The organism is Rhodobacter sp. Har01, assembly GCF_020564565.1.
GTDB lineage: Bacteria > Pseudomonadota > Alphaproteobacteria > Rhodobacterales > Rhodobacteraceae > Pseudogemmobacter.
Map to the genome: position 1 here is coordinate 54,817 of NZ_JAJCTD010000007.1, position 55,997 is coordinate 110,813.

General features: G+C 68.6%; 51 protein-coding genes and 1 tRNA gene (1 of these 52 running past the window's edge). 30 read left to right on the top strand and 22 right to left on the bottom strand.

Going from position 1 to position 55,997, the window contains the following annotated elements; translation table 11 throughout:
* The 3 genes in view from LHP98_RS16395 to LHP98_RS16405 are tightly spaced (at most 49 nt apart) and all read right to left on the bottom strand, a layout consistent with a single transcriptional unit that may run on beyond the window.
* Positions 1-64: the start of a helix-turn-helix domain-containing protein gene (locus LHP98_RS16395; protein WP_227253635.1), read on the bottom strand. The gene continues 1,334 nt to the left of window position 1, outside the view; only the first 64 of its 1,398 coding nucleotides appear in the window; it begins with the start codon at positions 62-64; its stop codon lies off the left edge, out of view.
* Between the two features lie 49 nt (positions 65-113).
* Positions 114-1,331 carry a Bcr/CflA family efflux MFS transporter gene (locus tag LHP98_RS16400; RefSeq protein WP_227253636.1) on the bottom strand — a complete coding sequence of 406 codons (1,218 nt, stop codon included), beginning with the start codon at positions 1,329-1,331 and terminating at the stop codon, positions 114-116.
* 41 nt (positions 1,332-1,372) lie between these two features.
* Positions 1,373-1,726: a DMT family protein gene (locus tag LHP98_RS16405; protein ID WP_227253637.1), complete on the bottom strand. Its 354-nt coding sequence runs from the start codon at positions 1,724-1,726 to the stop codon at positions 1,373-1,375.
* A 177-nt stretch (positions 1,727-1,903) separates the two neighbouring features.
* Between LHP98_RS16405 and LHP98_RS16410 the strand changes: the two genes are divergently transcribed.
* The 8 genes from LHP98_RS16410 (at position 1,904) to LHP98_RS16440 (ending at position 8,078) form a co-directional block, all read left to right on the top strand.
* Positions 1,904-3,436 (top strand): acyl-CoA carboxylase subunit beta, encoded by a 1,533-nt coding sequence (locus tag LHP98_RS16410; protein WP_227253638.1) that lies wholly within the window; start codon positions 1,904-1,906, stop codon positions 3,434-3,436.
* 7 nt (positions 3,437-3,443) lie between these two features.
* Complete coding sequence (locus LHP98_RS16415) at positions 3,444-3,854, top strand: DUF6497 family protein (RefSeq protein WP_227253639.1); 411 nt, start codon at positions 3,444-3,446, stop codon at positions 3,852-3,854.
* Between the two features lie 211 nt (positions 3,855-4,065).
* Entirely contained in the window at positions 4,066-4,206 is a 141-nt protein-coding gene (locus tag LHP98_RS16420) for a hypothetical protein (protein WP_227253640.1), read from the top strand.
* A gap of 159 nt (positions 4,207-4,365) precedes the next feature.
* Positions 4,366-4,491 carry a hypothetical protein gene (locus LHP98_RS19525; RefSeq protein WP_264473828.1) on the top strand — a complete coding sequence of 42 codons (126 nt, stop codon included), beginning with the start codon at positions 4,366-4,368 and terminating at the stop codon, positions 4,489-4,491.
* A 159-nt stretch (positions 4,492-4,650) separates the two neighbouring features.
* On the top strand, positions 4,651-4,962 hold the full coding sequence (locus LHP98_RS16425) for a hypothetical protein (protein ID WP_227253641.1): 312 nt from the start codon (positions 4,651-4,653) through the stop codon (positions 4,960-4,962).
* 42 nt (positions 4,963-5,004) lie between these two features.
* Positions 5,005-5,400: a hypothetical protein gene (locus tag LHP98_RS16430; RefSeq protein ID WP_227253642.1), complete on the top strand. Its 396-nt coding sequence runs from the start codon at positions 5,005-5,007 to the stop codon at positions 5,398-5,400.
* Between the two features lie 325 nt (positions 5,401-5,725).
* Positions 5,726-5,944 (top strand): hypothetical protein, encoded by a 219-nt coding sequence (locus tag LHP98_RS16435; RefSeq protein WP_227253643.1) that lies wholly within the window; start codon positions 5,726-5,728, stop codon positions 5,942-5,944.
* Between the two features lie 130 nt (positions 5,945-6,074).
* On the top strand, positions 6,075-8,078 hold the full coding sequence (locus LHP98_RS16440) for an acetyl/propionyl/methylcrotonyl-CoA carboxylase subunit alpha (protein ID WP_227253644.1): 2,004 nt from the start codon (positions 6,075-6,077) through the stop codon (positions 8,076-8,078).
* A 52-nt stretch (positions 8,079-8,130) separates the two neighbouring features.
* Here LHP98_RS16440 and LHP98_RS16445 read toward each other — a convergent pair whose 3' ends face one another.
* On the bottom strand, positions 8,131-8,592 hold the full coding sequence (locus LHP98_RS16445; RefSeq protein WP_227253645.1) for a DUF4174 domain-containing protein: 462 nt from the start codon (positions 8,590-8,592) through the stop codon (positions 8,131-8,133).
* Positions 8,593-8,672: 80 nt separating this feature from the next.
* Between LHP98_RS16445 and scpA the strand changes: the two genes are divergently transcribed.
* On the top strand, positions 8,673-10,799 hold the full coding sequence (gene scpA / locus LHP98_RS16450) for a methylmalonyl-CoA mutase (RefSeq protein ID WP_227253646.1): 2,127 nt from the start codon (positions 8,673-8,675) through the stop codon (positions 10,797-10,799).
* A gap of 281 nt (positions 10,800-11,080) precedes the next feature.
* Entirely contained in the window at positions 11,081-11,986 is a 906-nt protein-coding gene (gene kdgD, locus LHP98_RS16455) for a 5-dehydro-4-deoxyglucarate dehydratase (protein ID WP_227253647.1), read from the top strand.
* 289 nt (positions 11,987-12,275) lie between these two features.
* Here kdgD and LHP98_RS16460 read toward each other — a convergent pair whose 3' ends face one another.
* The 3 genes from LHP98_RS16460 to LHP98_RS16470 form a co-directional block, all read right to left on the bottom strand.
* Positions 12,276-13,235, bottom strand: a complete 960-nt coding sequence (locus LHP98_RS16460) for an NAD(P)-dependent oxidoreductase (protein WP_227253648.1) — start codon at positions 13,233-13,235, stop codon at positions 12,276-12,278.
* A complete protein-coding gene (locus tag LHP98_RS16465; RefSeq protein WP_227253649.1) occupies positions 13,232-14,125 on the bottom strand; it encodes a dihydrodipicolinate synthase family protein in 894 nt (297 codons plus the stop codon). Before LHP98_RS16465 ends, LHP98_RS16460 begins: the two co-directional genes overlap by 4 nt.
* A gap of 128 nt (positions 14,126-14,253) precedes the next feature.
* Positions 14,254-14,694 (bottom strand): LysR family transcriptional regulator, encoded by a 441-nt coding sequence (locus LHP98_RS16470; RefSeq protein WP_227253650.1) that lies wholly within the window; start codon positions 14,692-14,694, stop codon positions 14,254-14,256.
* Positions 14,695-14,777: 83 nt separating this feature from the next.
* Between LHP98_RS16470 and LHP98_RS16475 the strand changes: the two genes are divergently transcribed.
* Both LHP98_RS16475 and LHP98_RS16480 read left to right on the top strand, forming a co-directional pair.
* A complete protein-coding gene (locus tag LHP98_RS16475; RefSeq protein WP_227253651.1) occupies positions 14,778-15,803 on the top strand; it encodes a four-carbon acid sugar kinase family protein in 1,026 nt (341 codons plus the stop codon).
* Positions 15,800-16,495, top strand: a complete 696-nt coding sequence (locus LHP98_RS16480) for a FadR/GntR family transcriptional regulator (RefSeq protein WP_227253652.1) — start codon at positions 15,800-15,802, stop codon at positions 16,493-16,495. Before LHP98_RS16475 ends, LHP98_RS16480 begins: the two co-directional genes overlap by 4 nt.
* Positions 16,496-16,501: 6 nt before the next feature.
* Here LHP98_RS16480 and LHP98_RS16485 read toward each other — a convergent pair whose 3' ends face one another.
* The 4 genes from LHP98_RS16485 to LHP98_RS16500 are packed head-to-tail and all read right to left on the bottom strand — an operon-like array spanning position 16,502 to position 20,643.
* Positions 16,502-17,629 (bottom strand): iron-containing alcohol dehydrogenase, encoded by a 1,128-nt coding sequence (locus LHP98_RS16485; RefSeq protein WP_227253653.1) that lies wholly within the window; start codon positions 17,627-17,629, stop codon positions 16,502-16,504.
* A 10-nt stretch (positions 17,630-17,639) separates the two neighbouring features.
* Positions 17,640-18,545 (bottom strand): dihydrodipicolinate synthase family protein, encoded by a 906-nt coding sequence (locus LHP98_RS16490; protein WP_227253654.1) that lies wholly within the window; start codon positions 18,543-18,545, stop codon positions 17,640-17,642.
* On the bottom strand, positions 18,542-19,486 hold the full coding sequence (pdxA, locus tag LHP98_RS16495; RefSeq protein WP_227253655.1) for a 4-hydroxythreonine-4-phosphate dehydrogenase PdxA: 945 nt from the start codon (positions 19,484-19,486) through the stop codon (positions 18,542-18,544). The genes LHP98_RS16490 and pdxA overlap by 4 nt, the downstream gene beginning before the upstream one ends.
* A complete protein-coding gene (locus LHP98_RS16500; RefSeq protein ID WP_227253656.1) occupies positions 19,483-20,643 on the bottom strand; it encodes a sialidase family protein in 1,161 nt (386 codons plus the stop codon). Before LHP98_RS16500 ends, pdxA begins: the two co-directional genes overlap by 4 nt.
* Positions 20,644-20,886: 243 nt before the next feature.
* Here LHP98_RS16500 and LHP98_RS16505 point away from each other — a divergent pair, with 243 nt between their 5' ends.
* The 6 genes from LHP98_RS16505 to LHP98_RS16530 all read left to right on the top strand — a co-directional run bounded on the left by LHP98_RS16505 (position 20,887) and on the right by LHP98_RS16530 (position 27,969).
* Positions 20,887-21,804, top strand: coding sequence for a DMT family transporter (locus LHP98_RS16505; RefSeq protein WP_227253657.1), 918 nt, complete (start codon positions 20,887-20,889; stop codon positions 21,802-21,804).
* Positions 21,805-21,996: 192 nt separating this feature from the next.
* On the top strand, positions 21,997-23,496 hold the full coding sequence (locus tag LHP98_RS16510) for an ABC transporter substrate-binding protein (RefSeq protein WP_227253658.1): 1,500 nt from the start codon (positions 21,997-21,999) through the stop codon (positions 23,494-23,496).
* Between the two features lie 74 nt (positions 23,497-23,570).
* Entirely contained in the window at positions 23,571-24,485 is a 915-nt protein-coding gene (locus LHP98_RS16515) for an ABC transporter permease (RefSeq protein WP_227253659.1), read from the top strand.
* Between the two features lie 4 nt (positions 24,486-24,489).
* On the top strand, positions 24,490-25,407 hold the full coding sequence (locus LHP98_RS16520; RefSeq protein WP_227253660.1) for an ABC transporter permease: 918 nt from the start codon (positions 24,490-24,492) through the stop codon (positions 25,405-25,407).
* A complete protein-coding gene (locus tag LHP98_RS16525; protein ID WP_227253661.1) occupies positions 25,400-27,025 on the top strand; it encodes an ABC transporter ATP-binding protein in 1,626 nt (541 codons plus the stop codon). Before LHP98_RS16520 ends, LHP98_RS16525 begins: the two co-directional genes overlap by 8 nt.
* The gene (locus LHP98_RS16530) at positions 27,022-27,969 is read left to right on the top strand and encodes a 2-hydroxyacid dehydrogenase (RefSeq protein WP_227253662.1); all 948 of its coding nucleotides are present in this window, start codon (positions 27,022-27,024) and stop codon (positions 27,967-27,969) included. Before LHP98_RS16525 ends, LHP98_RS16530 begins: the two co-directional genes overlap by 4 nt.
* A gap of 122 nt (positions 27,970-28,091) precedes the next feature.
* On the opposite strand, the gene LHP98_RS16535 is transcribed toward LHP98_RS16530, so the two are convergent.
* Positions 28,092-28,820 carry a GntR family transcriptional regulator gene (locus tag LHP98_RS16535; RefSeq protein ID WP_227253663.1) on the bottom strand — a complete coding sequence of 243 codons (729 nt, stop codon included), beginning with the start codon at positions 28,818-28,820 and terminating at the stop codon, positions 28,092-28,094.
* A 132-nt stretch (positions 28,821-28,952) separates the two neighbouring features.
* Between LHP98_RS16535 and araD the strand changes: the two genes are divergently transcribed.
* Positions 28,953-30,680, top strand: coding sequence for an L-arabinonate dehydratase (gene araD, locus LHP98_RS16540; protein ID WP_227253664.1), 1,728 nt, complete (start codon positions 28,953-28,955; stop codon positions 30,678-30,680).
* A 215-nt stretch (positions 30,681-30,895) separates the two neighbouring features.
* Positions 30,896-31,069, top strand: a complete 174-nt coding sequence (locus LHP98_RS16545) for a hypothetical protein (RefSeq protein ID WP_227253665.1) — start codon at positions 30,896-30,898, stop codon at positions 31,067-31,069.
* Positions 31,070-31,150: 81 nt separating this feature from the next.
* Here the strand turns inward: LHP98_RS16545 and LHP98_RS16550 are convergent, their stop codons facing one another.
* Positions 31,151-31,876 (bottom strand): ribonuclease activity regulator RraA, encoded by a 726-nt coding sequence (locus tag LHP98_RS16550; RefSeq protein ID WP_227253666.1) that lies wholly within the window; start codon positions 31,874-31,876, stop codon positions 31,151-31,153.
* Between the two features lie 101 nt (positions 31,877-31,977).
* Between LHP98_RS16550 and LHP98_RS16555 the strand changes: the two genes are divergently transcribed.
* Entirely contained in the window at positions 31,978-33,543 is a 1,566-nt protein-coding gene (locus tag LHP98_RS16555; RefSeq protein WP_227253667.1) for an acetolactate synthase large subunit, read from the top strand.
* 45 nt (positions 33,544-33,588) lie between these two features.
* Here the strand turns inward: LHP98_RS16555 and LHP98_RS16560 are convergent, their stop codons facing one another.
* The 9 genes from LHP98_RS16560 to LHP98_RS16600 form a co-directional block, all read right to left on the bottom strand.
* Entirely contained in the window at positions 33,589-34,128 is a 540-nt protein-coding gene (locus LHP98_RS16560) for an adenine phosphoribosyltransferase (protein WP_227253668.1), read from the bottom strand.
* A 15-nt stretch (positions 34,129-34,143) separates the two neighbouring features.
* Positions 34,144-35,010, bottom strand: a complete 867-nt coding sequence (locus LHP98_RS16565) for an S-methyl-5'-thioadenosine phosphorylase (RefSeq protein WP_227253669.1) — start codon at positions 35,008-35,010, stop codon at positions 34,144-34,146.
* A gap of 518 nt (positions 35,011-35,528) precedes the next feature.
* On the bottom strand, positions 35,529-35,915 hold the full coding sequence (locus LHP98_RS16570; RefSeq protein ID WP_227253670.1) for a VOC family protein: 387 nt from the start codon (positions 35,913-35,915) through the stop codon (positions 35,529-35,531).
* A 543-nt stretch (positions 35,916-36,458) separates the two neighbouring features.
* Positions 36,459-38,174, bottom strand: a complete 1,716-nt coding sequence (locus LHP98_RS16575) for a hypothetical protein (RefSeq protein WP_227253671.1) — start codon at positions 38,172-38,174, stop codon at positions 36,459-36,461.
* 310 nt (positions 38,175-38,484) lie between these two features.
* Positions 38,485-39,384: a TIGR01459 family HAD-type hydrolase gene (locus LHP98_RS16580; protein ID WP_227253672.1), complete on the bottom strand. Its 900-nt coding sequence runs from the start codon at positions 39,382-39,384 to the stop codon at positions 38,485-38,487.
* On the bottom strand, positions 39,377-40,144 hold the full coding sequence (locus tag LHP98_RS16585; protein ID WP_227253673.1) for an SDR family NAD(P)-dependent oxidoreductase: 768 nt from the start codon (positions 40,142-40,144) through the stop codon (positions 39,377-39,379). Before LHP98_RS16585 ends, LHP98_RS16580 begins: the two co-directional genes overlap by 8 nt.
* A gap of 3 nt (positions 40,145-40,147) precedes the next feature.
* Positions 40,148-40,711 (bottom strand): 6-phospho-3-hexuloisomerase, encoded by a 564-nt coding sequence (locus LHP98_RS16590; RefSeq protein ID WP_227253674.1) that lies wholly within the window; start codon positions 40,709-40,711, stop codon positions 40,148-40,150.
* Positions 40,708-42,039: a sn-glycerol-1-phosphate dehydrogenase gene (locus tag LHP98_RS16595; RefSeq protein ID WP_227253675.1), complete on the bottom strand. Its 1,332-nt coding sequence runs from the start codon at positions 42,037-42,039 to the stop codon at positions 40,708-40,710. Before LHP98_RS16595 ends, LHP98_RS16590 begins: the two co-directional genes overlap by 4 nt.
* Complete coding sequence (locus LHP98_RS16600; protein ID WP_227253676.1) at positions 42,036-43,097, bottom strand: ABC transporter ATP-binding protein; 1,062 nt, start codon at positions 43,095-43,097, stop codon at positions 42,036-42,038. Before LHP98_RS16600 ends, LHP98_RS16595 begins: the two co-directional genes overlap by 4 nt.
* Positions 43,098-43,233: 136 nt before the next feature.
* On the opposite strand from LHP98_RS16600, the gene LHP98_RS16605 reads away from it, so the two are divergent.
* The 9 genes from LHP98_RS16605 (at position 43,234) to LHP98_RS16645 (ending at position 55,656) form a co-directional block, all read left to right on the top strand.
* On the top strand, positions 43,234-44,574 hold the full coding sequence (locus LHP98_RS16605; protein WP_227253677.1) for an ABC transporter substrate-binding protein: 1,341 nt from the start codon (positions 43,234-43,236) through the stop codon (positions 44,572-44,574).
* 69 nt (positions 44,575-44,643) lie between these two features.
* Positions 44,644-45,522 (top strand): carbohydrate ABC transporter permease, encoded by an 879-nt coding sequence (locus tag LHP98_RS16610; protein WP_227253678.1) that lies wholly within the window; start codon positions 44,644-44,646, stop codon positions 45,520-45,522.
* Between the two features lies 1 nt (position 45,523).
* A complete protein-coding gene (locus LHP98_RS16615; RefSeq protein ID WP_227253679.1) occupies positions 45,524-46,351 on the top strand; it encodes a carbohydrate ABC transporter permease in 828 nt (275 codons plus the stop codon).
* A gap of 9 nt (positions 46,352-46,360) precedes the next feature.
* The gene (locus LHP98_RS16620; protein WP_227253680.1) at positions 46,361-47,332 is read left to right on the top strand and encodes a sugar-binding transcriptional regulator; all 972 of its coding nucleotides are present in this window, start codon (positions 46,361-46,363) and stop codon (positions 47,330-47,332) included.
* Position 47,333: 1 nt separating this feature from the next.
* The gene (xylB, locus tag LHP98_RS16625) at positions 47,334-48,791 is read left to right on the top strand and encodes a xylulokinase (RefSeq protein WP_227253681.1); all 1,458 of its coding nucleotides are present in this window, start codon (positions 47,334-47,336) and stop codon (positions 48,789-48,791) included.
* A gap of 130 nt (positions 48,792-48,921) precedes the next feature.
* Positions 48,922-50,562 carry an NAD(P)-binding protein gene (locus tag LHP98_RS16630; RefSeq protein WP_227253682.1) on the top strand — a complete coding sequence of 547 codons (1,641 nt, stop codon included), beginning with the start codon at positions 48,922-48,924 and terminating at the stop codon, positions 50,560-50,562.
* Positions 50,555-54,172, top strand: coding sequence for a pyruvate:ferredoxin (flavodoxin) oxidoreductase (nifJ, locus tag LHP98_RS16635; protein ID WP_227253683.1), 3,618 nt, complete (start codon positions 50,555-50,557; stop codon positions 54,170-54,172). Before LHP98_RS16630 ends, nifJ begins: the two co-directional genes overlap by 8 nt.
* 13 nt (positions 54,173-54,185) lie before the next feature.
* A complete protein-coding gene (locus LHP98_RS16640; RefSeq protein WP_227253684.1) occupies positions 54,186-55,181 on the top strand; it encodes a dihydroorotate dehydrogenase-like protein in 996 nt (331 codons plus the stop codon).
* 385 nt (positions 55,182-55,566) lie between these two features.
* Positions 55,567-55,656, top strand: a tRNA-Ser gene (locus LHP98_RS16645).
* Positions 55,657-55,997 lie beyond the last annotated feature (341 nt).

Consider the following 55,997-nt stretch of genomic DNA (forward strand, 5'->3'; position numbering starts at 1 on the left):
TCAGGCCAAGGCGACCGCGGATCTCGCGCAGCTTGACGCCGGCGTAAAGCTTCTGGCTGGGCATGGGACACCTTCCTTTGCAAAGCCACGCATGGCTTTGCAAAGCGGATCGGTCAAGCGGAAAGGCCCAGGGCCCGCGCGCGGCGCATCACCGCAAGGATGGCGAAGACGCTGCCGATCGAAGACGCCAGCATCAGCAGGATCAGTGGCATCTCGGTTGCGCCGGGCGGCAGCAGCACGCCCGCCAGCGCGGCAAGGCCGGCGCCGCCGCCGATCATGATCGCGCCGCCCAGACCCGAGGCGGTGCCCGCAACCTCGGGCCGGACGGACAGGATGCCGGCGTTGGCGTTGGGCAGGCTGACGCCGTTGCCCACGCCCATCGCCATCATCAGGGTGAAGAAAACCCCGGGGCCGGACAGGCCGGCGAGGGTAAGGACCAGCAGCACCACAAGGCCGGCGGTGGTGATCAGCGCGCCCGCCAGCACCATGCGGTTCATTCCCACCCGCACCGACCAGCGCCCGGCAATGTAGTTGCCGGCCATATAGCCCACCGCCGTCAGCGCAAACAGCGCCCCGATCGCCGAGGAGGACAGGCCGTAAACCTCGGTTCCGACATAGGGCGCGCCGCCGAGGTAGGCGAAGAAGCATCCCGAGGCGAGGCCCGCCGACAGGCAATATCCCCAGAACCGGCGCGAGGTCAGCAGGACGGGATAGTGCCGCAACTGATCGCGCACCGAGACCGGGCGGAGGCTGGCGGTCTCGCCCAGGTCGGTGATGATCAGCCACAGCACGGCGGCGCCCAGCACCAGCAGCAGCGCGAAGTTGGCCTGCCAGCCAAAGGCCTCATCCAGCACGCCGCCGATCACCGGGCCGATCATCGGCACCACCGACATGCCCATGGTGACATAGCCGATCATGCTGGCGGCCTGGGCGTCGCTGACCATGTCCCGCACGATGGCGCGCGACAGGACCATGCCGGACGCGACCACGGCCTGTGCCATGCGGCAGGCCAGGAAGACGGTGGCGTTGGGGGCAAGAAGGGTGCCGAGAGTGGCCAACAGGAACAGCATGAAGGACCAGATCAGCACCCGGCGGCGGCCATAGCGGTCACTGAGCGGACCGATGACGATCTGCAGCGCAGCGGAAAGGGCCAGGTACAGTGCGACGGATTGCTGCATCACGCCATAGGGCACGCCGAAAAACGCGGCCATGCCGGGCAGCGAGGGCAGGAAGATGTTCATCGTCAGCGCCGACAGGCCGGCGATCAGGACCAGCGTCACCAGATGCGGCGGCGTCGTGCGGTCAAGGAAACGGGCGGGTGACGGGGACATTCGACAGGGCTACGGGCGCTCAGTCGGCTTGTCCATGGCTCTCACGTCCATTTGTGGAAGATGAAGAAAGCGCCAAGCGCGATCAGGCCATAGCCGACAAGCTGGTTCCAGGTCAGTGGTTCCTTCAGGTAGAAATAGGAAAACACGGCAAAGACCGACAAGGTTATGACCTCCTGGATGGTCTTCAGTTCAGCTGCGTTGAAGACCGCGTGACCGTAGCGGTTGGCCGGCACCATCAGGCAATACTCGAAGAAGGCGATGCCCCAGGAGACCAGAACGACCGTCGGCAGCGAGGTGGTCTTGAACTTGAGGTGGCCATACCAGGCGAAGGTCATGAAAACGTTCGATGCGATCAACAGGCCGATGGTCAGGGCGGCGATGGGAATCTGGGGCATGGCTGTCTCCGGTCCGTTGCGGCCAGATAGCGCGGCGGCGGGCGGCGGGCGAGTGCTTTGCGGATTTGCAATTCGCCAGGCCGCCTTGGTCGATGTTATGCAAATTTACGATCTTCCGCTTGTGGCGCTCCGTGCACCCGCTATGGTCGCGCAAATTTTCCGGGGGGAGAGCGACCCATGAAAGATATCCTGGCCGAACTCGAGGCGCGGCGTGACCGGGCCCGGGCGGGCGGCGGCGAGCGGCGCGTCGAGGCGCAGCACAGCAAGGGCAAGCTGACCGCGCGCGAGCGGATCGAGCTCTTGCTGGACGAGGGGTCGTTCGAGGAATTCGACATGTTCGTCGCCCACCGCTGCGTGGACTTCGGCATGCAGGAAGACCGCCCCGCCGGCGACGGCGTGGTGACCGGCTGGGGCACCATCAACGGCCGCATGGTCTATGTCTTCAGCCAGGATTTCACCGTGTTCGGCGGGTCGCTGTCGGAAACCCACGCGCAGAAGATCTGCAAGATCATGGACATGGCGATGCAGAACGGCGCGCCGGTGATCGGGTTGAACGATTCGGGCGGGGCGCGCATCCAGGAAGGCGTGGCGTCGCTGGCCGGCTATGCCGAGGTGTTCCAGCGCAACATCATGGCGTCCGGCGTGGTGCCGCAGATCAGCGTGATCATGGGGCCTTGTGCGGGCGGGGCAGTCTATTCGCCCGCCATGACCGACTTCATCTTCATGGTGAAGGATTCCAGCTATATGTTCGTGACTGGCCCGGATGTGGTGAAGACGGTGACGAACGAGCATGTCACCGCCGAGGAACTGGGCGGGGCTTCGACGCATACGCGGAAGTCTTCGGTGGCCGATGGCGCGTTTGAAAACGACGTCGAGGCGCTGGCCGAGATCCGCCGGCTGTTCGACTTCCTGCCCTTGAACAACCGCGAAAAGGCGCCCGTCCGGCCGTTCTTCGATGATCCGCAGCGGGTGGAGCCCAGTCTGGACACGCTGATCCCGGACAACCCGAACCAGCCCTACGACATGAAGGAGCTGATCGCGAAGATCGCCGACGAGGGCGATTTCTTCGAGATCCAGCGCGATTTCGCCGGCAACATCGTCACCGGCTTCATCCGCATCGAGGGCCAGACCACCGGCGTGGTGGCGAACCAGCCGATGGTGCTGGCGGGCTGCCTGGACATCGATTCCAGCCGCAAGGCGGCGCGGTTCGTGCGGTTCTGCGATGCCTTCGAGATCCCGATCCTGACGCTGGTGGACGTGCCGGGCTTCCTGCCCGGGACGAGCCAGGAATACGGCGGCGTCATCAAGCACGGCGCGAAGCTGCTGTTCGCCTATGGCGAGGCGACGGTGCCGAAGGTGACGGTGATCACCCGCAAGGCCTATGGCGGGGCCTATGACGTGATGGCGTCCAAGCACCTGCGCGGCGATTTCAACTATGCCTGGCCCACGGCGGAAATCGCGGTGATGGGGGCAAAGGGCGCGGTCGAGATCCTATATCGCAGCGAATTGGGCGACCGCGACAAGATCGCCGCGCGCACCAAGGACTATGAGGACCGCTTCGCCAACCCCTTCGTGGCGGCCGAAAAGGGCTTCATCGACGAGGTGATCCGGCCGCATTCGACCCGCCGCCGGGTGGCGCGGGCGTTCGCCAGCTTGCGCGGCAAACGGGTTGAGAACCCTTGGAAAAAGCACGACAACATTCCGCTCTGAGGCCCCGATGCCCGCTCTTCGCCGCCTGACTGCTGCCCTTGCCGCCGGCCTGCTGCTGGCGGCCGGCGCTTGCGACCAGGGCGCACCCGCGGCGGGCGAGACGGTCAAGGTGCCCTCGGGGCGCGTAGTGCAGGTGCTGGACGTGATCACCGACACCCGCGGCACCAACGGCGCGGCGGCCCGGTTCCGCTTTGTCGTGCCCGACCTGAAGGCCAGTGAGGACTGGTCGGCCGACATGCAGGCATTGTGCGACAGCTATGCACTGCCGCTGACCAAGGGCATGGTGCCCGCCCCGCAGCAGATCGTCATTGCCCTTGCCGACCGCGCAGTGCCCTTCGGCGAGGCGGCGCCCGAAGCGGTGCAGTTCTTCGAATCCTATGCCATCCAGAGCGGGTCCTGCATTTGGGAGATGTTCTGAAGATGGCACTACATCTTGTTGAATCGGTGGGGATTTGTGGCCTTCCTGATGTAAGCGAGTCACAGCTTGGCACATTGGCCGGGCCAGAATGTCCTTTGGACCCGGATTGGGCTAAGGTTGCCGCAGGCCGTGCCCAAGCGGCCGTTACCTCGCAGCGGGGTTGTGCGGGTATGTCGCCCGCCCTGACCCCCAAGAAAGAAGGAAGTAGAGCATGTCGAGCATCACCCGTATCGTTCTTGCCCTGGCCCTGGCCGGCTTCGCAGCCGCTTGCGCCCCGAAGGCCGAAGAGGAAGTCGTCTACGTCGACGAACCCGTCACGGTCGAACCGACCTACACCGGCAAGTACAAGTAAGCTTCGGGGGCGGGCCAATTGGGCCGCAACGGCCCGGCCCGCCCTTCTTCTGTGCGGCACGCCGCGAAAAGCCGCCGCCCTCTCCGCATACCTGTTTGCGTCCGGTGCCTTGCCCCCCTATGGTGGCCGCGCATCCGATGATTCAGACTGGAGGTTGACATGCGGACCACTGCCCTTATCGCCATGCTGGCGCTTGCCACTGTTGCGGCCTGCTCGAAGCCCGCTCCGGCCCCCGAGCCTGAGCCGATCAGCGTCGAGCCGACCTACACCGGCAAATACAAGTAACCAGCGTCAGCGGTCCGGCCGGTCCCCGGCCGGACCCGCACGCGGCGGTTGTGTCACGCTCTGGCGACAGTCCGCGTCCCTTCGTGCTCTAGAGGTTGAGTTGTGCCTCGGACGCGCCTACAACCATCTTGCAGAGACCGGTCTCGCAAGGAGGAACCAATGCGTATCTCGGCTTACCTGGCCCTCGGGGTCGTCACCGCTGCGGTTCTTGCAGCTTGTGCGCCCAAGGCACCGCCGCCCATCATGCCCGAACCCGTCTACGACAAGTATGGCAATGCCATTGTCACGGGCCAGTGCCGTGATGGTCGGCAGACCTATGCCAGGGACAGTGCCTACAACAACCTGCCGATCTGCGAAGACAGCTGCGAGCCGGGCTACACCACCACGGCGGCCTACGATCAGTGCGTCCCGATCGAACGTGGCGACGATCAGCCCCGCAATCCGCAATCGCCGATCGCCGGTCAGGGCTGACCCGAGCCTTAGCCGGGCCGCCGCCGCTGCGGGGGCCCGGCCATGCTGAAGCATCGCGGCTTTCCCGGCCGGTTGCCGGGCACGGATTTCCAGTTCACCATCCGGCGGGCCAACCAGAAGGAAGGCCCGACACGGATAATTCGGCGTGAGCGGTTCAAGGACCGCAAGCATGCCGACCGCTTGGCCGACCAGGCCTTCATGTCCGCCCTGTGGTCACATTTCGGCGATGAACCGTTCGAACGCGGCAACCTGGACGCCGGTCGCCTGTCCTGGCTGATCGGGCGCGAGGTGGTGCCGGCCGAAGACCCCTTCGATCCCTGTTCCTACGAGGCGCTCCTGCGCATCGACCTGGCGCGTGCACAGGCGTCCTTCCCCGAGGTCTTCGCGCCGGACGCACCCGTCCCGGATTGGGCCGACGACGAGGACGACCCGGCATGATTCCGCGCAAGCATTTGACATTCCGGCATGTTCTTGCGCAACCAAGGGGTGAGCCCCACTTCGCGTTTGCGTCGACTCGGCGGTCTCGACACTCTGGTCCTGCGGGTTCAGGCCGGCCCTGGCCTACCCCGTTCAGTCAAGCTTGTTGCCTTTCCCCTTCCCTTCGGTCCGGCCCTCCCCAGGCCGGACCGAGCTTTGTTTGCCGCAGCCGTGCGCCGGGGCAGACCGGGGCCGCCCACCGGCCGGGGCGCGAAAACCGCTTCCTTTCCGGTTGGTTTGCGCTAGAATCCAACGCAATAACAACCAACAAACGAGGCAGTCTTCCATGCGCAAGTCGCTTATCCTTTTCGTCCTTTTCACCGCTCCGCTTGCCGGCTGCATGCAGGACCCGGCGTCCCGCGGCCTTGCTGGCGCAACGGCCGGCGTGGTCTTGGCCGACGCGACCGACAGCAACGTGCTTACCGGCGCGATCATCGGCGGTCTGGCCGGTGCGGCCTCCTGCGGCATCGAACTGGGCCTGCCGCCCTGCCAGCCGCGCTACTGATCTAGGCCCCGCCTTCGGGCGGGAGACATCTGAAATCCACGGGGTCGCCCGGGCCAACCGCCCGGCCGGCCCCGTCTTGCATTTTCGCCCGCCGCATGACTTGCGGCCCCGGGCCGACTGAGGGGGAACCATGTTCAAGAAGATCCTGATCGCCAACCGGGGCGAGATCGCCTGCCGCGTCATCAAGACGGCGCGCAAGATGGGCATCAAGACGGTGGCGGTCTATTCCGACGCTGACCGCAACGCCTTGCACGTCAAGATGGCGGACGAGGCGGTGCATATCGGGCCGCCCCCCGCAGCACAAAGCTACATCGTGATCGACAGGATCATGGAGGCGGTCAAGGCGACGGGCGCCGAGGCGGTGCATCCCGGCTATGGTTTCCTGAGCGAGAACCGCGCCTTCGCAGCGGCGCTTGAGGCGGCGGGCGTGGTCTTCATCGGGCCGCCCAGCCCGGCGATCGAAGCCATGGGCGACAAGATCACCTCGAAGAAGCTAGCGATGGAGGCGGGGGTTTCCACGGTTCCCGGTTACATGGGCCTGATCGCCGATGCCGATGAGGCGGTGAAGATCTCGGGCCAGATCGGCTATCCGGTGATGATCAAGGCCTCGGCCGGCGGCGGCGGCAAGGGGATGCGGATCGCCTGGACCGAGGGCGAGGTGAAGGAGGGCTTCGAGTCGTCGAAGAACGAGGCGGCGGCCAGCTTCGGCGACGATCGCATCTTCATCGAGAAGTTCGTCACCCAGCCGCGCCACATCGAGATTCAGGTGCTGGCCGACAAGCACGGCAATTGCGTCTACCTGCAAGAACGCGAATGCAGCATCCAGCGCCGCAACCAGAAGGTGATCGAAGAGGCCCCCTCGCCGTTCCTGGACGAAGCCACCCGCAAGGCGATGGGCGAGCAGGCCTGCGCCTTGGCCAAGGCGGTGGGTTACACATCGGCCGGCACAGTGGAATTCATCGTCGACGGGCAGCGGAATTTCTACTTCCTCGAGATGAACACCCGGTTGCAGGTGGAACACCCCGTGACCGAGCTGATCACCGGCATCGATCTGGTGGAACAGATGATCCGTGTCGCCGCCGGGGAACCCCTGCCGTTCAAGCAGTCGGACCTCAAGATCAACGGCTGGGCGATGGAAAGCCGGCTGTACGCCGAGGACCCGTACCGGAACTTCCTGCCCTCGATCGGCCGGCTGACCCGCTACCGGCCCCCGGTGGAAGGCCCGACCGACGGCGGCGGCATCGTGCGCAACGACACCGGCGTGTTCGAAGGCGGCGAAATCAGCATGTTCTACGACCCGATGATCGCCAAGCTGTGCACATGGGGCAAGGATCGCGCCCACGCCATTCAGGAGATGCGGCTGGCGCTGGACACATTCGAGGTGGAAGGCATCGGCCACAACCTGCCCTTCGTGGGCGCGGTAATGGACCATCCGCGGTTCGTGTCGGGCAACATCACCACCGCCTTCATCGCCGAGGAATACCCCGACGGGTTCCAGGGTGCCACGCTGGACGGCGACACCCTGCGCAAGGTCGCGGCGTCGGCGGCGGCGATGAACCGCGTCGCCGAGATCCGGCGCACGCGAATCTCGGGCACCATGGACAACCACACCCGCCGGGTGGGCGACGAGTGGATGGTCAGCCTGGGCGGCACGGTGATCCCGGTCACCATCCGGGCCGACCATGAAGGATCGACCGTGCATTTCGAGGACGGATCGTCCCTGCGGGTGGAAAGCGAGTGGACCCCGGGCCAGCCTTTGGCGCGGCTGACGGTCGGGCCGACCGAGATGGCGATCAAGGTGGGCAAGATTCCGATGGGCTTCCGGATGCGGCTGCGCGGCGCCGACCTGAAGGTGCACGTCCGCACCCCGCGCCAGCACGCGCTGGCCGGGCTGATGCTGGAAAAGCTGCCGCCGGATACGTCGAAATACCTGCTGTGCCCGATGCCAGGTCTGGTGGTGAAGATCGCCGTGGCCGAAGGCGACGAGGTGCAGGAAGGCCAGGCGCTGGCCACCGTCGAGGCGATGAAGATGGAAAACATCCTCAAGGCCGAGCGCAAGGGCGTGGTCAAGGCGATCCGCGCCAGCGCCGGCGCCAGCCTGCGGGTGGACGATGTGATCATGGAGTTCGAATGACCGCCACTGCTGCGACGGGCCGCTGCCGGACCAGGGGGCAGAACGGGGGGCGCTACCGCCCCGCCGGATACTTCTCCAGCGCCTCCGAGCGGGCGATGGGCATCTTGTCGATCGAGTTGATGACCTCTCGCCCGTCCCAAGGTAGGGGCTTGCGGAGGGCGGATTTCCAGTCCTTGTCCATCAGCACCAGGGAAAACCCGCGCGGCCGCAGCTTGCGGCGCAACTCGGACGGGGCGGCGGGATCGGTGTCGGTGATCAGGATCACGTCACGGGCCTGAAGCTGGGGGTAGTAGCGGGCCAGAAGCTCCATCTGGCGGATGAAGGCAGGGTCGTTCGGGCTGTCGGCAAAGACGATGACCGGGCGGCGCAGATAGACGAGTTCGGCCTCCACCACCTCGGACGAGGGGACGGGGGCGAACGGGTTCGCCTCGCCCGGGGCGGCGGTCTGGGCGTGAACGGCAAGCGGCGCGAGGGCCGCGAGGAACAGGACGGAACGGCGGTCAAGGCGGATCATGCCCATGGATATAGGGCAGGCTGCGGAAAACCCCAAGCGGCGCGGACGCGGTTCGCGGCGGCACAGGAACGGAGAGACGAATGGCGGACGTGAAGGCATGGGAGGCATTGGCCTCGAAGGAACTGAAGGGCGCAAGCCCGTCAACCCTGGACTGGCAGACGCTGGAAGGCATCACCGTCAAGCCGCTGTACACGGCGGAGGATGTGGCGGGCCTGCCGCAGATGGGCGAATTGCCGGGCGTGGCGCCGTTCACCCGCGGGGTGCGGGCCACGATGTATGCCGGGCGGCCCTGGACCATTCGCCAGTACGCGGGGTTTTCCACCGCCGAGGAATCGAATTCCTTCTATCGCAAGGCGCTGCTGGCCGGGCAGCAGGGCGTGTCGGTCGCCTTCGACCTGGCCACCCACCGCGGCTATGACAGCGACCACCCGCGTGTGGTGGGCGATGTCGGCAAGGCCGGCGTGGCGATCGACAGCGTCGAAGACATGAAGGTGCTGTTCGACGGCATCCCCTTGGAAAAGATCAGCGTTTCCATGACGATGAACGGCGCGGTGATCCCGATCCTGGCGAATTTCATCGTGACGGGCGAGGAACAGGGTGTGCCGCGGGCCGACCTGTCGGGGACCATCCAGAACGACATCCTCAAGGAGTTCATGGTCCGCAACACCTACATCTACCCGCCCGAGCCTTCGATGCGGATCATCGCGGACATCATCGAATACACCTCGGCCGAAATGCCCAAGTTCAACTCGATCTCGATTTCCGGCTACCACATGCAGGAAGCCGGCGCGAACCTGGTGCAGGAGCTGGCCTATACGCTGGCGGACGGGCGGGAATACGTCCGCGCCGCCATCGCCCGCGGCATGAACGTCGATGATTTCGCCGGGCGGCTGTCGTTCTTCTTCGCCATCGGCATGAATTTCTTCATGGAGGCGGCCAAGCTGCGGGCGGCGCGGATGCTGTGGCACCGCATCATGACCGACTTCGGCGCCAAGAAATCCGGCAGCCTGATGCTGCGCACCCATTGCCAGACCAGCGGCGTCAGCCTGCAGGAGGCTGACCCCTACAACAACGTCATCCGCACCGCCTATGAGGCGATGGCGGCGGCGCTGGGCGGCACGCAGTCCCTGCACACCAACGCCTTGGATGAAGCGATCGCGCTGCCGACCGAATTCAGCGCCCGGATCGCCCGCAACACCCAGCTGATCCTGCAAGAGGAAACCGGCATCACCCATGTCGTCGATCCTCTGGCCGGCAGCTACTACGTGGAAAGCCTGACCAGCGAACTGGCCGAGAAGGCCTGGGCGCTGATCGAGGAGGTCGAGGCGATGGGCGGCATGACCAAGGCGGTGGCCTCGGGCATGCCCAAGCTGCGCATCGAGGAAACCGCCGCGCGGCGGCAGGCGATGATCGACCGCGGCGAAGAGGTGATCGTCGGCGTCAACAAGTACCGCAAGGCCAGCGAGGATGCGATCGACATCCTGGACATCGACAACGTCGCGGTGCGCGAGGCCCAGGTGGCGCGGCTGAAGCTGACGCGGGCAGCGCGCAACGATGCGGCTTGCGCGGCGGCGCTGGCCGAACTGACCCGGCGCGCCGCGGAGGGTGGCAATCTTCTGGAGGCGGCGGTCGATGCCGCGCGGGCACGGGCAACGGTGGGGGAGATCAGCGACGCGATGGAAAAGGTGTTCGGCCGCCATCGGGCGGAAGTGAAGACCCTCGCCGGTGTCTATGGTGCGGCCTATGAGGGCGACCAGGGCTTTGCCCAGATCCAGCAGGACGTGGAAAGCTTCGCCGAGGCCGAAGGGCGGCGGCCGCGGATGCTGGTGGTGAAGATGGGGCAGGACGGGCATGACCGCGGCGCCAAGGTCATCGCCACCGCCTTTGCCGACATCGGCTTTGACGTCGATGTGGGGCCCTTGTTCCAGACCCCGGAAGAGGCCGCGCAGGACGCGGTGGACAATGACGTGCACGTCGTCGGCATCTCCAGCCAGGCGGCGGGGCACAAGACGCTGGCGCCCAAGCTGATTCAGGCGCTGCGCGACAAGGGCGCCGGCGACATTCTGGTGATCTGCGGCGGCGTCATTCCGCAGCAGGACTATGAGTTCCTGAAAGGGGCCGGTGTGAAGGCGATCTTCGGGCCGGGAACCAACATCCCCGCGGCCGCAAAGGAAATCCTTGATCTGATCCGCGCCGCAAGGGGCTGAGGATCGGGCTGGTCGCGCCGGCGCAATCGCCAGGGCGACCAACCCGGACTCATCCTTGCCGGACCCGCATACCGTTCCTTCCGCGGTCCAGAGACCGCGCCGCCCCGAGACGTCGGCGACGGTGTTTCGGCTTGACCGATCCTGCCTGGCCCCCGTCGCAGTGGTCTGGCCAAGGGAATACGCGTTTGCCGATGGGATCAAACGGCAGGGCGGGGGCAAGCAGTTTGACTTCGGTCCATGCTATATACTAATATATCAACAGATCTGTCAGGAGGCGGCAAATGCAACCCCAGCACCTTCAAGGCCTGCTTGGCTCTGGTCTGTTGTCCTTTCCGGTGACTCATTTCGACACCGAGGGCCGGTTTGCCCCCGACAGTTACCAGCGCCATGTCGGCTGGCTGGAGGGTTTTGCCGCGCCGGTGCTGTTCGTGGCAGGCGGAACCGGCGAGTTCTTCTCGCTGGCGCCTGGCGAGGTGCCGGTTGTGGTGCGGGCGGCAAAGGAGGCGGCGGGCAAGACGGCCATCGTTTCGGGTTGCGGCTATGGCACGGAACTGGCGGTCGAGATCGCGCGTGCGGCAGAGGCCGCGGGGGCGGACGGGCTGCTGCTCTTGCCGCCATACCTGATCGACGCGCCACAAGAGGGGCTTTACACCCATGTCCGGCGCGTTTGCCAGTCGGTCGGAATCGGGGTCATGGTCTACAACCGCGACAACGCGGTGGTGCAGCCCGACACGCTGGCACGGCTTTGCGAGGACTGCCCGAACCTGATCGGGTTCAAGGACGGCACCGGCGACATCGGCCAGGTGCGCCAGGTCACGGCCAGGATGGGTGACCGGCTGATGTATCTGGGCGGAATGCCGACGGCGGAACTGATCGCCGAAGCCTACTTGGGCGCCGGCGTCACCACCTATTCCAGCGCGGTGTTCAACTTCGTTCCGGCCTTGGCGAACGCGTTCTACGGCGCGCTGCTTGGCGGTGACCGGGCAAGTTGCGCGCGGCTGCTGAACGACTTCTTCTATCCCTTCATGGCGATCCGCAACCGCCGCAAGGGCTATGCCGTCGCCGCCATCAAGGCAGGCGTCCGGTTGCAGGGCTTTGCCGCTGGCAAGGTGCGACCGCCATTGGTGGACTTGACGGCAGAGGAAGAGGCAATGCTGGAAGCGCTGATCGCGCCATGGAAGCGATAGGCCAGGGGCAACGGCAGCGACAGCGGCAGGGGCATGCCCGGACGTTCGGCCGGTTCGGACCAGAACGGCTTGATCACGAACAAGGCTCGACGCCCTCGGCCAGCCCCGGCTCAGCCCCTTGACCTTCAGCGCCATGCCCGATCCCTCTTGCCCGTGGTGCAGTTCGCCGCTCGGCAACGGCGCGCCGCCACGGGCCGGGGCGGCGAGGGCGTGGCTGGAGGCGCCATGGGCGGTCGTCAGCCAGCCCGCCGGACAAAGCCGCGCAGGACGGGGACGGCGTGGCGCGGGGTCATCGACGGGCCTCGAAGGCGGCGGGGTTGACGGTGCGGACGGGGCGGCCACCCGCCAACAGAGTGGCGATGTCGTCCAGGATCATGTGGCCCATGCGCTTCAGCGCCCCGGAGGTATCGCCCCCGGCATGCGGCGAGAAGATCACCTTCGGACTGGCAAAGATCGGATGGCTGCGGTCGGGCGGTTCCACCGTGTAGGCGTCGATGGCAGCGCCGGACAGGTGGCCGGCGGTCAGCGCGGCGTGCAGGGCGTCCAGATCCAGCACCTCGCCCCGAGCCAGGTTCAGGATCGTGGCGCCCGGCTTCATCCGCGCCAGTTCGGCAGTGCCGATCAGGCCGGCGGTCGAGGGGCCTCCGAAGACATGCAGGCTGACGTGGTCCGACTGCGCCAGCAGGTCGGGCATCGGCAAGAGGGGCACGCCCATCGCGGCGGCCTGAGCGGGGTCGGCGAAAGGGTCGCAGGCGAGAACGCGCAGCCCCAGTGCGGCGGCTTTTGCGGCCAGGGTGCTGCCGATGACGCCGAAGCCGATGATGCCCAGGGTGGCGCCTTCGACCTCGCGGCCGATGCGGCGGTCCCAGCCGCCCTGGGTGATCGTACTGTGCCCCGCGATCAGGTTGCGTGACAGCGCGAAGATCTGTGCCAGCGCCAGTTCGGCCACGGCGACCGCATTGGCGCCGGGGGTGTTGGTGACCGGCACATTGCGCGCAGTGCAGGCGTCAAGGTCGATGGTATCGAGGCCGACGCCGTGTTTCAGTACGCCGCGCAAGCGGGGGGCAGCCGCCAGGGTCGCAGTGGTAACTGCGGGCAGCCCGGCCACCAGGAATTCGGTTTTCATCAGGTGGGCGGAAAGGTCGTCTGCGGTGCAGCGGATCAGCGTCCAACCCAGCCCGGCCAGCCTGTCGGGCAGATCGCCGGCGCGGCCAAAGGCGGGCGAGGTGGTAACCAGCGTGACGCTCATCCTGCGGCTTTCAGGACGGCGGCGATGCGGGCGGTCTGGCTGTCGCTCAGCGGCCAGGCGGCGGGCGGCCGGGCGGGGCCGCAGTCGATTCCCTGCAACCGCAGCGCGGTCTTGACGCCACTGACGTTGGCGCCGCCCATCTCCTCGGCGCGGACGTCCTCGAAGGCGCGCATTCCGGCGATCAGGCGGCGCGCCTCGGCGTAGTCTTGCGCCTCCAGCGCGGCATGGATGGCGACCGACCGCGCCGGCCAGACGTTGATCAGCCCCGAGGTGAAGCCGCGCGCGCCCACGGCGCACAGCGCGGGCGCCCAGACTTCGGCCAGCCCGCCGACCCAGATCAGGCGCGGGTCGCTGGCCGCCACGGCCTCGGCCAGCTTCAGCGGGTTCGGCGTGGCCCATTTCACGCCGACGACCTGGGGGATTTCGGACAGCGCGGCAAAGGCGGCGGGGCCGACGGCATCGTTGCGAATATACAGCACCAGCGGCAGGCCCTCTGCGGCCTCGGCCACCCGGCGGGCATAGTCGACGGTGCCGCGGGGCGAGACGAAGGGATCTGGCGGCTGATGCATCATCACCGCGGCACAGCCGGCACGGGCCGAGGCGCGGGCCAGACGGCAGGCCTCTGCCACCGACCGCCCGGCGCCGCCGACCAGCGGCACGCGGCCGGCGACCAGATCGGCAGTGGCGGCGACCATGTGCAGCGCCTCTTCCAGGGCCAGGCTGTAGAACTCGCCGGTGTTTCCGTTCGAGACCAGGATGTGCACGCCCGCCGCGACGGCGCGGTCGATCACCGGGGCCAGCCGGCCCGGGGCGATGCAGTCGCCGTCGTCGAACGGGGTGACAAGGATGCCCGAGATGCCGGTCAGGGCGGCGGTGAAGCTTGCGGTCATGGCGGTCTCCCTTTCAATCATGGCTCGCCGGGCGGAGCGGTCGCGTTCAATACCAAGGTTGGAGGGCATGATAGCCGCAGTGTATCAATCCCCCGTCAGCACCTCGGCCACCAACTGGGCAAAGCGGATCAGCAGCAGCGAGGGGTCTTTCGGTCGAATGGCCAGCACGAAGGGCTCGGACCAGACCCGGCGCAAACAGCAGGCTGGGGCTGCAGCCGGGCAGGCGGGGTGATGCCCAGTTCCAGACTGCCGGCCATCAGCCCCTTGGCCTGGTCGTGGGTCTTCATCTCGCACAGGGTCAGCGCCAGGTCGGGCATCCGCTCGCGTGCGGCCAGCACGATGCGGCGGATCACCTCAAGCATGGCCGGGGGGGCAAAGCCCAGCACCAGCGCACCGCTTTCGCCACGTTCGGTCTGGCCGGCGAACAGGGCGTGCTCCAGCAGGCTGATGTGGCGCGACAAGGGCAGCTGCGAGATGTTCAGTCGTCGCGCGGCCCGGCGAAAGCCCAGGTCTTCCGTCACCGCCACGAAATGGCGCAGCTGGTTCAGCTCGAACGGAGTGGCGGTCATCCGGCTGCCTCCTGTCGCTTGTCATTCCGAGGCGGGAATGTAAACCTGTGCGCGGCGATAGTCGCCTGCAAAAGAACGGAAGAATGGGGCAGGGCGAACAAATCGGGTTGTCAGATGGCGGGCTGCGGCTGGCGATCATTGCCGACGATCTGACCGGCGCGTTGGACGCGGCGGCGCCGTTTTCCGACCGGGGGCTGCGGGTGCGGGTGGCGACCTGCGCCGCAGCGTTGGCCGAGGCCCTGCGTCAGGCCGAGGTCGTGGCGGTTTCCACCCGGTCGCGCGAGATCGCGCCTCAGGCCGCAAGGGCGGCGGTCGCCGCAGTGCTGGCCGGTTTGCCGCCGGGGGTGCGGCTGTTCAAGAAGGTGGATTCGCGGCTGAAGGGAAACATCGCAGCCGAGTTGGCGGCGTTCCCCGAAGGCCCCGTGCTGGCGGTTCCCGCGCTGCCCGAGTTCGGTCGCGTGGTGACCGGTGGCGCTGTCCGGGGCTGGGGGATCGCGCCGCCCATCGCGGTCGCGGCGGCCTTGGGCCGGCCGGCGTTGGTGCCCGATGTGGCGACGGCGACCGAGATGGAAGCGGCGCTTGCCTCGGCGCCAGGGCATCTGGTCGTGGGCGCGCGCGGTGCGGCGGTGGCGCTGGCGGCCGGGATCGGGTGGGCAGAGGCGGTGCCGCCCGCTCTGGCCCTGCCCATGGTGATCGCGGTTGGCTCGACCGATCCCATCACACTGGCGCAGGTAGCGGCGCTGCGGGGGTTTCCAGGGCTGCGGTATGTTCCGGCGCCGGATGGGCGGGTGGAGGTTGGCCCGGCGCCGGGAGTGACACTGGTGCAAGCGGTGCCGGGGGATGGGGCGTCCTCGGGGCCGCAGATCGCGGCGGCGCTGGCGGCGACGGTGGTTCGGGCCGCAAGGGGCGCGGCGACCCTGGTGCTGACGGGCGGGGCCACGGCCGAGGCGGTGCTGGACGCGTTGGGGGTGCAGGTGCTGGACCTGCACGGCGATATGCAGCCGGGCTTGCCGCTGTCCAGCGGCGGCGGCTGGCGGATCGTGACGAAATCGGGCGGCTTCGGCGATGCGGGCGCCTTGTTGCGGCTGGCAGAAGGAGCAGGCGGATGATGGATCAGCCAGGGCGGCGGAAATCCCTGGGCGAGGCGGTGTTTGACCGGATGTTCAAGGCGATCAAGTCCGGCGCTTACGCGCCCGACGAACGCCTGCCCACCGAACATGACCTTGCAGCCGAGTTCCAGGTCTCGCGCCCCGTGGTGCGCGAGGCGCTGAAAAAGCTTCGCGATCAGGGCTTGGTCTATTCGCGGCAGGGCGCGGGCAGTTTCGTGCGGCAGCTGGGTATCCGCCAGCCGCTGGGCTTTGGCGCGGTGGAAAACGTCACCGGCTTGCTGCGCTGCTACGAATTCCGGCTGATGCTGGAACCGGCGGCGGCCGAGCAGGCGGCGACGCGTCACCGGCCCGAGACGCTGGAGCCGGTGACCGAGGCACTGGAGCGGCTGCGCGACGCGACGGCACGGCAGAAACACCGCGAGGACGCCGATTTCGCCTTTCACCTTGGCATCGCCCGGGCCAGCGAGAACCGGTATGTCGCCATCGCGATGGAAGCGCTGGAATCCCACATCGCCGTGGGCATGCAGTTCCACGGCCAAAGCCTGAAGCTTTCGCCGGGTGCGCTGGAACGGGTGTATCAGGAACACAGGGCCATTCACGACGCCATCCGCGAGCGCGACGGGAAGACCGCGCGGGCGCTGATGCAGGCTCACCTCGAGCATTCGCGCGACCGGCTGTTTCCGCAGGCCTGAGCGCGCCTAGAAGGCGGCGCGGTAGATCGCCTCGACCTCGGCCACCGACATGTCGCGCGGGTTGTTGTCCATCAGCCGGCGGATGGCGTGGGCCTCGGCCGCCCAGGCGGGCAGGTCGTCGCCGTTGGTGCCTTGGGCGGACAGGCGCATCTCAAGGCCAAGTGCGCGGCAGAAGCCGGCGGCGTGGTGCAGCACGGTGGCGGGCACGTCGCTGGCGGGAAGGCCGAGGGAGCGGAGGATTTCGGTCGTCTTCTGCGGCCTTGCCGGCGCGTTGAAGGCCAGCACATGCGGAAAGATGATCGCGTTGGCCAGCCCGTGCGGCAGGCCCATCCGGGTGCCCAGTGGATAGGCCAGCGCATGGCCGGCGGCGGTGTTCACCGGACCCAGGCACACCCCGCCGTAGTAGCTGGCCAGCATCATGCCCGCCCGCGCCTCGGCATCGGTGCCGTCCTTCACGCAGCGGCCCAGGTAGCGGCCGACCAGCGCGATGCCCTGGCGGGCGTAGCCATCGATCAAGTCATGCGCCTTGCGATTGGTGAAGGCCTCGACGCAATGCGCCATGGCGTCGACGCCGGTGGCGGCGGTGATGGCGGGGGGGACCGAGAAGGTTAGCTCCGGGTCCAGCACCGCGATGTCGGCAATCATCTGCGGGCTTTCCACCGCCATCTTGGCTTTGGTCGCCGAATTGGTGACCAGCGCTCGGATGCCGGCCTCGGACCCGGTTCCCGCCGTCGTCGCCACCTGTGCCAGCGCCGACAGCCGGCGCGCCACCTTGTTCGGCCCCACCACATCGGGCAGCACCTGAGCGCCGTCCCACAGGCAGGCGGCCAGCTTGGCCAGGTCCATCACCGACCCGCCGCCGAGGCCGACGACGAGGTCGGGTTCTACCCGCGCGGCGATTTCCAGCACGGCGGACAGCGCCCGGTCATCGGGTTCCGGCGGCACGTCCGGGAACAGCGTGACCTGCCCGGTCAGCCCCAGCTTGCCCAGCATCGGTGCGGTCCGCGGCGAGGCCAGCACCAGCACGCGGGAGAAATCCGCCGCCCATTCGCCCAGACGCGCCGCGGCGCCCATGCCGAACTCCAGCCGCTTCGGCTGATGCAGCGTGATGGCGCGGTCCATTCCGGTAGTCATCCGTGCCCCCTCATTCGCCCAGCCGTGCCATCTCGGCCCAGAGCTTTTCGCAGTCCGCCTTGCCCAGCGGCACCAGCGGCGGGCGCAGGTTCAGCCAGCCCAGATCGCCGCGCGACCGCGCCAGCATCGCCTTGACCGTCGGCAACTGCACATGGGCGTTGCTCAGGGTCCGCCAGGCAATGATGCGGTCCTGCGCGGCGGCGATCTCGTCAGCGCGGGCCGGGTCATTCCAGCCATCGAAGACCACACGCAGCGCATCGGACCGCAGGTTCGAGGTAGCGGTGATGCAGCCTGCCCCGCCCATCCGCAACAGCGGCAGCAGCAGCGGATCGGCCCCGGCCAGCACGCAGAATCCGGGGAAGCGGGTGACCATGGCCTGCATGTTCGCCAGATCGCCCGCGCTGTCCTTGATGCCGACGACGATGCCGGGGAAAGCCTCCAGCAGCCGGTCGATCAACTCGTGGCTGATCGGGACCTGTGTCATCTGCGGGATGTGATACAGGATCACCCGCAACCGGCTGTCGGCGACGCCTTCGATCACCTCGGCATAGAAGCGGAACAGCCCCTCGTCCGAGGCGCCCTTGTAGTAGAAGGGCGGCAGCAGGACACAGCCACGGGCGCCCGCCTGCACCGCATGGCGGGTCAGGGACACCGTCTCCGCCACGTTGCAGGCCGAGGTGCCGGGCAGAAGCTGATCGCCCCGAATGCCCGCGGCAACCGCGGCCTCGACCAGCGCCATCCGGTCGGCCGCGCCAAAGCTGTTCGCCTCGCCCGTGGTGCCCAGCAGCGCCAGGCCATGGGCGCCTTCGGACAGCAGCGCGCGGGCATGGGCGGTGAAGAGCCGCAGATCCGGTTTGCCGTCCGCCGAGACCGGGGTTGCGACGGCACAGTTCACGCCACCGAAAAAGGTTTTCATGCGTGCCTCCCGGCCGCCAGCCGCCGCGCATAGGCGATGGCCGCGTTCATGTTGATGTGCTTGGCGATGCCTTGGCCCGCGATGTCGAAGGCGGTGCCATGGTCCACCGAGGTGCGGTCGATCGGCAGCCCGACCGAGACGTTCACCCCGGTGTCGAAGGCCACCAGCTTGACCGGGATATGCCCCTGGTCGTGATACTGCGCGACGATCAGGTCGAACTCGCCGTTCCAGGCCCGGTGGAACAGCGTATCGGCCGAAATCGGGCCGCGGGCGTCGATGCCCTCGGCCCGGGCGGCGGCCACGGCGGGGGCGATCTGGGTCATGTCCTCGGTGCCGAACAGCCCGCCTTCGCCGCAATGCGGGTTCAGCCCGGCCACGGCGATGCGCGGCGCGGCATGGCCGAGGCGCTTCAGATGCGCGTCGCCCTGGCGGATGGTCTCCAGCACCCGCTCGGGCGTGATGCGGGCAATGGCGTCCTTCAGGCTGACATGGGTGGTGACGTGGATCACCTTCAGCCGGTCGGACGCCAGCAGCATCCAAGCCTTGCCCCCGGTCAGCGCGGCCAACATCCCGGTGTGGCCGTCATAGTGGTGGCCGGCCAGGTTCAGCGATTCCTTGTTGATCGGCGCGGTGACGATGCAGGCGATCTCGCCCTTTTCGGCGGCCCGCACGGCGGCCTCGATGAAGCGGAAGCTGGCATCGCCGCCGCGCGGGTCCAGCTTGCCCATCGGCAGGGGCGCACCCTTGATGGGAAGGTCGGTGACGCCGACATCGGAGCCCGGGTCGATGGGGATGGACAGCATCGTCGCGACATGCCGCAGGGTGGCGAGGTTGCCGAAGATGCGGGTCTGCGCCCGGTCTTCGACCGACATCTCGGCCACCGCCTTGAGGGTGATTTCCGGGCCAACCCCGGCAGGGTCTCCCATGGTGATTCCGATCATGGCGCGTCCTTTGGCAGGGCGGAAAGGGGCAGCCGCACATGCCTGATGGCGCGGCGATAGAGCGTATAGGCCAGGTCCAGGCTGCCGTCGGGAGCCTGCGACAGCGAGGGATAGGACAGTTCCAGGTTCCGCCCGTCGAGGCTGTCGTTCGTGAGGCAGGTGCCGGGGCTGTCTTCGACCAGAAGGCGGGTGGGGAAGGACCGCCCCCCGTCCGACGACAGGCACAGCGACAAAGGCCCGCGCGGCACGCCCCAGATCGGCGTGCAGCCGCCGGCGGCCTGCGGGCGGGCATCCTGGCCCAACTCGTCATACAGCGAGGCGCGGCGGTCCGGGCTCATGCTGGCGTTCACGGGGTTGCAGGCCAGGGCGAGGCGCCCGTCCGCCAGGCGGATCGCCGCAATGGACGAGTTGTTGTTGGGCACATCGGTCGGCTCCGGCACAGACCAGCTTTCGCCACCGTCGCGGCTTTCCGTTCGATGGACGAAATCTGCCTGCCGGCGGCGGAAGAAGGCGGCCAGGTGCTGCCTGTCCGGCGCACCCAGATCGACGATGCTCATGTGGACGCAGCCGGTCGAGGCAGGCACCTCGACCCGCCGCCAGGTGGCCCCGGCATCGGCGCTGATCGCGACCGAGGCGACGTCATGCCGACCGGTCCATTGCGCGCCGGGGGTCTGGACGCAGTGAAACAGCGGCAAGAGCCAGGCACCGTCCGGGCGGACATGCACCGGCGCGCGGACAAAGCTGCCGGGCGGCAAGGGCAAGTCTTGCGGCGGGCTGCCCTCGGTCCGCATCCGCACCGAGCATTCGTCCTGCCGCCCGCCCTTCGGCTGCGCGGTGTGCAGGATCAGCACCCGGCCATCGGGTGCCAGGACCTGCACCGGGTTCTGCTCCGACCGCTCGGCGTCGTCGCTGATCTGCTGCGCGGCCGACCAGCGGTCGGCGCCGGGGAACAGGGTGGATCGCCAGATGCAGATGTCGGCCTTGCCCTCAAGACTGCCGCCGAACCACAGGCAATCCAGCCGCCCGTCGGGGTGGCGGGACAGGAAGGCCGCGTGGTTCTGCACCATGGGCGAGGGCAGGATCGCCTCGGCCCGGCCGCCGGCATGCTCCAACGCGCCGGTCATGCGATTGGCGATCTCGGTCGGGGACAGCGGCACGGAAGATTCCCTCGCGGTTCTCTGGATGTGACCGGAAAACTGCGGGAAATTTGCATAGTTGTCAAGTTGATGAAGCAGTGATGTCCTCAATGCACTCTCCTATGAACAAGTCAAAACATTGAAATAGAACAGCTAAAAATTCCATTCTCGTCGGCGACAGGAGAAAAGGCAAACATTTGTTGACAAACTCACGGTCGCCGGCGATGGTTTTGGGTATTGCCCTTTTTCCCTGCCGGACCATGGATGCCCCCGCCCTCTCCCCCGACCCAGGACTCCGGCCCGCGCGACCGCGCGGCGCTGGTGGGCGTGGTGTTGATGATGCTGGTGGGCGTGATCAACGCGGTGGATGCGGTGATCGTGCGGCTGCTGGCGAAAGAGGTACATCCCTTCATCATCGGCCTGACGCGCACCTCCTTCGGCCTGCTCGCCATGCTGCCCTGGATCCTGTCGCGGCCGCAGATGCTGCGCACCAGCTACCGGCTGATGCATGTGCTGCGGGCGGCGCTGAAGCTGGCCTCGCTGATCGCCGTGTTCTTCGCCCTGGCCGAGGCGAAGCTGGCCGATGTCACCTCGATCGGCTTTGCCGCGCCGCTGTTCGTGACGGTGGGGGCGTGGCTTCTGTTCGGGGAAAGGCCGCAGGCGGTGCGGATCCTTGCGGTCATGCTGGGCTTTGTCGGGGTGCTGGTCGTGCTCAACCCCGACTGGACGGCCGGGCAAAGGGTTTCGCCCGCGCTGATGCTGGCGCTGCTGGGCGCGCTTCTGACCGCGGTGATCCAGTTGATGCTGAAGGCCATGGCGGGGAACGACCGGACCGATACGCTGGTGGCCTGGAACCTGATCGTCTCGGTGCCGCTGGCGGTAATCCCGGCCTGGCTGGTCTGGCAGACGCCCTCGGCCTTCCACTGGGGCCTTCTGGCGGTGCAGGGCGCGCTGGGCGCGCTGAACCAGACCATGGTCACCCGCGCCTTCCAGCTGGCCGATGCCTCGCTCGTGGCCCCGATCGACTTTCTGCGCCTGCCTTTCGTGGCGATCCTGGCCTTCGTGCTGTTCCAGGAGGTGGCGGGCCTTTCCACCTGGGTGGGCGCGGCGCTGATCTTCGTTGCCACCATGATCATGGCCGCCACCCGGCGCAGCCGGCCGCCGGCCGCGCCGGAGGCATGATCGTGGGACCCCTCTGGATTGATCCGGTCTTGTTTCATCGTGCATCAGCGGACGCTAGGATGAGCGGATTTGATGCACTAATATATCAGAAAATGCGCCGCACCCCGGAGGAGAATCGGGCGGCGCGGCGGGCCGCGTGTCGCAGCGCGGGCGGCTTGCGCGAACAAACGCTGTGGCGACATGGAGGAGAACGTGCGTAAGAAATCGGCCCTGATGGGTGGCATCGCCGCCCTTGCCCTTGCCGCCCCGGCTTTCGCCGAAGGCGAGATCACCATCGCCCTGAACGAGGAACTGGAAGTCGTCGAGCCCTGCATGGCCTCGCAGTCGAACATCGGCCGCGTGATCCTGCAGAACATCAGCGAGACGCTGACCGAGCTGGACCCGACCAACGGCCAGCTGAAACCGCGCCTGGCGGAAAGCTGGAGCGAGGTCGACGCCGACACCTGGAGCTTCAAGCTGCGCCCGGGCGTGACCTTCTCCGACGGCACCACGCTGGACGGCGCGGACATCAAGCACTCGATGGAACGCGCGGTGTCGGAAGCCCTCACCTGCGAGATCGGCGCCAAGTTCTTCGGCGGCATGAAGATCACCGTGGACGTCAAGGACGACACCACGGTGGAGATCACCTCGGACCCGGCGCAGCCGATCCTGCCCTTGCTGATGTCGACCCTGACCATCGTGCCGGCGGAAACCCCGATGGAGTTCGTAAGGTCTCCGGTCGGCACCGGGCCCTATGTCCTGGCCGAATGGAACGCCGGCCAGAACATCATCCTGACCGCGCGTGACGGCTACTGGGGCGATGCCCCGCAGGTCACCAAGGCGACCTACGTCTTCCGCAGCGACGATGCGGTGCGCGCGGCCATGGTCGGCGCGGGCGAGGCGGACATCGTGCCGCTGATCAACCAGAACGACGCCACCGACGCGGCGACCGACTTCAGCTATCCGAACTCGGAAACCACCTACCTGCGCGTCGACAACACCATTGCGCCCCTGAACGACATCCGCATCCGCAAGGCGATGAACCTCGCGATCGATCGTGATGCCTTCCTGGGCACGCTGATCCCGGCCGATGCGATCAAGGCTGTGGCGATGGTGGTGCCCTCCACGCTGGGCTCGAACCCCGACCTGACGCCCTGGCCCTTCGATCCCGACCAGGCCAGGGCGCTGGTGGCCGAGGCCAAGGCCGACGGCGTGCCTGTGGACACCGAGGTCGAGATGGTCTGCCGGATCGGCAACTTTCCGAACGTGGTCGAGGTCTGCGAGGCGCTGCAGCAGATGTTCGCCGACGTCGGGCTGAACGTGAAGCTGAACATGATGGAAGTCGCGGAATGGATACAGGTCTATTCCAAGCCCTTCGCCGAGGACCGCGGCCCGCGCATGGTCATGGCCATGCATGACAACAACCGCGGCGACCCCGTCTTCTCGATGTTCTTCAAGTATGCCTGCGAAGGCCTGCAGTCCGGCCTCTGCGACGCCGACCTCGACAAGATGATCGCCGAGGCCACCGCCGCCACCGGTGACGCCCGCGCCGAGGCATGGAAGCCGGTGTTTAAGCGGGCGCACGAGGACCTGGTGGCCGACGTCTTCCTGTTCCACATGGTCGGCTTCAGCCGCGTGTCGGAAAAGCTGGACTTCGTGCCCACCATCGCCACCAACAGCGAACTGCAACTGTCGCAGATCAAGTTCAAGTAGGCTGACGTGATCCTGGCGGCGGCGGGGCACCCCCTGCCGCCGCCTTCACTTCCGGCACCGGCAAAGGGGGGCGGATGCGGAAATTCCTGACCAGACGCGCCGTGGCCAGTGCCGTCTCGCTCCTGGTGCTGATCGTGATGGTGTTCTTCCTGTCGCGGCTGACCGGCGACCCGACACAGCTTTACCTGCCGGTCGATGCCAGCCTTGAGGCACGCGAGAACTTCCGCAACCTGCACGGGTTGAACGACCCGCTGATTGTCCAGTTTGGCCGCTACGTCGGCGACCTGCTGACGCTGGATTTCGGCGACAGCATCCGCAAGTCCCGCCCCGCGCTGGATGTGGTGATCGAGGCGTTCAAGTGGACCCTGACGCTGGCGCTGATCACCATGGTCCTGGTGTCGTTTGCGGCGATCGTCTTCGGCGCGCTGGCGGCCTTCAACGTGGGCGGAGTGTTCGACCGGATCGCCACCTTCTTCTCGCTGATCGGCGCCTCGGCCCCCGATTTCTGGATCGCCATCGTCGCCATCGTGCTGTTCTCGGTCAACCTGGGCTGGCTGCCCACCTCGGGCACCGGCACGCTGTGGCACTGGATCCTGCCCATCGCGGTGCTGTTCATCCGGCCCTTCGGCCTGATCCTGCAGGTGGTGCGCGGCAGCATGATCACCGCGCTGTCCTCTCCGTACGTCAAGACCGCCCGGGCCAAGGGCGTGCGGCCCCGCCCGGTGATCTTCGTCCACGCCCTGCGCAACGGCATGCTGCCGGTGATCACCGTGATCGGCGATCAGGCGGCGGGGATGCTGAACGGCGCGGTGGTGGTGGAAAGCATCTTCGGCTTTCCCGGCGTGGGCAAGCTGATGATCGACAGCATCCTGCAGCGCGATTTCGCGGTGGTGCTGGCCGCGATCATGGTCACCGCCTTCGCGATCTTCCTGATGAACATCCTGATCGACATCGCCTATGCGGTGCTCGATCCGCGCATCCGGTATTAGCGCGATGGCCGACATCGCCCCCGTCACCCCCGCCGAAAAGGGCCGCCTGCGCAGCGTGCTGGCCATGCTCTGGGCCGACAAGCCGGCGTTCGTGGCGGCGATCTTCCTGTGCGTCGTGCTGGTCTGCGCCCTGATCGGCCCTGCGCTGCTGGACGCGGTGGCGACCAAGCAGAACCTGCGCGGCCGAAACGCGCCCCCCTTCGACCTGTCGAAGGGCTGGCTCTTGATCCTGGGCGGCGATGCCCTTGGCCGGCCGCTTCTGGCGCGCATCATCGTCGCCGCGCAGAACACCATCGCCATTGCCGCCGGGGCGGTGGTGGCCTCGATGATCGTCGGCTCGGCCCTTGGTCTGGTGGCAGGCTATTCCCGCGGCCGCTGGGCGCAGATCATCCCGCGGCTGGCGGATGTGATCATGTCCTTCCCCTCGCTCTTGCTGGCGGTGATCGTGCTCTATATGCTCGAACCCTCGGCGGCCAACATCATCCTCGTCCTCGCGATCACCCGCATCCCGGTCTACCTGCGCACCACCCGGGCCGAGGTGCTTGAGGTCCGCGAACGCATGTTCGTGCAGGCCGCCCGCGTGATGGGCGCCTCTGACGCCCGCATCGTGTTCCGCCACATCCTGCCGGTGGTGCTGCCCACCCTTCTGACCATCGCCACGCTGGATTTCGCCTTCGTCATGCTGGCGGAATCCTCGCTGTCCTTCCTCGGCATCGGCATCCAGGCGCCTGAAGTGACCTGGGGCCTGATGGTGGCCCAGGGCCGCCCCTACCTGACCAGCGCCTGGTGGCTGTCGTTCTGGCCGGGCCTGGCCATCATCCTGACCACGCTTTCGCTGAACCTTCTGTCCAACTGGCTGCGCGTGGCGCTTGACCCGCAGCAGCGCTGGCGGCTGGAAATGGGGGGGCGCAAGAATGGCTGACCACCTGCTTGAGGTCCGCAACCTTTCGGTCACCTTCCACACCGTCCGCGGCCCGGTCCACGCCGTCCGCAACGTCAGCTGGCACCTCGACCGAGGCGAGGTGCTGGCGATCCTCGGCGAAAGCGGTTCCGGCAAGTCGGTCTCCGCCAGCGCGATCATGGACCTGATCGACTGCCCGCCGGGCCAGATCACCAGCGGCGAACTGCTGTTCGAGGGGCGCGACCTTCTGAAGATGGGCCGCGAGGAACGCCGCGACATCAACGGCAAGCGCATCGCGATGATCTTCCAGGACCCGCTGTCGCATCTGAACCCGGTCTACACCGTGGGCTGGCAGATCGAGGAAACCATGGTCATCCACGGCACGCCCCGCGCCAGGGCGCGGGCGGAAACGCTGGCGCTCTTGGCCAAGGTGGGCATCCCCAACCCGGGCCAGTCGGCGCACAAGTATCCGCACCAGTTCTCGGGCGGGCAGCGGCAGCGGCTGATGATCGCCATGGCGCTGGCCCTGCGCCCCGACATCCTGATCGCCGACGAACCGACCACCGCGCTGGACGTCACCGTGCAGGCGCAGATCCTGGACCTGCTGGAAAAGCTGCAGGCGGAAACCGGCATGGGCCTTCTGCTGATCACCCATGACCTTGGCGTGGTGGCCGAGGTGGCCGACCGCGTGGTGGTGATGAACGGCGGCGAGATCGTCGAGCAGGGCAGCGCGGCGCAGGTCTACGCCAACCCCCAGCACCCCTATACCGCCCGGCTGATCGCCGCCGCGCCCGGCAAGGGCGAGATGCCGCCCGACCGCGCGCCCGCGCCGCCGCTGCTGGCCGTCTCGGGCCTGTGCAAGCGCTACGGCGAGTTCACCGCGCTGGAGGGCGCCGATTTCGCCCTGGCCGAAGGCGAGACGCTGGCCATCGTCGGCGAAAGCGGCAGCGGCAAGTCGACGCTGGCCAAGTGCCTGCTGCGGCTGGACGAACCCACCGGCGGGCAAGCGCTCTACAAGGGCGCCGACCTGTTCCGCCTGTCGCCGAAAGACCTGTTCCGCATGCGGCGCGACATCCAGATGGTGTTCCAGGACCCGACGCAAAGCCTGAACCCCCGCATGTCGGTCTATGACCTGATCTCAGAGGCCTGGGTGATTCACCCCGAAATCCTGCCGCGCGCGCAGTGGAAGGCCCGCGCGGCCGGGCTTCTGGCCCAGGTCGGCCTCTTGCCCGAACACATGCACCGCTACGCGCACCAGTTTTCCGGCGGCCAGCGCCAGCGCATCGCCATCGCCCGGGCGCTGGCATTGGAACCCCGCGTCATCATCTGCGACGAAGCCGTCAGCGCGCTGGACGTGTCGATCCAGGCCCAGGTGATCGAGCTTCTGGCCGACCTGCGCCGCCGCTTCGGCCTGTCCTACATCTTCATCGCCCACGACCTGCCCGTGGTGCGCGATTTCGCCGACCGGGTGATCGTGATGCAGGGCGGGCGGATCGTCGAACAAGGGTCGGTGCGGCAGATCTTCGACGCCCCGCGCGAGACCTATACGAAGAACCTGCTGGCCGCCTCGCTGGACCCCGACCCCGCCGTGCAGGCCGCCCGCCGCGAAGCCCGCCATGCCGCGAAGGTGCCCGCATGAAGTCCGACGTTCTGGTCCTTTACCCCACGCTTGCCCCGCAACTCGCCGTGCTGGACGCGACTTACACCCTGCACCGCTACGACCTGGCCGATGCCGCCGCGCGCGAGGCCATGCTGGACGGCCCCGGCGGCCGGTGTCAGGCCATCGTGACCAACGGCCATGCCGTGCTGACCCGCGAGATGATCGAAAGACTGCCGGCGCTGAAACTGGTGGCCTGTTCCAGCGCGGGGTATGAGACGATCGACCACGACGCCCTGACCGAACGCGGCATCCGGCTGACCAACACCTCGGAGGCGCTGTCGGACGATGTGGCGGACATGGCGATGCTTCTCCTGATGGCCAGCCGCCGCAGCCTGATCGCGGCGCACGCCTATGTCGTCTCGGGCGACTGGGGCCGCAAGGGCATGTTCCCGCTGCAATCGGCGCTGAAGGGCAAGCGACTGGGCATCGTCGGCATGGGCAGGATCGGCCAGGCCATCCTGCCCCGCGCGCAGGCGATGGGGCTGGACATCGCCTATTTCAGCCGCCGCGAACGGCCCGGCCTGGGCCTGCCGTTCCAGCCCGACCTGCTGAAGCTGGCGCAATGGGCCGATGCGCTGATCGTCATCGTCGCCGGCGGGGCAGGGACGAAGAACCTGATCTCCGACGCGGTGATCCGGGCGCTGGGGCAGCAAGGCACGCTGGTCAACGTCAGCCGCGGCAGCGTGGTGGACGAGACCGCCCTGATCGCCGCCCTGCAGGACGGCGGCCTCGGCGCCGCCGCGCTGGACGTCTTCTGGAACGAGCCGACGCCAGACCCCGCTCTGACCGGCCTGCCCAACGTGACCCTCTTCCCCCACCACGCCAGCGGCACGGTGGAAACCCGCAACGCCATGGCGCAGCTGGTGGTCGACAACCTGGCCGCCTTCTACGCCGGCCGGCCGCTGCTGACCCCGGTCAACTGATGCGCGCGCCGGTGACCGGGGCTTCTTGAGGCATCGGCGCCGCCGGTGGACCTGTCCGTCTCTACGGCCATACGCGCCATCCAGGTCGGCCAGCAGATCGTGATCTGCGGCGGCGGCTCGCTTCAGGCGGAAAAGAACTGCGGGTGCTGGTCGCGCAGCAGGTCCAGCCGCGCCAGCGTCTGGCTCAGGTGCCCGCGGATCGCCTCTTGCGCGGCCTGCGGGTCATGCGCCTCCAGCGCCGCGACAATGGCGCGGTGGCCGTCCAGGATGTGGCGGATCTTGCCCTCGCCCGGCAGGTCCAGCCGCCGCAGCCGGTTCAGGTGCCCCGACCGCGATCGCAGCAGTGCATACAGCCCCGGCTGGCCGGCGCCGGCCATCAGGGTCTGGTGGAACAGCTCGTCCATCTCCTGGAACGCGGTGATCTCGGAGGGGTTGCCGGCCAGCGCCTCCTGCAGCGCCAAGAGCGTCTTCAGCCGCCCGATCAGCGCGGCATCGGCGGTTTCGGCCAGCCGGCGCAGCACCTCGGTCTCGACCGCCAGCCGCAGGAAATGCGCCTCGCGGATCTGTCCGGCGTCGATCCGGGTGACCACCGTGCGCGACTGCGGATAGATGTCCACCAGCCCCTCGGTTTCCAGCTTTTGCAGCGCCTCGCGCAGCGGGGTCTGGCTGACGTGATATTCCGCCGCCAGCTCGCCGCGCGACAGCACCGTGTCGGGCGGCAGGTCCATCGAGATGATCCGCTGGCGCAGCGATTCCAGCGCCCGTGCCGCCGCCGATTGCGGCGTTCCCGGTATCAGCCCAAGCGGCCCGAAACGGTGCAGGACCTCGGCCAGCTGCGTGTCTTGTGGCATCCGTTTTCCCCTTGCCGCAGACCTTGCACGGGTTTTTCGGCGTTGCAACGCCGGGCGCACTAATATATTAGTGGATCAAATGCGACACAGCGTCAAGGCAAGCCTGCCCGGGCCTTCGGTTTGAGGAAAGACATGAAGGAATACAAGGATTTGCGCTCGGCCCGCTGGATGGTCCCGGATGACCAGCGCAGCTTTGGCCACCGCTCGCGGGCGATGCAGATGGGCTATGATCCGGTCGATTGGGAAGGCCGGCCGATCATTGCCATCCTCAACACCTGGTCCGACGCGCAGCCCTGTCACATGCACTTCAAGGACCGGGTGGACTGGGTCAGGCGCGGCATCCTGCAGGCCGGCGGTTTCCCGATGGAACTGCCGGCGCTGTCGCTGTCGGAAAACTTCGTCAAGCCGACGACGATGCTCTATCGCAACCTGCTGGCGATGGAGACCGAGGAACTTCTGCGCAGCCACCCGATCGACGGTGCGGTGCTGATGGGCGGCTGCGACAAGACCACGCCGGCGCTGGTGATGGGCGCGGTCAGCATGGGCCTGCCCTTCGTCTTCCTGCCGGCGGGGCCGATGCTGCGCGGCAACTACGCCGGCAAGTACCTCGGCTCGGGCACCGACGCCTTCAAGTACTGGGACGAACGCCGCGCCGGCACGATCAGCAAGGAGGAATGGCAGGGCATCGAGGGCGGCATCGCGCGCAGCTACGGCCATTGCATGACCATGGGCACCGCCAGCACCATGACCGCCATCGCCGAGGCGATGGGCCTGTGCCTGCCCGGCGCAAGCTCGATCCCGGCGGCGGATGCCAACCACCAGCGCATGTCCACCCAATGCGGCCGCCGCGCGGTGGAAATGGTCTGGGAGGACCTGACCCCCGCGAAGATCATCACCCCGGCCGCCGTGCAGAACGCGGTGACGGTTGCGATGGCCACCGGCTGTTCGACCAACGCCATCATCCACCTGATCGCCATGGCCCGCCGCGCCGGCGTGGCGCTGGAGCTGGACGACCTGGACCGCATCGGCCGCACCACGCCAGTGATCGCCAACATCCGCCCCTCGGGCACGCACTACCTGATGGAGGATTTCTACTACGCCGGCGGCTTGCGGGCGCTGATGAAGCAGCTGGCCGGCAAGCTGGACGCCACCGCCATCACCGTCACCGGACGGCCACTGGTCGAAGGGCTGGAGGCCGTGAAGATCTGGAACGACGACGTCATCCGCCCGCTGTCGAACCCGGTCTATCCCGAAGGCTCGCTGGCGGTGCTGAAGGGCAACCTCGCGCCCTCCGGCGCGGTGATCAAGCCGGCCGCCTGCGACCCGAAATTCCACCGCCATTCCGGCCCGGCGCTGGTGGCCGACAGCTACCCCGAGCTCAAGACCATCATCGACGACCCCGATCACCCGATGACCCCCGATACCGTGCTGGTCCTGCGCAACGCCGGGCCGCAGGGCGGGCCGGGGATGCCGGAATGGGGCATGATCCCGATGCCCAAGGCGCTGCTCAAGCTGGGCCTGCGCGACATGGTGCGGCTGTCCGACGCCCGCATGTCCGGCACCAGCTTCGGCGCCTGCGTGCTGCATGTCGCACCCGAATCCTGGGTCGGCGGGCCGCTGGCTTTGCTGCGCACCGGCGACATCGTCGATCTCGACATCCCCGCCCGCAGCCTGAACATGCGCGTGTCCGAGGCCGAGCTTGCCGCCCGCCGCGCCGCCTGGGGGGCGCCGAAGCCGCGCTACGAACGCGGGTATGGACACCTCTTCAACAGCCACATCGAACAGGCCGACAAGGGCTGCGACTTCGATTTCCTCCGCGCGGACTACGGCGGCCCCACGCCCGAGCCGGCGATATTCTGATGCCCCGCATCGCCACCCCCGCCTTGACCGCCTTCGCCGCCCACCTGCTGACCGCGGCGGGGATGGCGGACGAGCTGGCCCGCACCTCGCCACCGCGGGGCAGGCGCAGGTCGTTCCCGACCGCGGCGCCAGCTTTGTCAGGGACGGGCGGCTCTTGCCCGGCGCCTGGCTGATCCGGAAGGCGCCGGATCAGGCGGCCGACCGGGTGGGCCAGCATGGCGTGGTCACCGCCGCGGTCCGCAACTGCCACCACACCTGCGCGCTGGCAGCCGTCCTGCGGCGCCGCCGCCAAACGCCGCGCCGAGCTGGCGCAGGGCGTGCCGGTGGACGATGCGGTCTGGCAGAAGCTGGCCGCTCTGGCCGAAGCCGCCGGTGTGCCGCTGCCCTGAATCCGACCGGATCAGCCTTGCTTGGTATCCGGTAAGGACGTTGCGCCCGTGGCCTGCCCTCATTGCCCCAGTGTTCCCCGGTCAGCGGCCGGTCCGCGCCCGCCATGCGGCATAGTCGGCCTGCGCCTTCTCTGACGTCGGCGGATACAGCCCGATCACCCCGGCGCCGGCCTGCACCTGTTGCAGCACGAAATCCTCGAAGCTCTCCATGCCGGTGCATTCCTCGGCGATCTCGTCGGCCAGATGCGCCGGGATCACCATCACCCCGTCACCGTCGCCCAGCATCACGTCGCCCGGAAACACCGCAACGTCGCCACAGGAGATGGGAACGTTCAGGTCCATCGCCTCGTGCAGCGTCAGGTTCGTCGGCGCCGCGGGGTGCTGGAAATAGGCCGGCATCTCCAACTTGCCGATGCCTTCCGCATCGCGGAAGCCGCCGTCCGTCACCACCCCCGCCGCGCCGCGCAGCGCCAGCCGCGTGATCAGGATCGACCCGGCCGTCGCCGCCCGCGCGTCCTTGCGGCTGTCCATCACCAGCACATGCCCCGGCGGGCAGGTCTCGATCGCCACCCGTTGCGGGTGGTCGGCGTTGCGGAAGACGGTGATCGGATTGCGATCCTCGCGCGCCGGGATGTAGCGCAGGGTGAAGGCCGGCCCCACCATCGAGTGCCCCTTCCAGGCCACCGGCCGCACCCCCTGCACGAACTGGTTGCGCAAGCCGCGCTTGAACAGCGCCGTGGCGACCGATGCGGTCGAGATCTTCATCAGTTTCGCCCGGGTTTCCGGGCTCAGGGCAGGCTGGGACATGGCTTCCTCCGATTGACCCCGCCAAGATACACTAATATATCAGATTGACAACAGCGGCTCCTCCCGGTTGCCTTGGATGCGGACCCTGCCGGAGAGTTGACGTGACCCCCAAGCCCGAACCGATGAATGGCGCGCACAGCCTGGTGCGGACGCTGATCGACAGCGGCATCGACACCTGCTTCGCCAACCCCGGCACCAGCGAGATGCACTTCGTCGCCGCGCTGGACCGGATTCCCGGCATCGACTGCGTGCTGGGACTGCAGGAAAACGTCGTCACCGGCATGGCCGACGGCTACTACCGCATGACCCGGCGGCCGGCGGCGACGCTGCTGCATTGCGGGCCGGGGCTGATGAACGGCCTGGCCAACCTGCACAACGCGATGCGCGCCGGCAGCGGCATCGTCAACATCGTCGGCGACCACGCCACCCACCACGCGCCCTTCGACCCGCCGCTGGCGCAGGACACCGATGCGCTGGCCCGCACGGTGTCGTCCTGGGTGCAGACCTCGCAGCGCTCTGCGGACGTGGGCCGCGACGCCGCCACCGCGGTGCAAGAGGCCAGTCGCCCGGGCGGCGGCATCGCCACGCTGATCCTGCCCTCGGACGCCTCGTGGAACCCCGGCGGACAGGTCGCCTCGCGCCTGCCCGTGCCCGGCCCGCCGCCGCTGCAGGCGCAGGTGATCGACGCCGCCGCCCGCGCCCTGCGCGACCATGGGTCCGAGGTGCTGATCCTGCTGGGCGCCGAGGCGGCGCTGGAGGCAGGTCAGGCGCTGGCCTGGCGCATCGCCGCCGCTACCGGCGCCACCGCGATGGTGGAGTTTCCCTGCGGCCGCGTCGCCCGGGGCCGCGGCCGCGTACCGCTGCCGAGGGTGCCGTACAACATCGACATGGCCCTCGCGGCGCTTGACCGCTTCCGCACCGTCGTTCTGGTCAACGCCGTGCCGCCGGTGGGCTTCTTCGCCTATCCCGGCAAGCCCTCGGTCCTGCACCGCGACGATGCCGTCTTCCACGCCCTCGCCCGCCCCGAACAGGATGCCCTTGCCGCGCTGACTGCCCTTGCCGAAGCCCTGGGCGCCCCGCGGACGGGCTTCCCCGACCCCGGCCCCCGCCCGGATATCGTTTCCGGACCGGCCACCCCGGAAGGCCTTGCGCGCACCCTGGCCGCCGTGCTGCCCGACAACGCCATCGTGGTCGATGAAAGCGTCTCCTTCGGCCGCGATTTCTACGCCCATACCCACGCCGCCGCCCCGCATGACTGGTTGCACCAGTCCGGCGGGGCGATCGGCATCGGCATGCCCCTTGGCGCCGGCGCCGCGCTGGGCTGCGGACGGGACCGCCGGGTGGTCACCCTGCAGGCCGACGGCTCGGGAATGTACACGCTGCAGGCGCTTTGGACGCAGGCGCGCGAACGGCTGCCGGTCACCACCGTGATCCTGGCGAACCGCCGCTATGACATCCTGATCGGCGAATACGCCAACGTCGGCGCCACCCCCGGCCCGACGGCGATGGAGATGCTGGACCTTGGCAACCCCTCGCTCGACTGGGTCACCCTGGCCCGCGGCATGGGGGTCGAGGCGGCCCAGGCTGCCACGCTGGAGCGCTGCGCCGACCTGATGGCGCAAAGCTTTCGCTCGGACACGCCGTTCCTGATCGAATTGCTGATCTGACGGCAAGGGCCGTCCGGCACCGCCTCCCAGGTGCGGTGGGGGGTGTCAGAGCCCCTCGAAGTCGCAAAGCGCGTGGACGTCCATGCCCATGGATTCCAGCTTCTTGCGGCCTCCCAGGGCGGGCAGGTCCACCACGAACGCGCAGCCCACAACCTGCGCGCCCAGTCGTTCGATCAGCTTTATGCCGGCTTCCGCCGTGCCGCCGGTGGCCAACAGGTCGTCGACCAGCAGCACCGTCTCGCCCGGCTGCATGGCGTCGTCATGCACCTCGACCACCGCTTCGCCGTATTCCAGCGTGTAGGCCTGGGAAATCGTCTGGCCCGGCAGCTTGCCCTTCTTGCGGATCGGCACGAAGCCGGTGCTGAGTTGGTGCGCCACCGCGCCGCCCAGGATGAAGCCGCGCGCCTCGAGCCCCACCACCTTGTCGATCCGCATTCCGGCAAACGGGGCCAGCAGCTGGTCAACGCACATCCGGAACCCGCGCGGGTCGGCGAAAAGGGTGGTCACGTCGCGGAACAGGATGCCCTCGTGCGGGAAGTCCACGATGGTGCGGATGTAGTCCTTGACGGTCTTGTGCGGGGTCATGGAGGGGGTCCTTGGTCAAAGCACGCGGGCCGCGACGGCGTCGAGCATCGCCAGCACGTCCGGGTCGCGTTTCTCGGGCGCGGTCATCAGGGCATAGGTCAGCGCGGTGTCGCAGCCGTGCGGGCAGGTGTCCCGTTCCGGCCCCAGCAGGGCGGGCAGGCGGGCGACCGTCGCGCGCGCGAGGGCTGCATTGGCATTCAGCGTGGCGATGATCGAGGCCACGTCCACGGCGTCATGGTCGGGGTGCCAGCAGTCATAGTCGGTGACCATGGCCAGCGAGGCGTAGCAAAGCTCGGCCTCGCGGGCGAGTTTGGCCTCGGGCATGCCGGTCATGCCGATCACGTCGGCGCCCCATTGCCGGTAGAGCCGGCTTTCGGCCAGGGTCGAGAACTGCGGGCCTTCCATGGCGATGTAGGTGGCGCCTTCGTGGACGGTGGCCCCGGCGGCGCGGGCGGCGGCGGCGGCAAGCTGGCCCAGCCGCGGGCAGGTGGGATGGCCGAAGCCGACATGGGCGACGCAGCCCTGGCCGAAGAAGCTTTTGTCGCGGGCGAAGGTGCGGTCGATGAACTGGTCGACCAGGACGAAATGGCCCGGCGCGTAGTCTTCCCGCAGCGACCCCACGGCCGAGACGGCGAGGATGTCGGTGCAGCCCAGCCGCTTGAGCGCGTCGATGTTGGCGCGATAGGGCACCGTTGTCGGGCTGTGGACATGGCCGCGGCCGTGGCGGGGCAGGAAGGCCATCGGCACGCCGTCGAGCCGGCCGATCAGGATCTCGTCGGAGGGCTTGCCCCAGGGGGTCTTGACCCTGGTCCAGCTTGCCCCCTCGAGCCCCTCGATCTGATAGACCCCGCTGCCGCCGATGATGCCGATCATGGTCTGCATGGGGGTCTCCTGTCGTTGCGGGCTTGGGGGCGGGCTTGGGGGCGGGCTTGGGGGTCGCGGGCCGGGGCACGATAAACTTCGGGCCGCTAGGGGGGAAGGGGGGTGTCCCATGGTGGGACATCTTGTCCCGCAAAGGATTCCAATGGGTTACAAGTTCGATTTAAGGAATTGTTAGGATTTTGGCTGGTGATCGGCCGGGGGGATCGGGCCGGGTGGTCCCGGGGACGGCGGCAAGACGCGGGTTGTGCGGGGCAGGCCAGACCGGCGGCGGCAGAAAACGGATGGTCCAGTCGGGCTGCGGCGCAGTCCTTCTTCGGACATCGGCCGGGCGGAACGGGCAGGGTCGGGCGGGCCGGGTCGGGCGGGCCGGTGAGAGGAAAGACAGCCGCCCGCGTCGGCCGCAGGCGGGGTGTGGCAGCCGTGGCGCGGCGAAGGTTCGGGCCATCGCCCTGCCGCGCGGGCAGATCGCGCCCGCAAGCCGGCAGCCTCGGCGATGAAGCCCTTGCGAAACCTGCCTTTCAGCCCGGAGCATCGCGCGACACCGGATCGCGCGATACGGTCAAGAACGCGCGGCTTGAGACGGACACCGAGTTGTTGCAGGTGTCGTTCGCATTGGCGAACAGACACCCGCTGGCGTGATGGATCGAACCGAAGTGCAGACCGCGTTCCCTGGCGGTATCGCATAAGCCTTCGACATCCTTGACATCGAACACAAGCTTGACCAGCGACTGACCTTCCTTCTGCCCCTTGGCCGCAGGATGCAGAAGCAAGCCGATGCCTTCGCCCTTTGGGCGCAGTTCCACGATCCGGTCACCTTCAAGGCGGAGGTCTTCAAAGCCGAGGTGGCGACAGCAGAAGGCCGCCATTTCGTCGATCTTCCGTGTGAAGACGATGAGGCGTCCCAAAGCCGGAGTCATCCGAAGCCTCGAAGCCCGGGTTTCGCGCAACCCGGCCCCTGCCGCCAAACGAATGGCAAATTTGTCCCGCTTGATCCCCTTGCGAAAGGTCGCGCCGATTGCGGACGTTCCTGGCAGGGCATCTTGTCGCTGCGGCCGAGCCGTTCCGGACAGGGCACCTTGACGCTCTGGCCGAAAGGACGCCCCGGCCGGGCTGACAGCCGCGCAGCGGCCCCGGTCCGCACCCGCCCGCCTGCGGCCGGGCGCCGGCCTGTGGTGGATCGGGGGGGCGGCGGTTTGAGTCCGATGCGGGCGTTCGCGCCGACCTGAACGGGCGGACCAGGAAACGCACCGCGTTTCCCCGCCCGGCCAGTGCCCCGGCGCGGCACGGCCGGTTCCGCCAGAACCGACAGAGGCCGGCGCCTGCCCCGGCTGCGGATATCGCAGGCGGTGGCGGAGGCAATGGCCCCCGCCAGCCCGGAGCGCGCCTGAAACCCGGATGACCGCTTCGTCCGCAGAGCGGACAATGGCAGCCCCCGAACAGCCCCACCCCTACGACGGCACGCCCCTTTGAATGATCCCCGTTGCGGCCGCCGCGGCGAGGGCCGAGACCAGCCAGCCGGCGAAGATCAGGGGCCAGCGGGCCCACCAAAGGGTGAAGCCCCAGGGGCCGCGGTCCTTTGACGGGCTCCAGCTGCGGGTCTGGCCGAGTTCGACCACGGGCACCACCACGTCGATGCCGTAGGCAAGGGGGTGGAAGCTTTCCCAGTCGAGGCCGGCGCCTTCGGGGCCGTTCCAGGCTGCGGCGGGGTTGGCGATGCAGCCGGGAGTGGGCCGGGGGATGCAGTCCTGCGTCAGCAGCCTTTGCCAGCCTTCGGAGGCGGCCACGAGGTCGTTGTTGGGGGCCATGGAACCTTCGTTCCAGGCGGCGGCCGAGAGGGCTGCGGACAGCGCGCAGAGGGCGGCGATCCAGGCCAGCGCGCGGAACGGCGCGAAGCCATAGCCGACGATGGCGCGGGCGGCGCTGTCCCAGGCCTTGTCGAAGGCGGCCAGCGCGGCGCCGAGACCGCCCTTGGCGCGGGCGGCGGCGCGGCGGGCGCGGCCTTTCAGGCGCGACTGTTCCTCCATGATCGCGCGGGCTTCGGCCTCATGCCCCATGCGGTGCAGGGTGGCGGCGCATTGGGCATAGGGTTGCGGCAGGAAGCGGCCGTCCTTGGTGGCGGTGCGGGCCAGCCATGTCAGCCGGGTGGCGGCGTCGGTGGGCGCGTCGCGGGTGATGCGGTCATAGGTCAAGCCGTCAAGGTAGGTGCGGCCTTCGCCGGGCCAGGAGGCCAGGTCGTCCACCAGGTCTCCGACCTGAGCCGAGGGCAGGTGGAGGGTGCCGGTGGCGACGGTGACGTCCTGCCAGAAGAACTCGGCCGCGACCTGCATGCGTTGGGCGGAAAGGGCAGGGCCTGCGGGGTTGGAGAGTTCCGCGCCGCCAAGGTCAAGCTGGCCGCCGATGCGGGCGCCGGAAAGGCGAAGCTCGCCTTCCACATGAAACGGCAGGTCGGGCTGGCTGCGCAGGATGACGTCGCCCGAGACCTGAGCGGCCTGAAGCGACAGGGCCAGGCCGCCGGGGTTGAGGAAGCGGCCACCGTCGCAGGCCAGCTGGCCGGCGATCTGGGCGCCGGAGAGCGAGGTTTCGCCCTGGCAGGTGAAGGCGGTGCCGGAGGCGGCGCGGAGATAGACCGAGGCGCCGATGCGCGCGCCTTGCGCGGTAAGGCCCGAGAGGGTGGCGCCATGCAGGGCGAGTTGGCCGCCGATCTGCGCATTGGCGAAGGACAGCTTGCCGGGGACGGTGACGCCGAGAAGGAAGGCCGAGCCGGCGATCTCGGCGCCTTCGGCGGTGAGGCCGGGCAGGTGGCTGCCGGACAGGACCAGTTGGGCGAAACGGGTGCGGCGGGCGGCGATGGGGTGGGTGAAGGCGCAGAGGCGCAGGTCGGTCTCGCCCCTGGTTTCGCTGAAGGACAGGATCAGCGGGCCGTCGATGACGGCGCCAAGCAGGCGGATGCCCAGCGGGGCGACCGGCGCTTCGGGCGAGCCGCCGGTCAGGAGATGAGCCAGAAGCTCGGCGCGGATGCGCGGGGCGGTGGCCTCTGCCGGGTCGGGGACGGTGGGGGAAAGCTGGCACAGGGTGCCGGCGGCGGCATGGGCGAGGAGCGCGCGCTCGGCCTCGGTCGGGCCGGCGGCAAGGAAGGCGGTGATGTCGAACCGGGCGGCGGGCATGATGCCAGGGACTATGGCGCCCCGGGGGGGCCGCGCGCAAGGGGGCTGTCCCTGGCGGCGGCGGGGAAGGCCGCAAGGGATTCCAAGGGGTTGGTTCGGCGCGGTGGGGAATGCACGGGGCGCGGAGGGGCGGGCGTGACGGCGGGTGCCGGCAGGCCGGGGGTTCGCTGCGGGAAAGCGGGACGGCGGGCGCGCGTCATGTCGCAGGGGCCCGCGTGCGAGGGGGGCTTGCGACGCTGCGCGGCCGTGCCCGCTGGGGGCTTGGGCGCCGGTGCCCCTTGCGGCGCTGCGCGGCCGTTCGGGCGGCCTTTCAGGTCGAGGCGACGATGACATCCGGCACGATCCCGGAGCCGCTGAGGAACGGGCTGACATCGCGTCCGGCAAACAACCCGTGGTCCGTCACCAGGATCGCCGCCATCCCGGCGGCGCGACCGCCAAGGACATCGGTGTGCAGGGTGTCGCCGACCATGGCCAGCCGGTGCGGCGGCAGGCCTGCCCGCTGCTCGGCCTCGGCGAAGGCTTCGGGGAAGGGCTTGCCGAACCAGTGGACGGGGGTGCCGAGGCGGTCGATCACCTCATGCGCCCAGAAGCCCGGCTCGATGGTCAGTCCGCCTTCGCGCGGGGCGACGAGGTCGGGGTTGGCCACCACCAGCGGGCGGGGGCGGGCGGCGAGGGCGGCGTGCAGGGCGGCGCGGGTTTCGAGAGTCCAGCGCGAGGTGGACAGGAACAGGAAGCCATCCACCCGGTCCCAGCCGCCGGTGTCCAGCAGGCTGGTGACGCGGGCGGGGATATCGTGGAAATCGTCGCCGGCCTGGGAAATGGCGCCCCAATGCGCGCCGGGGGCGACCCGGTCCAGATGCGCCACGGCGACATCGCGGGACGACACCACCTCGTCTTCGCCGAAGTCGAAGCCGAGGCGGCGATACTTGGCCAGCGCATCGGCCCTTGTGTAGCTGGCGGCGTTGGTCAGCACGACCAGCCGCTTGCCCATGGCGCGCAGCTGCGCCATCCGTTCGACCGCACCGGGAATGGGGGTGTCGCCGATGTTCAAGACGCCGAAGGCGTCGAGCACGAAGCCATCCCAGCGGTCGGCCACTTCGGCCAGGGTCGGGGCGTGCAGCGGGGCCTGGGGGTAGGTGGCGGCGGGCAGGCGGGCGCGCACCTCTTCGTAGCGGGCGAAGGCCGCGGCGGCGTCCAGCGGTTCAGACACTGGTGAACCCGCCTTCCACCATCAGCAGCGCGCCGTTGACCATGTCCGAGGCCGAAGACGCCAGGTAAAGCGCGGCGTCGGCCACCTCGACCGGCTCGGCAAAGCGGCGCGAGGGGGTGGCAAGGCGCAAGGGATCACCCTTTTCCGGCCGGCCCCAGACCTGCCGGCCCATCGGCGTCATCACCACCGTCGGGCAGATCGCGTTGACCTGGATGTTGTGCCGCGCCCATTCGGCGCAGAGCGACTTGGTCAGCGCGTTCAGCCCGCCCTTCGACGTGGCATAGGCGGCGTGGTCGTCCAGCGCGATCACCCCGGTCTGCGACGAGATGTTGATGACCTTGCCCCGCCGCTGCGCAATCATCGCCGGTGCCAGCGCCTGCGCCAGAAGGAAGGGCGCGCGCAGGTTCACCGCCATGGTTTCGTCCCACTGCGCCAGGGTCAGGTCCAGCGCCGGGGCGATGCGCGCAACTCCGGCCGAGTTCACCAGGATGTCGATGGTTCCCCAGGCCGCAAGGGCCTGTTGCGCGGCCTGGATGGGACCCTCCGGCGTAGCCATGTCCGCTTCGATGACAAGGCATTGCCTGCCATGCCCGCGCACTTGTGCGGCCACTTCGTCCAGCCCGGCGCGGTCACGGGCGACGGCCACGATGTCGGCCCCGGCCTCGGCAAACACCGCGCAGATCTCGGCGCCGATGCCTTTCGAGGCCCCGGTGACCAACGCCTTGCGGCCGGCAAGCGAGAAGCGGTCCTGCCAGGGCATCGGTCACTCCAGATTGGTATGCCGGGCGCGCATGGCGTCCGGGGCGACCTTGAGGCGGTCGCGCAGCGCCAGCACCAGCAACTCGAAGGCCAGATACTGCGCGCCTTCGTAAAGCGAGCCCATCGGCAGGACCGAGGTCGCCGCCGTGCCCCGGTCATTGGCCATGGTCTGGGCCGGGATCAGGAACACCCGGTCGGCGGCCTGCGGCGCGCGGCCCTGCGGCTGGGCGGTCACGCAGGCGACGCGGGCGCCGGCCGCTTTCGCCACGCCGATCAGGCCGTTGACGGTGGAGAACGCGCCGGGGCCGGCGCTGACCAGCAGCAGGTCGCCGGGGCCGACGGGGGGGCAGGACATGTCACCCGCCACATGCGCGTCAAGGCCGAGGTGGTAGAGCCGCATGGCGAGGGCGCGCATCATCAGCCCCTCGCGCCCGACGCCGAAACAGACCACGCGGCTTGCGGCGGCGAGGTCTTCCACCAGCCCGGCCATCGCGGCGGGGTCCACCCCGGCCACGGCATCGCGGATTTCGGCCGAGGCCCGCGCGGCAAGATCCTTCAGGTCGCTCATGCCTGTCCTCCGGGCCCAAGGGACGCCGCGGCAGCCTGCTCCAGCAAGCCGCAATCGTCCAGCAGGTCCAGCACGGTATAACGGCTGCGCAGGAAGCGGGCCTTGAGGATGCTGCGGTGCAGGTAGTCGCGGCTGACGCCGATCTCGGCGGCTTCGACCGGGGCGCCGGCGGCGCGCAGGTGTTCGGCCATTCGTGGGGCCGGCCAGAGGCGGGCGCGCAGGCGGGGCGCAAGGTCGGGCCAGACTTCGCGCAGGCGGCGCAGGCGGGCGGCAAGGGCGGCGCCCTCGGTGTGCTTGGCGCCGGTCTCGATGAACGCCCGTTCGGAAACCTCGCCGGGGCCGAAACCGGCCTCGATTTCCCGCGCCTTGGCGGCAAGGTCGGGGGCAGAGGCGGCAAGGCGGTCGGGGTCGATCCGGGTCAGATCCTGTGTCAGCAGCCAGTCATACATGCGCAGCGCGGCCATGGTCCCGACCGCCACGCAGGCGCCGTGGCTGACCCGCTGCCCGCCGTGGTGCAGGTCATTCATCTCCCACAGATGGGCGATCTGGTGGTCGGCGCCGCTGGCGGGGCGCGAGGAACCGTGCGCCTCCATCGCCAGACCGACCAGGGTCAGCCCCAGGAACAGCCCCTCGATGGCGGCCGGATCGCCCGCCGGGATGCGCTCGGGGTGGGACAGCCAGCCCTCAAGCCCGCCTTGCACCATGGGCCAGGCGACATCGTCGATGGCTTCGATCCCCAGCGCGTCGGCGATCATCCAGTCGCCACCGGCAGGCACCTTGCCGGCAAGGTCGCCATAGCCCCAGCCGGTCATCTCGGGCGGGGCGGCGGCGATCACGTCCAGATCGGCCAGCAGCACCCTGGCGGGGCGGCAGGGGATGGTTTTCTTGAACCCGCGTTCGGAAAGCGGTGCCCCGGCCGAGGTGTAGCCGTCCATGCTGGCCGCGGTGGCGACGCACATGTAGGGCAGGCCGAGACCGAAGGCCGCGTGCTTGACCACATCATTCATCACGCCCGAGCCGACGGCGACGGGCGTCTCGCCAGGGCGCAGCGCGTCGCGCAAGGAATTGGCCAGGTCCACCGTGGGCTTGGGGCGCGGCGTGGCGGGGATGACATGGGCGCGGGTGGCGATGCCGGCGGCGTTCAGCGCGGCCTCAACCTGCGGGCCGGCGGCGGCCCAGCCGCGGGTATCGGCCATCAGGCAGGCGGGGCCGTGGAAATGGCGGGCATAGAGCGCCGCCGCCCCGGCCAGCACGCCGCGGCCGATCACCACCTCGGCCACATTGGCGGATCGGGCGACCGCCTGGGCGATCAGGTCAGGCCCGGTCATGCCGCGGCCCCGCCCGAGGCGAGGGTCCGCCCGTCGGCGGCAAAGGCGTGCAGGCGGCCGGGGGACAGGTCCAGCCCGATCTCGGCGCCATGGTCCAGCGTGGTGTCGCCTTCGGCGCGGACGACCATGGTCGTCTCGCCGGGCAGGCGGACATACAGATAGGCGTCGCCGCCAAGGGTTTCGCGCAAGGCGACGGTGGCGGTCAGGTTGCCCTCGCCGGCGGGGCGAAGGCCGATGTGTTCGGGGCGGATGCCCAGTTTCACCGTGCCCTCGGGGGCGGGGCCAAGGGGTGCACCGGCAAAGCTGGCCTGTCCGGCCGAGGTCGAGACCGGCAGGAAGTTCATCGCCGGCGCGCCGATGAAACCCGCGACGAATTCGCTGGCGGGGCGGTGATACAGGTCCATCGGCGCGCCGACCTGCTCGATCCGGCCGCCGTTCAGCACCACGATCTTGTCGGCCATGGTCATGGCTTCGACCTGATCGTGGGTGACGTAGATCATGGTGGCGCTGAGGGCGCGGTGCAGGGCTTCAAGTTCCACCCGCATCTGCACCCGCAGCTTGGCGTCCAGGTTCGACAGCGGTTCGTCGAACAGGAACACCTTGGGGTTCTTGACGATGGCGCGGCCGATGGCGACGCGCTGGCGCTGGCCGCCGGACAGGTGCGCGGGCTTGCGGTCGAGGTAGGGTTCCAGTTGCAGCACGCGCGCGGCCTCGGCGATGCGGCGCTTGCGGTCTTCGGGCGGGAAGTTGTTCACCTTCATGCCGAAGTCCATGTTTTCGCGCACCGTCATGTGGGGGTAAAGCGCGTAGGACTGGAACACCATGGCCACGTCGCGGTCACTGGGGGCAAGACGCGACACGTCGCGCCCGCCGATGGCGATGGTGCCGCTGGTGATGTCTTCCAGCCCGGCGATGGACCGCAGCAGGGTGGACTTGCCGCAGCCCGACGGCCCGACGAAGACGCAGAATTCGCCGTCTTCGACCAGCAGCGAGACGTCGTGCAGCGCCTGAGAGGCGCCGTAGAACTTGTTCACGCCCGAAAGCCTGACCTCGGCCATCCGACCTTGTCCTCCCCAGTCGCGGCCCTGTCGGGGGTTGATTTTCCCGTTGACTCGGGGGCCGTTCGATACATTTATATGGGCAGCGTTACAAATGGAAGTCAACCTGCGAACGCTGCAACCTTGGGAGGACACCATGAAGCTTTTGACGCATGCCAGCGCGCTTGCGCTGGTCGCGAGTGCCGGTCTGGGACTGGCCGGAAAGGCACAGGCCTGGTCGCTGGAAGAGGCGGCAAAACCCTATGCCGGAACCGAACTGGAAGTGCTGTTCCTTGACCGCCCCGGCTATGCCGCGGCGATCAAGATGCTGCCGGAATTCGAGGCCGCGACCGGCATCAAGGTCAACCACACCACGGTTCCCTACGAGAACGCGCTGGGCGAACAGGTGCGCGATTTCGTGGCCGGGGGCGATCTGGACATCGCCCTGATCGACCTGGTGTGGATCGGCAACTTCGCCGAGAACGGCTGGATCGAGCCGATCGAGACCTTTACCGCGAATGCCGACCTGGCCGACCCCGACCTGGACATGGCCGATTTCTTCCCGCTGGTCGTGAACGCCTTCGGCGGCTGGAACGGCACCATCTACGGCCTGCCGTTCGACAACTACTCGGGCCTGATGTTCTACAACTCGTGCATGCTCAAGGATGCCGGGTTCGACAAGCCGCCGGAAACCTGGGCCGACCTGAAAGACGTCTACGGCCCGGCACTGACCAAGGACGGCAAATACGCCTTCGCGCTGCAATCCAAGCGCAACGAGACCCAGTCGGCCGACAGCTTTGCCCGGATGCTGTGGCCGTTTGGCGGCAGCTTCCTGAACGCCGAGTTCAAGTCGAACCTGATGTCGCCGGAAAGCCAGGCCGGTCTGACCTTCCGCCAGGACCTGATGCAATACATGCCCGAAGGCATCGTCGCCTATGACCACTCGGAAACGGTCAACGCGCTGGCGCAGGGCGATGTGGCGATGATCACCGAATGGTCGGCGTTCTATTCCACGCTGGCCAGCCCCGAGACGTCGAAACTGGGCGATTGCCTGGCCGTGGCGCCGGAACCGATGGGCCCGGCGGGGCGCAAGCCGGCGCTGGGCGGCTTCTCTCTGGCGGTCGCCACGCAGGCGGACGATGCCGAAAAGGCCGCCGGCTGGCTGTTCATCCAGTGGGTGACCTCGAAGGCCAATGCCGGGAAATACCTGGAGCTGGGCGGCGTGCCGGCACGGCAATCGGCCTATGCCGATCCAGCCCTGGCGGCGACCTACAAGTTCATCCCGGCGCTGGTCGAAAGCTGGAAGGACGGCGTGCCGGAATTCCGCCCGCGCTTTGCCGAATGGCCGGCGATCACCGAGATCGTGCAGGAATGGGGCACCAAGATGATGCTGGGCGAGGTCAGCGTCGAAGAGGGCGCCAAGACCATCGGCGAGAAGATGGAGGCCGTGCTGGCCGAAGCCGGCTACTACGACGGCAAGAAGCCGCTGGCGCAGTAAGCGCCCGGCGCATCGGCGGCCCCGGTCTCTCCCGGCCGGGGCCGCCCCCTTCCTTTCCCGAGGCCCCCGATGACCACCCGTGTCCGCCGCCGGACCATCGCCGCCTTTCTGGGCCCCGCCGTGGCCGCGCTGGCCCTGGTGGGCATTGCGCCGCTGCTTTATGCGGTGTGGAAAAGCCTGCACTATTTCAACCTGACCAAGCTGGCCCAGGAACGCTATGTTGGGCTGGACAACTATGCTGCGGTCCTGACCGACGCGGTGTTCTGGCAGGCGATGGGCCGCACCGCGACGTTGTTCGCCATTGCCGTGCCGGTTCAGATCGCGCTGGGGCTGACCATTGCGCTGGTGCTGCACCGGCCCGGCCTGACCTTCTGGAAGACGCTGACCCGGCTTTCGCTGGTCTTGCCGATGGCCACCACCTATGCCGTGGTGGGCCTGCTGGCGCAGGTCATGCTCAACCAGAAGTATGGCGTTTTCAACCAGATGCTGGGCTGGGTCGGCATCGACGCGATCAACTTCATCGGCGACCCGACAAATGCCTTCATCGCCGTGATCCTGTGGGACATCTGGCAATGGACGCCCTTCGTCGCGCTGGTGCTGCTGGCCGGCCTGTCCACCGTGCCGCCCGAGATCGAGGAGGCCGCCACGCTGGAAACCCGATCGAACTGGACGGTGCTGCGCTTTGTGCAACTGCCCTATCTGGTGCCGTCCCTGGTGGCGGTGCTGATCCTGCGCACGGCCGATACGCTGAAGCTGTTCGACATGCCCTTCACCATGACCCGCGGCGGACCCGGTGCCGCGACCGAATTCATCGCCGTCCTCATCGAGCGGGTGGGCAACCGGCAATTCGACATCGGCATGGCGGCGGCGCAGTCGATCATCATGCTGGCGCTGACCATCGTGCTGGCGCGGCTGTACATCCGCCTGTTCTACCGCGAGGTGCGCTGAGATGGCCGCCCCGGTGCAACGCCGCAACCTGGTGGGCGAGGCGGTCCTGCTGACCGTGATCTGCCTCTTTTGCGTGTTCCCGTTCTACTGGATGGTCACCACCAGCCTGAAGACCCAGGTGGTGGCGCTGCAAAGCCCGCCGGTCTGGGTGTTCACCCCCACCCTGGCGAACTACTGGGAGGTGCTGTTCGTCGACAAGGTCGGGCCGGCGCTGGTGAATTCCATCATCGTGGCGGTCTGCACCACCGGGCTGGCGGTGCTCTTGGGCACGCCCGCCGCCTATGCGCTGGCGCGGTTCGAGTTTCGCGGCAAGACCGACCTGTGGTTCTGGTTCATCACCAACCGCTTCGTCAGCCCGGTGGTGCTGGCCTTTCCGGTGTTCCTGATCAGCCGCGAACTGGGTCTGCGCGACACCCATTTGGCGCTGATCCTGATGTACCTGACCTTCACCCTGCCGATCGTGATCTGGATCTGCACCGACCAGTTCCGCAGCATCCCGCGCGAGCTGGACGAGGCGGCGCTGCTGGAAGGCGCCAGCCAGTTCCGCATCTTCCGCTCGATCTGCCTGCCGCTGGCGATGCCCGGGGTGGCGGTCAGCGCGATCTTGTCGTTCATCTTTTCCTGGAACGAGCTTCTCTTCGCCTACATCCTGGCGCCGAAGAACGCCAAGACCGCCCCGGCCATGGCGGTGACCTTTATGGAGGGCTACGACGTGCCCTATGGCAAGATCATGGCGACCTCGACCCTGATCGTGGTGCCGGTCTTGATCTTTGCGCTGCTGGCGTCGAAACACCTGGTCCGCGGCCTGACCATGGGGGCCGTCAAGTAAGGGGTCCCGATGCCGCGCGCGCCGAAGCTTCCGCAGATCGACACAGAGGAACGCTTCCTTGCGCAGGTGGCCTGGGCCTATCATGTGGAAGGGCTGACGCAGGAGAAGGTGGCCGAAAAGCTGGGCGCCACACGGCTGCGGGTGAACAGGGCCCTCTCAGAGGCGCGGGCGCGCGGGCTGGTGCGGATCACCTTCAACACCGCCTTTGCCGCCTGCGCGGAACTTGAGGCCGCGCTGCGGGCGCGGTTCGGGCTGAAGCAGGCCTATGTCGCGCCGGCGCCCAGCGAGGCGCGGGATGTGCAGATGATCGTCGGGGCGGCGCTGGGCAACCTTCTGTCCGAGGTGCTGGCCGACGCCCGCGTGCGCCTGTTCGGCATGTCCTGGGGCGGCACGCTGAACATTGCCACCCGTTTCGTCGCGGCGCTGGAGCGGCCCGATCTTGAGGTGATCTCGGTGATGGGCGGGCTGACCCGCGGCTCGGATCTGAACAGCTTTGAGATCACCACCCGGCTGGCCGATCTTCTGGGTGCGCAGCACAGCTATTTCACCGCACCGCTGTATGCCGGCAGCCGCGAAAGCCGTGACACCATCATGCAGCTGGACGTGTTCCGCGCCATTCTGGAAAAGTTGCGCGGGGTGGATGCCCTTGCCATGGCGGCCGGCGACATCTCGACCCGGTCGCTGTTGATGCGCGACGGGCTGCCGGCCGACGTGACGATGGACGACCTGCGCGCCCTGGGGGCGGTGGGCGACGTGCTGGGCGTGGTGATCGACGCCGAGGGCCGGCCGATCCCGCATCCGATCAACGACCGGGTGATCGGCATCGGGCTGGACGACCTGGCGCCGATTCCGAACGTGATCCTGGCCGCCGGGGGGCCGCAGAAGATTGCGGTGGTGCGGGCGGTGCTGAAGCGCGGTGTGATCGACACGCTGGTGACCGACGAAGCCACCGCCCGCGCCCTGCTGGACGGGGGGCGCTAGGATGCTGACCATCGGCATCGACCTGGGCACCTCGGGCATCAAGGCCGTGCTGATCGAGGACCTGTCGCGGGTGATCGCCGTGGCCGCGGAACCGGTCGCGGTCAGCCGCCCGCATCTGGGGCATAGCGAGCAGGACGCCGACCTTTGGGTTGCGACCGTGCTGGCCTGCCTGGACCGGCTGGCGGGGCAGGCGCCGCGCGAGATGGCGGCGGTGCGCGGCATCGGGCTGTCGGGGCAGATGCTGGCGGCGCTGGTGCTGGACGCCGACCTGCGCCCGCTGCGCCCGGCGATGCTGTGGAACGACCAGCGCGCGCTGGCCGAATGCGCCGAGTTGCTGGCCGCGGTGCCCGACATCGGGCGGCGCACCAACGGCACGCCCGACCCCGGCATCACCGCGCCCAAGCTGATCTGGCTGCGCAAGCATGAGCCGGCGGTGATGGACCGGGCGCGGATGCTGCTGTTGACCAAGGATTATGTCCGGCTGGCGCTGACCGGCGAGGTGGCGACCGAACCTTCGGATGCCGGCGGCACGCAGCTGCTGGACGTCGCCTCGGGCCGCTGGGACCCGGAGCTTTGCGCCGCCGCGGGCTGGGATCCGGCCCATCTGCCCCCGGTGCTGGACAGCTGGGCCGAGGCCGGGCGCCTGCGACCCGAGTTGTGCGCCCGCTGGGGCATCGCCGGGCCGGTCTCGGTGGCCGCCGGGGCAGGCGACAACATGGGCTCGACCCTGGGCGCGGGCGGCGCGCGGCCCGGCGATGCGGTGCTGACCGTGGGCACCTCGGGCGTCGCCTGCATCGTGGACGCGGCGTTCCATCCGGGGCCGGAAAAGGCCATCCTGACCTCGGCCCATGTGGTGCCCGGGGTGTTCCTGTCGATGGGCGTGGTGATGAGCGCCACCGCCTCGCTGGACTGGCTGGGGCAGATCACCGGCCGCAAGGTGCCCGACCTGGACGCCGGGGCCGAGGCTTTCGCGGCCGGGCCGGGCCTTGCCGCGGCGCCGCTTTTCCTGCCCTGCCTGACCGGCATCCGCACCCCGCTGAACCGGCCCGACCTGTTGGGCCGGATGGCCGGCCTGCACCCCGGCGTCACGCCCGAGATGCTGGCCTATGCCACGATGGAGGGCGTGGCCTTCCAGTTCGCCGATTGCGTGGTGGCGCAGCGCGGCGTGGGCGCGCGGCCCGAGCGGTTCACCGTCGTCGGCGGCGGCACCCGCAGCCGGCTGTGGCTGCGCCTGCTGGCGGCGGCGCTGGGCCGCCCGATGCGGCTGATCGACGGCGCCGACATGGCCGGCCCCCGCGGAGCGGCAATGCTGGCGGCGGTGGCGGCCGGCGGCGGCACCAGGCTGCTGCTGCGGCCGGTCGAGGCCATCGCCGAGGTCGCGCCCGAGCCGGCCCTGGCCGCGGCGCTGGCGCTGCGGCGGCGGCCGTTCGACGGCCTGCTGGCAGACCGGTCGGCATAGCCGGGCGCGCCGCCGGGGCGTGCCAAGTCGGTCTTGCGGCGGACCGGGTGATCTGGATCATGCCGGGGGCCGGGTCGCCGGCCTATCATCCCGGCGATCCGGCCAGCCGGTGGCAAGCGGAGGTGGGGCGATGAGCACGCGGCTTCGGGATTTCACGCCCTCGGTCGATCCTGCGGGCGCGCGCGGCACCGGGCCGGTGCGGCATCAGCATCCCGTCTATGTCACCCTGACCCCGCCCTGTGCCGCCGCCTGCCCGGCCGGAGAGGACATCCGCGGCTGGCTGGCGCTGGCCCAGGCCGGCCGCTTCCGCGAGGCCTGGGAGGTGCTGACGGCGGAAAACCCGATGCCCGCAGTGCATGGCCGGGTCTGCTATCACCCCTGCGAAGACGGCTGCAACCGCGGCGCGGTGGATGCGCCGGTGTCGATCCACGCGGTCGAGCGGTTCCTGGGCGACATGGCCACCGCCGAAGGCTGGGCCTTCAAGCCGATCCGGCCCGCAAGCGGCAAGCGGGTGCTGGTGGTCGGCGCCGGGCCGGCCGGGCTGTCGGCCGCCTATCACCTGGCGCGGCTGGGCCATGCGGTGGAGATTCGCGAGGCCGGGCCGGTGGCGGGGGGCATGATGCATTTCGGCATCCCGGCCTACCGGATGCCGCGGGCGGAACTGGCCGCCGACGTGGCCCGGATCGAAGCCCTGGGCGTGACGATCACGCTGAACCACAAGGTCACCGACCTGGCGGCGGAACAGGCCGCGGGGGGCTTTGACGCGGTGTTCCTGGCCATCGGCGCGGGGCTGGGCAAGCGGGTGGAAATCCCCGCCCGCGATGCCGCAAAGGTGCTGGACGCGGTCAGCCTGTTGCGCGACACCTCGGCCGAGGCGCCGCCGATGCTGGGGCGGCGCGTCATCGTCTATGGCGGCGGCAACACCGCGATGGATGCCGCCCGCACCGCCCGCCGGCTGGGCGCGGCCGAGACCATCATTGTCTACCGCCGCGACCGCGCCCACATGCCTGCGCATGGCTTCGAGGCCGACGAGGCGCTGGAAGAAGGCGTCAAGATCCGCTGGCTGACCACCATCCGCGAAATCTCGGGCAGCGAGATGCAGGTCGAGCGGATGGAGCTGGATGCCGAGGGCCGCCCGCAGCCGACCGGCGAGATCGAGACGCTGACGGCGGATGCCCTGGTGCTGGCGCTGGGCCAGCAGACCGACAGCGGGTTCCTGTCCCGCGTCCCCGGCATCGGTTTCACCCCCGACGGCACGGTGATCGTCGGCCCCGACATGATGACCGGCGCGCCCGGCATCTTTGCCGGCGGCGACATGGTGCCCAGCCAGCAATCGGTCACCATCTCGACCGGCCACGGCAAGCGCGCCGCCCGCCAGATCGACGCCTGGCTGCGCGGCGTCCCCTTGGCCGAGACCACCCCCGCCCCGGTGGTGGGTTTCGACATGCTGCACCTGCCGGTCTATTCCGACGCCGACCGCAGCGCACAGGACGAATTGGCCGAAGCCGCACGGATGGGCGGGTTTCAGGAAATCATCGCGGGTCTGGATGCGCGCGAGGCCACCTATGAGGCCGCGCGCTGCTATTCCTGCGGCGACTGTTACGAATGCGACAACTGCTATGCCGCCTGCCCCGAACAGGCCATCGTCAAGCTGGGCATGGGCGCGGGCTACCGCATCGACCTGACGAAATGCACCGGCTGCGCCTCTTGCTTTGAGCAATGCCCCTGCCATGCGCTGGAGATGGTGGCCGAGGAGAGTGCCGATGCGTGACCACACCGACGCCCCCGCCGCCCCGGTTGCAGAACGTGCCACCATGGACGGCAACACCGCCGTCGCCCACATCGCCTATCGGGTGAACGAGGTTTGCGGGATTTACCCGATCACGCCTTCGTCCACGATGGCGGAACTGGCCGACGAATGGGCGTCGCGGGGCTTGCGCAACATCTGGGGCAATATCCCCGTCATCCAGGAGATGCAGTCCGAAGGTGGTGCTGCGGGCGCCGTGCATGGCGCGCTGCAGGCCGGCGCGCTGACCACCACCTTCACGGCCTCGCAGGGCCTGATGCTGATGATCCCCAACATGTTCAAGATCGCGGGCGAACTGACGCCCACGGTCTTTCACGTTGCGGCCCGGGCGCTGGCCACCCATGCGCTGTCGATCTTCGGCGATCATTCCGACGTGATGGCGGTGCGGCAGACCGGCTTTGCCATGCTGGCGTCAAACTCGGTGCAGGAGGCGCACGACATGGCGCTGGTGGCCCATGCCGCGACCTTGCGTGCCCGCGTGCCCTTCGTGCATTTCTTCGACGGCTTCCGCACCAGCCACGAGGTGAACACCCTGTCGCTGATCCCGGACGCGCAGATCCGGGCGATGATCGACGATGATCTGGTGCGCGCGCACCGGGCGCGGGCGCTGTCGCCGGAACACCCGGTGGTGCGGGGCACGGCGCAGAACCCCGACGTGTTCTTCCAGGGCCGCGAGGCGGCGAACCCCTGGCACGCCGCCGTGCCCGGGATCGTGGCCGAGGAGATGGACCGACTGGCCACGCTGACCGGCCGCCGCTACGGGCTGTGCGATTATGTCGGGCCGGCGGATGCCGAACGGGTGATTGTGGTCATGGGCTCGGGCGCCGAGGTGGTGCTTGAGGCGCTGGCCGTGCTGGCCGCGCAGGGCGAGAAGGTCGGCGCGCTGATCGTCCGGCTTTACCGGCCTTTCCCGGCGGCAGCGTTCCTGGCCGCGCTGCCCGCTTCGGCCAGGCGGATCGCGGTGCTGGACCGCTGCAAGGAACCCGGCGCGCCTGGGGAACCGCTGTATCTGGACGTGGTGGCGACCCTGGCCGAGGCGGCGGCGACGGCTGGCCGGGCGATGCCGCGGGTGATCGGCGGGCGCTACGGCCTGTCGTCCAAGGATTTCGACCCGGCCCAGGTCAAGGCGGTCTATGACGAATTGACCAAGGCCAGCCCGAAGACCGGCTTCACCGTCGGCATCACCGACGACGTGACGCATCTCAGCCTGCACGTCGACACCGGCTTTGACACCGAAGGCGCCGACATCGTCCGCGCCGTCTTCTACGGCCTGGGCGCCGATGGCACGGTGGGCGCCAACAAGGCCAGCGTCAAGATCCTGGCCGAGGAGGCCGGGCTCTACGCCCAAGGCTATTTCGTCTATGACAGCCACAAGTCCGGCGCCCAGACGGTATCGCACCTGCGCTTCGGGCCGCGGCCGATCCGCTCGCCCTACCTCATCCACTCGGCCAATTTCGTGGCCTGCCACCAGTTCGCCTTCCTGCAAAAGATCGACGCTCTGCGGCTGGCCGCCCCCGGCGCGACCTTCCTGCTGAACGCGCCCTGCGGGCCCGATGAGGTGTGGGACCGCCTGCCCCGCGCGGCACAGGCGGCGATCATCGCCAAGGGCCTGAAGCTGTGGGTGATCGACGCCAACCGGGCCGCGCGAGAGGTGGGGCTAGGGCGCCGCACCAACACCATCCTGCAGACCTGCTTCTTTGCCCTTTCCGGTGTCCTGCCGCGCGAAGACGCCATCGCCCGGATCAAGGCCAGCATCCAGAAGGCCTATGGCCGCAAGGGCCGCCGGGTGGTGGAACAGAACTGGGCTGCCGTCGATGGCGCGCTGGCGCGGCTTTACCAGGTGCAAGTCCCGGCCACGGTGACCAGCACCTTCGACCGCCCGCCGGCGGTGCCTGTCACTGCCCCCGACTTTGTCCGTCGCGTCACCGCCGCGATGATGGCGGATGAGGGCGACCTGATCCCGGTCAGCCTCTTGCCCCCCGACGGCACCTTCCCCACCGGCACCGCCGCCTGGGAAAAGCGCAACGTCGCCGACGAGGTGCCGGTCTGGCAGCCCGACCTCTGCATCCAGTGCGGCCAGTGCGGCTTTGTCTGCCCGCATGGGGTGATCCGGGCGAAATACTATGACGGCGGCCTGCTGACCGGCGCGCCCGACACCTTCAAGTCGGCCCCGGTGAACGCCCGCGGCTACCCTGGCGCGCGCTTCACCCTGCAGTTCCATGTCGAGGACTGCACCGGCTGCGCGCTTTGCATCGAGGCCTGCCCGGCCCGCAGCCCCACGGAACCGGGCCTCCGCGCGATCAACCTGGCCGACAAGGCGCCACTGGTCGAGGCGGAACGCGAGAACATCGCCTTTTTCCAGGGCCTGCCAGTAAACGAACGCGCCCGGGTCGATTTCGCCAACGTCCGCGGCGTGCAGTTCCTGGAACCGCTGTTCGAGTTCTCGGGCGCCTGCGCCGGCTGCGGCGAGACGCCCTACGTCAAGCTGCTGTCGCAGCTGTTCGGCGACCGCCTGATGGTGGCCAACGCCACCGGCTGCTCGTCGATCTATTCCGGCAACCTGCCCGTCACCCCCTGGACCAAGAACGCCGAAGGCCGTGGCCCGGCCTGGGCGAACTCGCTGTTCGAGGACAACGCGGAATTCGGCCTGGGCTTCCGGCTGGCGGCGGACAAGCATCTGGACCTGGCGCGCGACCTGGCGCAGGCGATGGCCCCCGACCTGGGCGAAGACCTTGTGCAGGCCATCCTAAGCGCCCCGCAGATCGCCGAAAGCGAGATCCGGGCGCAGCGGGAACGGGTTGCCACCCTGAAGACCCGCCTGCTGGCCCGGCAGGGCGACCCGCGGGCGCTGGACCTTCTGTCCGTGGTCGACCATCTGGTGCGCCGCTCGATCTGGATCGTCGGCGGCGACGGCTGGGCCTATGACATCGGCTATGGCGGGCTGGACCATGTGCTGGCCACGGGGCGCAACGTCAACATCCTGGTGATGGACACCGAGGTCTATTCCAACACCGGCGGCCAGGCCTCGAAGGCCACACCGCTGGGCGCCATCGCCAAGTTCGCCGCCGCCGGCAAGCGCACCGCGCGCAAGGATTTGGCGCTGCAAGCCGTCGCCTATGGCAATGTCTACGTGGCACAGGTGGCAATGGGCGCCAATCCGCAGCAAACCCTTCAGGCGTTTCGTGAGGCCGAGGCCTATGACGGGCCCAGCCTGATCCTGGCCTACAGCCATTGCATCGCGCATGGCTTCGACATCCGCAAAGGGCTTGACCAGCAGGACCGCGCCGTCGCCTCGGGCTACTGGCCGCTTCTGCGCTATGACCCGCGGCTGCACGGCACCGGCACGGCACCGTTCCGGCTGGATTCCCCTCGTCCGACGCTGCCGTTCAAGGACTATGCCTACAACGAGTTGCGCTATTCCGCGCTGGCCGCCATCCGCCCCGAAGAGGCGGCGGCGCTCTTGATCCAGGCGCAGCAGGCGATCCGCGACAAATACCGCAGCTATGAGGAATTCGCGCAGATGGACGCAGGCCCGGGGCCGTCGCTGGCCCTTGGGGCCGCGGCCAAGCTGTGACAGGAGGCAGACCATGGACCTGACCACACGCTATCTGGGGCTGACCCTGCCCAGCCCCATCGTGGCCTCGGCCAGCCCGCTGAACGCACGGCTGGAGACGCTCAAGGCCCTGCAGGGCTACGGCGCGGGGGCGGTGGTGCTGCCCTCGGTCTTCGAAGAGCAGTTCTGGCACGAACAGCACATCCTCGACCAGTTGATCGGCAACGGCGCCGAAAGCTTTGGCGAGGCGCAAAGCTTCTTTCCCGCCCAGGCCGCCTTTACCACCGACAGCGGCAATCAGGTGGCGCTGGCCGAAAAGGCCGCGGCGACGCTGGAGATTCCGGTGATCGCCAGCCTGAACGGCACCACCGACAGCGGCTGGACCGACCTTGCCCGCGACTTTCAGGATGCCGGCGTGGCGGCGATCGAGCTGAACGTGTTCCTGCTGCCCACCGACCTGACGGTCCCGGGCGCCGAGGTCGAACAACGCACGCTGGATGTGGTGGCGGCGGTCTGCGACACCGTGCAGATTCCGGTCGCGGTGAAGATCGGCCCCTATTTCAGCGCGCCGGGCCATATGGCACAGCGGATCGTGGCGGCGGGGGCGGCGGGCGTGGTGCTGTTCAACCGCTTCTACCAGCCCGACATCGACCCCGCGACGCTGAGCGTGGTGCCCAGCCTCGACCTGTCGACCCATGCCGAGATGCGGCTGCCGCTGTTGTGGATCGGGGTTCTGGCCGGGCGAACCAAGGGCTCGCTGGCCGCGACGACGGGGGTCGAGGGGCCCGAGGACGTGGTGCGCTACCTGCTGGCGGGGGCGGATGTGGCGATGACCACCTCGGCGCTGCTGCGGCACGGGCCGGGGCACATGGCCGTGCTGGTGCAGGGCCTGAAAGACTGGCTTGCCGCGCGGGGGCTGACCAGCCCCGACGCGGTCCGCGGCCGGCTGAGCCACGGCGCGCTGGCCGACCCCGAGGCCTATGAGCGGGCGAATTACATCAAGGTGATGCAAGGCTACGGCCGGGCCTGAACCGGCGCCGGCGCGCCGGGCGACGCCGAACCAGCGCGGGTTTGCTGCGGGCGCCGCAGGACGGATGGCGTTGCATCCCGGCGTCGGCCGAGCGCCTTTTCCGCATGCGCCACAGCGACCGCACCCGCGCCCCCGACCGGCAGCGCCCTCCCGGCCGCGGCGCGCCCCGGGGCAGGGGGGCAGTGTCATCGCACGCCGGCCCCCGGCCCGCCGCCGACAGCTGCACCGGCGGCAGGACCGACGCTGCTCTTTGGCAGCCCTGGCCCACCCCGCCGGGCCCCGCGAACTGCCGCATTTCCGCCGGATGCGGCCGCCCTTGGCGGCAGGGATTTCGGTCCGCAGCCCCCTTGCCGGTCTGCCGTCGACAGGCTAAGACCGCCGCCACGGACAGTTGGCCGAGTGGTCGAAGGCGCACGCCTGGAAAGTGTGTAGGCGGGGAACCGTCTCGAGGGTTCGAATCCCTCACTGTCCGCCATCAACCCCTTGATATCCCTTATCTTTCCGTTCCAGCGGGGAATTCTCCCCTGTTTCCGCGGGTTAGGTCGGTTTTCTGCTGGCGGAGACGCCACCAGCCTTCCCTGTTCTCCTCTTTTGCGCCGCGCGTCTCCGCAGCCCGCGTACCCCGTTCGGTTTGCTCGCGCGGCAACAACAGGGAATTATCAGGGATTTTTGATTTTCCAGGGCCAGTCTGGCGATTTTCCACCTGGAATCATCGCGCGTTTTCCGTGGGTTACGGCCAAATTCCCTGCTCCTCAGGAACAGGGAACTTAAATCAGCGGATCAGGGAATGAAATTCGGCCGAACAGGGAAAGAATT

Bases quoted from the DNA above. Each gene is read 5' to 3' on its own strand.
- LHP98_RS16640 (WP_227253684.1), top strand. From the start codon at position 54,186: ATGGACCTGACCACACGCTATCTGGGGCTGACCCTGCCCAGCCCCATC.
- kdgD (WP_227253647.1), top strand. From the start codon at position 11,081: ATGCAACCCCAGCACCTTCAAGGCCTGCTTGGCTCTGGTCTGTTGTCC.
- LHP98_RS16545 (WP_227253665.1), top strand. From the start codon at position 30,896: ATGGCGTGGTCACCGCCGCGGTCCGCAACTGCCACCACACCTGCGCGC.
- LHP98_RS16615 (WP_227253679.1), top strand. From the start codon at position 45,524: ATGGCCGCCCCGGTGCAACGCCGCAACCTGGTGGGCGAGGCGGTCCTG.
- LHP98_RS16400 (WP_227253636.1), bottom strand. From the start codon at position 1,331: ATGTCCCCGTCACCCGCCCGTTTCCTTGACCGCACGACGCCGCCGCAT.
- LHP98_RS16585 (WP_227253673.1), bottom strand. From the start codon at position 40,144: ATGCCCTGGCAGGACCGCTTCTCGCTTGCCGGCCGCAAGGCGTTGGTC.
- LHP98_RS16535 (WP_227253663.1), bottom strand. From the start codon at position 28,820: ATGCCACAAGACACGCAGCTGGCCGAGGTCCTGCACCGTTTCGGGCCG.
- LHP98_RS16470 (WP_227253650.1), bottom strand. From the start codon at position 14,694: ATGACCGCCACTCCGTTCGAGCTGAACCAGCTGCGCCATTTCGTGGCG.
- LHP98_RS16620 (WP_227253680.1), top strand. From the start codon at position 46,361: ATGCCGCGCGCGCCGAAGCTTCCGCAGATCGACACAGAGGAACGCTTC.
- LHP98_RS16610 (WP_227253678.1), top strand. From the start codon at position 44,644: ATGACCACCCGTGTCCGCCGCCGGACCATCGCCGCCTTTCTGGGCCCC.
- LHP98_RS16525 (WP_227253661.1), top strand. From the start codon at position 25,400: ATGGCTGACCACCTGCTTGAGGTCCGCAACCTTTCGGTCACCTTCCAC.
- LHP98_RS16595 (WP_227253675.1), bottom strand. From the start codon at position 42,039: ATGACCGGGCCTGACCTGATCGCCCAGGCGGTCGCCCGATCCGCCAAT.
- LHP98_RS16560 (WP_227253668.1), bottom strand. From the start codon at position 34,128: ATGACCCCGCACAAGACCGTCAAGGACTACATCCGCACCATCGTGGAC.
- LHP98_RS16530 (WP_227253662.1), top strand. From the start codon at position 27,022: ATGAAGTCCGACGTTCTGGTCCTTTACCCCACGCTTGCCCCGCAACTC.
- LHP98_RS16465 (WP_227253649.1), bottom strand. From the start codon at position 14,125: ATGACCGCAAGCTTCACCGCCGCCCTGACCGGCATCTCGGGCATCCTT.
- LHP98_RS16430 (WP_227253642.1), top strand. From the start codon at position 5,005: ATGCTGAAGCATCGCGGCTTTCCCGGCCGGTTGCCGGGCACGGATTTC.
- LHP98_RS16445 (WP_227253645.1), bottom strand. From the start codon at position 8,592: ATGATCCGCCTTGACCGCCGTTCCGTCCTGTTCCTCGCGGCCCTCGCG.
- nifJ (WP_227253683.1), top strand. From the start codon at position 50,555: ATGCGTGACCACACCGACGCCCCCGCCGCCCCGGTTGCAGAACGTGCC.
- LHP98_RS16475 (WP_227253651.1), top strand. From the start codon at position 14,778: ATGGGGCAGGGCGAACAAATCGGGTTGTCAGATGGCGGGCTGCGGCTG.
- LHP98_RS16490 (WP_227253654.1), bottom strand. From the start codon at position 18,545: ATGAAAACCTTTTTCGGTGGCGTGAACTGTGCCGTCGCAACCCCGGTC.
- LHP98_RS16480 (WP_227253652.1), top strand. From the start codon at position 15,800: ATGATGGATCAGCCAGGGCGGCGGAAATCCCTGGGCGAGGCGGTGTTT.
- araD (WP_227253664.1), top strand. From the start codon at position 28,953: ATGAAGGAATACAAGGATTTGCGCTCGGCCCGCTGGATGGTCCCGGAT.
- LHP98_RS16590 (WP_227253674.1), bottom strand. From the start codon at position 40,711: ATGAGCGACCTGAAGGATCTTGCCGCGCGGGCCTCGGCCGAAATCCGC.
- xylB (WP_227253681.1), top strand. From the start codon at position 47,334: ATGCTGACCATCGGCATCGACCTGGGCACCTCGGGCATCAAGGCCGTG.
- LHP98_RS16550 (WP_227253666.1), bottom strand. From the start codon at position 31,876: ATGTCCCAGCCTGCCCTGAGCCCGGAAACCCGGGCGAAACTGATGAAG.
- LHP98_RS16515 (WP_227253659.1), top strand. From the start codon at position 23,571: ATGCGGAAATTCCTGACCAGACGCGCCGTGGCCAGTGCCGTCTCGCTC.
- LHP98_RS16460 (WP_227253648.1), bottom strand. From the start codon at position 13,235: ATGAGCGTCACGCTGGTTACCACCTCGCCCGCCTTTGGCCGCGCCGGC.
- LHP98_RS16605 (WP_227253677.1), top strand. From the start codon at position 43,234: ATGAAGCTTTTGACGCATGCCAGCGCGCTTGCGCTGGTCGCGAGTGCC.
- LHP98_RS16405 (WP_227253637.1), bottom strand. From the start codon at position 1,726: ATGCCCCAGATTCCCATCGCCGCCCTGACCATCGGCCTGTTGATCGCA.
- LHP98_RS16415 (WP_227253639.1), top strand. From the start codon at position 3,444: ATGCCCGCTCTTCGCCGCCTGACTGCTGCCCTTGCCGCCGGCCTGCTG.
- LHP98_RS16600 (WP_227253676.1), bottom strand. From the start codon at position 43,097: ATGGCCGAGGTCAGGCTTTCGGGCGTGAACAAGTTCTACGGCGCCTCT.
- LHP98_RS16565 (WP_227253669.1), bottom strand. From the start codon at position 35,010: ATGCAGACCATGATCGGCATCATCGGCGGCAGCGGGGTCTATCAGATC.
- LHP98_RS16630 (WP_227253682.1), top strand. From the start codon at position 48,922: ATGAGCACGCGGCTTCGGGATTTCACGCCCTCGGTCGATCCTGCGGGC.
- LHP98_RS16520 (WP_227253660.1), top strand. From the start codon at position 24,490: ATGGCCGACATCGCCCCCGTCACCCCCGCCGAAAAGGGCCGCCTGCGC.
- LHP98_RS16435 (WP_227253643.1), top strand. From the start codon at position 5,726: ATGCGCAAGTCGCTTATCCTTTTCGTCCTTTTCACCGCTCCGCTTGCC.
- LHP98_RS16575 (WP_227253671.1), bottom strand. From the start codon at position 38,174: ATGCCCGCCGCCCGGTTCGACATCACCGCCTTCCTTGCCGCCGGCCCG.
- LHP98_RS16410 (WP_227253638.1), top strand. From the start codon at position 1,904: ATGAAAGATATCCTGGCCGAACTCGAGGCGCGGCGTGACCGGGCCCGG.
- scpA (WP_227253646.1), top strand. From the start codon at position 8,673: ATGGCGGACGTGAAGGCATGGGAGGCATTGGCCTCGAAGGAACTGAAG.
- LHP98_RS16425 (WP_227253641.1), top strand. From the start codon at position 4,651: ATGCGTATCTCGGCTTACCTGGCCCTCGGGGTCGTCACCGCTGCGGTT.
- LHP98_RS16440 (WP_227253644.1), top strand. From the start codon at position 6,075: ATGTTCAAGAAGATCCTGATCGCCAACCGGGGCGAGATCGCCTGCCGC.
- LHP98_RS16485 (WP_227253653.1), bottom strand. From the start codon at position 17,629: ATGACTACCGGAATGGACCGCGCCATCACGCTGCATCAGCCGAAGCGG.
- LHP98_RS16505 (WP_227253657.1), top strand. From the start codon at position 20,887: ATGCCCCCGCCCTCTCCCCCGACCCAGGACTCCGGCCCGCGCGACCGC.
- pdxA (WP_227253655.1), bottom strand. From the start codon at position 19,486: ATGATCGGAATCACCATGGGAGACCCTGCCGGGGTTGGCCCGGAAATC.
- LHP98_RS16420 (WP_227253640.1), top strand. From the start codon at position 4,066: ATGTCGAGCATCACCCGTATCGTTCTTGCCCTGGCCCTGGCCGGCTTC.
- LHP98_RS19525 (WP_264473828.1), top strand. From the start codon at position 4,366: ATGCGGACCACTGCCCTTATCGCCATGCTGGCGCTTGCCACTGTTGCG.